This window comes from Bacillus sp. EB V-12 (assembly GCF_056158125.1).
Genome location: NZ_JBUXJL010000001.1, coordinates 1 through 57,671 on the forward strand (window position 1 = coordinate 1; position 57,671 = coordinate 57,671).

The following is a 57,671-nucleotide window of genomic DNA, read 5'->3' on the forward strand; positions in this document are numbered from 1 at the left end:
TACGATAGATATATTTGAAAAATCGTTGATATATGTAGAGTTACGATAGATATATTTGAAAAATTGTTGATATATTGAGAGTTTTGACAGATATATTCAAAAAATCATTCATATTATAAGGATGTCACCTTTTTTCTTAAAATCTATATTGTATTTTATAAACAAACTAGTTAAAATTTAGAAAAATAGAAGGGGATAGACGTATGAAACAACAAATAAAAATCGCAGAACTTCTAAAACGAATTGAAACTTCAAAACAGCAAGATATTGAGCTAGGTACTTATGAAATATATGTGTTTAGTGAAAGTGAATTAGAAAAAGGACAAATCGGTTACCGATACGATAAACATAAAAATTCATTAATAAGTGAAGAAAACGGAAAGTGGCAAGAAGGATGGATTACAATTGGATATGAAACGGATATGGGCGATCCAGTTTTCGTAAATATAGATGATGACGCTTATCCGGTTTATACTGCAGAACGTGGTACAGAAAAATGGCAGCCAGTTTATATTGGAAATATGGATGAGATTATAGGGCAATTATAAGAAAAACTTTGAATCTGGTGCAAAGTGATGGGAGAGAAGTATGAAGTATATAAAAATAATGAGCATGATTGCATTCATTGGAATATATATGGCCGGTTGTTCACAAGAGCAGCCGAAAAAAGAAACTACATCTTCTATACAAGAGAAAAACAAAGATACCAAAGAAGACGCACCGGTAGAAAAACAGCAAGAACAAGAAAAAAACGAAGAATTGCAAGCAATTCAAACGAATGAGCAAGTAGAACATAAGCAAGAGGAAGTATCATCTGAGGAAAAGAAAGAAGAAACTACGCCAGTACAGCCAACTGAGCAACCAGTGCAAAATAATGAACAAAAAGTAGGGAGTAATGAAAAACAAGAGAAGTTTCTCGTCGTTATTGATCCAGGGCATCAACAAAAAGCGAATTTAAATTTAGAGCCAATTGGACCAGGGGCAACAACGCAAAAATATAAAGTGACAGACGGTACAACAGGTGTTGTGACGAAAAAGAGAGAGGCTGTACTTGTATTAGAAATGGCTTTTTTATTAAAAGAAAAGCTTGAAGCAAAAGGGATACAAGTATTAATGACGAGAACATCACAAGACGTTGATATAAGTAATAAAGAACGGGCGACATTCGCAAATAATCATAAGGCGAATTTATTTTTACGTCTTCATGCAGATGGTTCTGAAAATCCAAACGAAAGTGGATTTGCTGTATTGACGCCGGCAGAAGGAAGTCCGTATACGAAAGAGATTTATGCGGAAAGTCTTCAAATCTCTCAAATGATTGTAAATAAAATGAGGGAGAACCAGCAAGTGAAAGTAAATGGAATTAAATTTCGGGATGATCTTTCTGGATTTAATTGGGCAAAGGTTCCTGGTGTGTTATTAGAACTTGGGTTTATGTCAAACCATGAAGAAGATAAAAAATTATCTGACCCGCAGTATGTAAATTCTTTATTGCAAAGTGTAACGGGTAGTATAGATGCATATCGGAAGAGTAAAGCTTAAGCGCAGTCTTACATGAAAGGCTGCGTTTTTCCATATGAAACACTCGTAAATTAGAATATTGTGGATAAATATGACATGCTTAATTTTACCTGCACTTTTTGCCGAATGCTGATACAATAAAGGATGTTACTATTTAGTAGAAAGAGTGGTAAGCATGTTAGATTGGATGAAAAAGCTGTTTAACAAAGAGGAAGAACAAACAGCGATGAATAAAGAAGTACCAAAGCAAATTGAAAGTCAGCCGAAAATTCCTCGTGTAAACCACTACACTGAAGCAAGAGAAGCACAAATGGCAAGTAGGAATGCAGGTAAATGCCGTTTTCCTTTAGTACCGGATAATGGGTTCGATGAAGAGGATGAAAGCGAAGTAAATCGCTTCGAAGAACAACCTGTTCAAGGAGTAACATATGAAGAACCTACTGCCCAAAGAGGAATAAAGGTGGAAAGAAGCAGACGACCGTATGTGGAAAAGGTAGTTTCTACATATGAAGAGCCGGAAGTGCAATATGAACCGGTGCGGGAGTCTGTCGTTAAAAAGGCATCTGCACCTTCGCAAGAGAGTAACCGTAGACCATTTCGTCCAACAGAAATGATTTCGCCAATTTATGGATATAATCGTCCTTCAGTAGAGAAAAAGGAAGAAAAGCAGGAGGAAGTAAAGGAAAGAGAAGACCTTGAAATATCTGTAGAGGGTAAATCAGTCGTTGATGCATGGTTAGAGAAAAAAGGATATAAATTATCTGATTTCTCAGAAGGACAAGCACCAACTTCTTCTAGTCATAGAGCTGCTAACCAGCAAGGAGAGCAACAATATGAAGAGAATAAAAAGGAAGAAAAGTCAGTAGTTGATCAATGGCTAGAGAAAAACGGTTATGAAATCGAACGCCAAGTGCCTTTAGTAGAAGAAAAAGAAGTGATTCAAGAAATGAGTACACCGCAGGAAGTTTCAGCGGATGAATTACTTCATAAAACAGTAGCTGAGCAGATGGAAAGTGCTAAGCTAGAAAAAGATGTAGTGGTGTTAAACGAAAACAATCTACAAGAAGAATTAGTAGCTTCTAAAGTAGAGCACGAGGATACAATATTATCAGAAGAAATTAAACGTAACACAGAAATAAAACAACCTACTATTGAAGTAGAAAAGCAAGCTCCAGAAGAATCAGTGATTGTCAAAGCAGAAGAAAAACTTGAAGAAACAATCATTGTGGAAATACCAGAAGAAGTGTCAAAAGTAGAAGTAATTGTAGAAACGGAAGAGCTTGAAGAAGTAGTTATGGAAACAGAGGCACCTGAAGAAGTGGAAGCAGAAGGGTCAGAAGAGGTGGAAGTAATTGCGGAAACGGAAGAAGTAGAAGTAATTGCAGAAACGGAAGAGCTTGAAGAAGTAGTTATGGAAACAGAGGCACCTGAAGAAGTGGAAGCAGAAGGGTCAGAAGAGGTGGAAGTAATTGCGGAAACGAAAGAGCCAGAAGAAGTAGTTATGGAAACAGAAGAAGCTGAAGTAATTGCAGAAACGGAAGAGTCAGAAGAAGTGGAAGTAATTGCGGAAGCAGAAGAAGTAGAAGTGATTGTAGAAACAGAAGAGTCAGAAGAAGTGGAAGTAATTGCAGAAACAAAAGCGCCTGTAGTAGAGACATTTGTAGCACTTGAGGAAATTCAGCAAGAAGATGAAGCAATTGAACAAAAGAGTGAATTCATACATGTTGCTGAGGCTGATGAACAAACGAAGAAAGATGTTCAAAGCTTTGCGAATGTTTTAATTGCAGAAACAGAGGAAAATAGACGAGTTGTAGAAGAAGCACAGGTCGCAGAAGAGCAACGAGTTGTAGAAGAAACAACAATCGCAGAAGAGCAACCAGTTGTACAAAAAGAAGAACCAAAACGTGAGAAAAAGCGCCATGTACCATTTAATGTTGTTATGTTGAAACAAGATAGAACACGATTAATGGAAAGACATGCAGCTAGAGCAAATGCAATGCAGCCTTCTGCTAATGTACGAGTAGAGAATAAGCCAGTACAACAAGAGGTAGCGGAAGCACAAGTGGAAGAACGCCCAGTGCAGCAAGTAGTAGCAGAACCACAAGTGGAAGAAAACCCAATGCAGCAGGTGGTAGTAGAACCACAAGTGGAAGAACGCCCAGTGCAGCAGGTGGTAGTAGAACCACAAGTGGAAGAGCGCCCAGTGCAGCAAGTAGTAGAACCACAAGTGGAAGAGCAACCAATGCAGCAAGTAGTGGTAGAGCAAGTACAAAAGCCAATTTCAAGTACGGAAGTACAAGAGAAAGCATATGTTGTAAATCAAAGAGAGAACGATATGCGAAATGTATTGCATACACCACTGACATATACTGTTCCACCATTAGCGCTGTTGTCGATTCCACAGCAATCAGCGTTAGATAATACAGAATGGTTAGAGGAGCAGAAAGAATTATTAGATACAACGTTTAATAATTTTCATGTTGGAGCACATGTTATTAATGTATCACAAGGTCCAGCAGTAACTCGTTTTGAAGTACAGCCAGACCCAGGTGTGAAAGTAAATAAAATTACAAATTTAAGTGATGATATTAAGTTAAGTTTAGCTGCGAAAGATATTCGTATTGAAGCACCGATTCCAGGGAAGAGTGCAATTGGAATTGAAGTTCCAAATAAAGAAAGTAAGCCAGTATTTCTTCGCGAAATTTTAAGAAGTCCTGTATTCACAAAGAGTGAATCACCGCTTACTGTTGCTCTTGGACTTGATATTTCAGGGGATCCAATTGTAACGGATATTCGAAAAATGCCGCACGGACTTATTGCGGGTGCAACGGGTTCAGGTAAAAGTGTGTGTATTAACGCGATTTTAACGAGTATTTTATATAAAGCGAAACCACATGAAGTGAAGTTAATGTTAATTGATCCGAAGATGGTTGAGCTTGCACCATACAATTCTGTTCCGCATCTTGTAGCACCTGTTATTACGGATGTAAAAGCAGCGACAGCTGCATTAAAATGGGCAGTTGAGGAAATGGAACGCCGTTATGAATTGTTTGCGCATGCTGGTGCTCGTGATTTAACTCGCTACAATACGATTGTAAGTGAGCGAGAAATTCCAGGAGAGACATTACCTTATATCGTTATTGTCATTGACGAGTTAGCCGATTTAATGATGGTAGCACCTGGTGATGTTGAGGAAGCGATTTGTCGTATTGCGCAAAAAGCACGTGCTTGTGGTATTCATTTATTAGTAGCGACGCAGCGTCCATCTGTAGATGTTATTACAGGTTTAATTAAGTCAAACATTCCAACGCGTATTGCGTTTACTGTATCATCTCAAGTTGATTCGCGTACGATTATTGATATTGGGGGCGCGGAGAAATTACTTGGCCGTGGTGATATGTTATTCTTAGGGAACGGTACATCTAAACCAGTTCGTGTACAAGGTGTATATGTATCGGATGATGAGATTGAAAAAACAGTTGATCATGTGAAAAAGCAAATGAAGCCGAATTACTTATTTAAGCAAGAGGATTTATTAGCGAAAACAGAACAAGCTGAGTCGGAAGACGAATTGTTCCTTGATGCATGTCAATTTGTTGTAGAACAAGGGGGAGCGTCCACATCTTCTGTACAGCGAAAATTCCGCATCGGTTATAATCGCGCGGCACGTCTCATTGAAGAGATGGAATCGCAAGGAATTATTTCTGAAGGTAGAGGAACGAAACCGAGAGATGTCCTTATTTCTGAGGATGAATTTGCCGCTATGCAGGAAACAAATGTATAGTAAACGGTTTTGCTGTATACTAAGAGAAAATGTTGGATAGTAAAGTAGGGAGTAAAGCGACATGAAAGAAATTGAATTAAAATTAAAAGGTGAAATAAATAGACTAACAAATAAAACATTTAAATTTGACGAACGTGTTGGAGAAGGTTGGTTCTCTGCCGTTTACTTTTTAAAGACTAGAGAAATCATCGAAGAATTTCGCCCGAAAAGTGTTGTAACGATGCAATTTTTCCAAAAGGAAAATGCAGTTCTTTGCGGAACGGATGAAGTAATTGCATTGCTACAAACATTCGCTAAAAATCCTGAGGAACTTGAGATTAACTCTTTAAAAGATGGCGATAAAATTAGTCCATTTGAAACAGTGTTAACAATTCATGGTCCTTATGAAAATTTCGGATTTTTAGAAGGTGTCATTGATGGGATTTTAGCTCGTCGTACATCGGTTGCGACAAACGTATATAACGTTGTCCAAGCTGCGCGTAGCGTAGATAAAGAAAAACCAGTTATTTTCATGGGAGACCGTGATGATCATTATACACAACAAGCTGGTGACGGTTATGCAGCATACATCGGAGGTATGAGCGCACAAGCGACGCATGCGATGAATGAATGGTGGGGCAAAAGTGGTATGGGGACGATGCCTCACGCATTAATTCAAATGTTTAATGGTGATGTTGTGGAAGCGGCAAAAGCATATCATAAGAAATTCCCAGAAGATGAATTAGTTGTATTAATTGATTACAACAATGATGTCATTACAGATGCACTTCGCGTAGCGCGTGAATTTGGATCAACATTAAAGGGTGTACGTGTAGATACGTCCCGCACGATGATTGATCAATACTTTATTCGCCACCCAGAAGTACTTGGAACATTCGATCCACGTGGTGTAAACCCATCGCTTGTATTCGCACTTCGTAAAGCACTTGATGAAGAAGGATTCCAGCATGTAGACATCGTTGTAACTGGTGGATTTGATGAGAAGCGTATTCGTGAATTTGAAGCTCAAAACGTACCTGTTGACATATACGGGGTAGGAAGTAGCTTATTAAAAATGAATATTGGCTTTACTGGTGATAATGTAGAACTAAATGGGAAACCAGAAGCAAAAGCTGGTCGTAAATATCGTCCAAACCCACGTTTAGAGCGTGTTCAATTAGAAAAAAGAGAAGAGATGTAAAAGAGAGAAAAACTGATAGGTGATTGACCCTATCAGTTTTTCTGTTATCATAGTATAGCGGCTTCTTTTTTGCTATAATGGACTTATTATGGACATATAAAGAAGTACGTACGAGTTTATCCTGATAAGTGAAGGGAAAGAATAACTTCACTACATCAAAAATGTATGATGATTACCAAAATAAGAAAAGATTCATATACTGTCTTATAGATAGGCCGTTGTATTAGTTCGAAATGTTGGAGGTTCTTTAAGATGACAGTTTACCATTTTGTAGGAATTAAAGGAACAGGAATGAGTTCATTAGCGCAAATTCTTCATGATATGAAGCATACTGTTCAAGGGTCTGATTATGAAAAGCGTTTCTTTACACAAACAGCGTTGGAAAAGCGTAGTATCTCGATCCTTCCTTTTGATAAGAATAATGTAGAAGAAGGACAAGTGATTATTGCAGGAAATGCATTTCCTGATACGCATGAAGAAATCGTAGCAGCAAAAGAATTAAACATCCCAGTCCATCGTTACCATCATTTCTTAGGTGACCTGATGAGCCAATACACAAGTGTTGCTGTAACTGGTGCACACGGAAAAACATCAACAACAGGTTTGTTAGCCCATGTAATGCAAGGTGCACACCCAACATCTTACCTTATTGGAGATGGAACAGGGCATGGGGTAGAAAATAGTAAGTATTTTGTATTTGAAGCTTGTGAGTATCGTCGTCATTTCTTGTCTTATAATCCAGACTATGCAATTATGACGAATATTGATTTTGATCATCCAGATTATTTTGCAGACATCAATGATGTATTCAGTGCATTCCAAGAGATGGCATTGCAAGTGAAAAAAGGCATTATTGCATGTGGAGATGATGAAGAACTTCAAAAAATTCAAGCGAAAGTACCTGTTATTTTCTATGGATTTGGAGAAGATAATGATTTCCAAGCACGTAACATTCAAAAGAGAACAGATGGTACTATTTTTGATGTATTCGTTCGTAATACGTACTATGACACGTTCAAAATTACAGGATACGGCAACCACAGCGTATTAAATGCATTAGCAGTAATCGCGCTTTGCCATTATGAAAATGTTGATGTAGAAGCAGTAAAACATCAATTAACAACTTTTGAAGGCGTAAAACGTCGCTTTAATGAAAAGCCGATGGGAGAGCAAGTAATCATCGATGACTACGCACACCATCCGACAGAGATTAATGCAACGATTGAAGCTGCTCGTCAAAAACATCCAGAGCGTGAAATTGTCGCTGTATTCCAGCCACATACATTCTCACGTACAGAAAAGTTCTTAGATGAGTTCGCAGAAAGCCTAAGCAAGGCTGACCAAGTATACTTATGTGATATTTTCGGATCAGCACGTGAAAACAAAGGTGAATTAACAATCGAAGATCTGCAAAAGCGTATTGACGGTGCAGAATTAATTACAGATACAACAACGGATGTATTAAAGAAACATAAAAACGGCGTTCTAATTTTCATGGGCGCAGGTGACATCCAAAAATTCGAAGCGGCTTACGTAAAAGAAGTTCAAGTTGCAGAGAAATAATAGAAAAGACGCATAGCTTGGCTGTGCGTCTTTTTTATGTTGTCGTGGTTGTGCATTAATGTTGAAACGTCGATATATATGGAGTTGTGTTCGATATATTTCAAAAATCGTTGATATATTGGTACGCGTTTTGAAATATAAATGTTAGAATAATAAGAAAACTAAAAAGGGGACTAAAAAACATGTTCACACTCCGAGTAGATGACGAAATCGAACTACAATTACTAGAAAAACATCATAAAGAGGAATTATATCAATTATTAGATCAAAACCGTAATCATTTACGAAAATGGCTCCCTTGGGTAGATGGGACAAAATCTGCTGATGCTTATGATGAAATTTTTCCGATGTGGTTAAAGAAGTTTGCAGAGGGAGACGGTTTTGAAAGTGGTATACGTTACAAAGGAAAGCTCGTTGGGATGGTAGGCATTCATCCAGTGAGTTGGGGGAAGAAAGCGACGAGTCTTGGGTATTATCTTGCAGAAGATGCTGGCGGGAAAGGTATTATGACGCGTAGCGTAAAGGCTGTACTTCACTATGCATTTGAAAATTTAAAGCTGAATAAAATTGAAATTCGGTGCGGTGTTGGAAATGCGAAAAGCCGAGCAATTCCAGAACGTTTAGGATTTAAGTTAGATGGTATTTTACGAGATGAAGAATGGCTATATGATCATTTTCATGATATCGCTGTATATAGTTTACTAGCTTCAGAATGGAAAGAGATTCGATGAACGAGAAGATTCGTATTGTTCCATATGAAGGTACGTTTCAAGAGGAAGTAGTAGATCTTATCGTTCATATTCAGCAAAAAGAGTATAATGTTTCAATTACGAAAGAAGAGCAACCTGATTTACTTGAAATAGAAACATTCTATCAAAAGGGTCACGGAAACTTTTGGGTAGCAATTTATGATGGTAAAGTAGTTGGAACAGTAGCTTTATTAGATATTGAGAATCATCAAGTAGCGCTAAGAAAAATGTTCGTACAAAAAGAGTTTCGCGGAAAAGAATGGGGCGCATCACATATGTTGCTTCAAACAGCAATTTCATGGGCTGAGGATAAAAAATTGAAAGATATTTACTTAGGAACAACAGTAAAATTTTTAGCGGCACATCGTTTTTATGAAAAGAATGGTTTTCAAAGTGTGAGTATAGACGAGTTGCCGAAAAACTTTCCGGTGCTACAGGTAGATAAGAAATTTTATAGGTACATTGTGTAAAAGGTCATTTAGAAATGGCCTTTTTCTATGAACCAAAATGGAAATAGTGGTATAATTTGGATTAGGGGGTGTAGGTATGAACTTTCCAATTCAAAGAAGTAAGTCAGTAGTCATTTTCTTTTGTCTTACGTTAGTTTTTATGTTTATATATCCAATTGTCATGCTTTTCACTAATAAAGCGCATTGGATGTCAGCGTTGGTCGGGATGGGTTTATGCTTCATTGTAAATGTACCACTCGTTTGGGAAGTATTTATTAAAAAACATAAAGTAGAAAATGGCGTATTAAAGTACGGTATTTTAAATGATGATATTGTATTAAAAGATGTAAGAATTATACGTCAGGTCGGAAAGTCTCTTGAAATTACGACGAATGCATATAAAGTACATATGGTTGCGATGCCGCAAAATATGGATGAATTCTTGGCGCTTATAGAGAAAGAAAATCCACATGTGAAAATAGAAATGGCAGGTAAGGAATGAAATATATAAAACCTTTTTTTGCTTGGAAATTATGCTGGTGTTTGCTATCTGCACTAGGGTAAATATGAAATGGAACCTGCCTTTATATGTACCCATATTAATAGGTACTATCGCAGTGGCACTTTTATATTATTTTCATTTTCAGCAAACAAAAAGTAAGAACAGTAGCTCGATATAGAGTGAGGATAATAAAAAAACGCTCGGCGAAAATTCCGAGCGTTTTTCATTATTTTAAGTTCTCTGGGTTTAAAGCTTCTAATTCAGGTACAACGAAGCGCCCGTCTTTACGGATTAGTACATCGTCAAAGTAAATTTCGCCGCCGCCGTATTCAGGGCGTTGGATACATACTAAGTCCCAATGGATGTTCGAGTTGTTACCGTTCCATGCATCGTCGTAAGCTTGTCCAGGAGTGAAGTGGAAGCTGCCATCGATTTTTTCATCGAATAGGATGTCTCCCATTGGATGTAAGATGTATGGGTTTACGCCGATTGCGAACTCACCAACGTAGCGTGCGCCTTCGTCTGTATCGAAGATTTTGTTAATGCGTTCTGAATCGTTTGCAGTTGCTTCAACGATTTGGCCGTTCTCGAACTTAAGTTGTACATTTTCAAATGTATAACCGTTGTAAGGAGATGGTGTGTTGTAAGAAACTGTACCGTTAACAGAATCACGAACTGGTGCAGAGTATACTTCACCGTCTGGAATGTTTAAATGACCTGAGCATTTAATTGCTGGAATGTCTTTAATAGAGAATGTTAAGTCAGTTCCAGGACCAGTTAAACGAACTTTATCTGTTTTATTCATTAATGTAACAAGGCTGTCCATCGCCTTATCCATTTTACCGTAGTCTAAGTTACATACTTCAAAGTAGAAGTCTTCGAAAGCTTCTGTACTCATTTTAGCAAGCTGTGCCATAGAAGCATTTGGGTAGCGAAGAACAACCCAGCGTGTTTTTGGAACGCGAATGTCTCTATGAACTTTTTTACCAACTGTTTGGCCATGAACTTTCATACGCTCACTTGGAACGTCAGCTTGTTCATTAATATTATCGCCAGAGCGAAGGCCGATATAAGCGTCCATGTCTTTCATTACGCTTGCTTCATATGCAGCGATTTGTTCGAAATGTTCTTCAGTAGCACCCATTAATAAAGAGCGATCTACTTGATGATCTTTTAAAGAGACGAATGGGAAACCACCAGCTGCATATGCTTCTTTTACAAGTGCAGTTACAAGTTCTTTTTGTAAGCCAAAGTTTTCAATTAATACTTTTTCACCTTTTTGTAAGCGGATAGAGTAGTTAATTAAATTGTATGCTAACTTTTCAATACGTGGATCTTTCATATGTAAAGCCTCCCTACTAATTATGTATCCTCTCCTATTGTAACCTACTTAGTGGAATTTGTTGAATGATTTATGTTACAGTTAACGAATAAGTATGAAAATTCTAATGATGAGATAGGGATTAGAATGAAACGGAAAATGATTGTATAATAGGGGAAAGTATGAAAAAGATAAAGGAAGTGATGAAATGCAAGTTCTTTTATATGTAAGTGCGGCTATTATCGCGGTTGCTTTCGCAGTATTAGTAGTGTATGTATGTAGAACGTTGTTATCGGTTCAGAAGACGTTAGAAAACGTTGCAAGCACGTTAGAAGGTTTAGAAAAACAAATGCAAGGAATTAGCGTAGAGACAGAGCAATTATTACATAAAACGAATGCGTTAGCTGATGATATTCAACAGAAGTCACAGTCATTAAATAAAGTGGTAGCGGGTGTAGATGGGATTGGAACGACAATCCAATCTTTAAATACGAAGCTTCGTAATGTATCAGACTCTGTAACGGACGAAATTGAAAACAACGCTGATAAAGTAGCGCAAGTTGTACAGTGGAGCAGTGCGGCGATTGAAGTATACAATCATTACCGTGCGTCGAGACAAGAGAAGAAGGTTGAAAAAGAAGAGCGTAAATTAGAAAGAATTGAGAAAAAAGCTGAAAAGAAAGAGAAACGCTCTAGATTTCGTATGAGAGGTGAATCGTGATGAATATGACAAAACTTGAAACAATTGAAGAGCTTGAAGTCTTAGTAGAAAAGAACGAGCCGTATGTTCTTTTTAAACACAGTACGACATGCCCAATTAGTCACGGTGCATACACAGAATTTCAAGCGTATTGCAGCGAAGAAAGAGAAGTACCAGCGTATTACTTATACGTACAAGATGCGAGAGATGTGTCAAATCGTGTTGCAGAACAATACAGTATTAGACATGAATCACCGCAAGTGTTATACATAAAAGATGGGATGGTAGTATGGAATACATCTCATTGGAATATTAAAAAAGATGCTTTAGAAGAGAATATAAAGTAAAAAGAAGCAAGCTAAAGGTGCTTGCTTCTTTTTTTTTGTTTTTGTTGAAATATATTTAGTGGTACACTATTAATAGTTCAAACTAAATAACTAGATTGTTGAAAGTAGGTTTTAAGTAATGAAGAAAATGGCATTATCCTTCGCAGTCGTAAGTTTATTACTGGGAGCTTGTAGTAACAATAGTAATACGATTAGTAAGAAGGATGAAGTTATACAAAAAGATACAAAAGAAAAAAGTATGATTCCGAGAACTGCTGTTTCTAAAGATTATTATAGAACTGTTATTCCTTTAAAAGAACAAAAGGTTATTAATACAGCTAATATAAAAACAAATTCTAAATTAGATTTAGCAGAGTATGAAAATGGTTTAATAAATATTGCAACGCAGCAATTTGATACAGAGAGTCACGTACTGCAATTAAACCAGTATATTCCAGAGAAACTAATTGATGAACTAGTTGCGAAAGTAGAAGCGCCAGTTTTGACGAATATTATAGAACAAGACTATTTCGGAAAACAGAATTCAAATGAATTAAGTTTATCTGGTGTTATGATTGGCTTAGCTATGTCTTCAAGTGTATCGAATGAAGAGGCTATGTCTAAAGGGACTGAAGTTGCTAAACAACTTATTGAAGCTATTAACAAAAATGATAAATATAACAAATCTCCAATTACGTTTGCTATCTTTAAGCAAGAAAGTACAAGTTCTTTAAAAAATGGTACGTATATTGCTAGTGCTACTGTTCAAAAGAATGATACGAACCTTGGAAATTGGAGTACGATCGATGAAAAGTCGTATTCATATCCTTCTGATGAATTTACACAAGCACATGGAGAAGATAATACAAAAATAAATAACTTTGCTAAGGAAATAAAAGGTTTTTCTAATGGAGATTTTATTCCAGTCAACGCTAAAGTTTCTTATAAGAAAGATCAAATGGATACATTAAATATGAATATTGTTATTAAATATAACGGTAAAACAGAATTAATGGCTCTTACCCAATTGGCTGCTCAAGGCATGTTAGACAAATTGCCTAAAGATGCGAAAGTACAATTACAGATCAAGTCCGAGAGTAAAATTGAGGCCGTTATTATAAAAGAGAAAAACAGTGATAAACCGTTTGTTTCCTTCTTGTAAAAAAAGACAGTATATAAACTGTCTTTTTTTTATTTTAAATGAAAATATATAATGTTTTTTGATAGTAATTCCTTGCTGTATATCGTGTGACAATCGTATATGTATCAGCTATAATAAATTATCTTAAAAAAGTAACATATAGGAATTTGAAAGAGGTGGCTTTCTTATGGCATCACAACAATTAGGTCGTTTACGTTCTGAAATTGATCAACTTAATTTACAAATATTAGAGTTACTAAACAAAAGAGGTCGTCTCGTACAAGAAGTTGGTAATTTAAAAGAAGTACAAGGTGTGAAACGTTTTGATCCTGTACGTGAAAGAAATATGCTGGATTTAATTGCAGAGAATAATAATGGTCCATTTGAAACTTCGACTTTACAACATATTTTCAAACAAATTTTTCAAGCTGGTTTAGAATTACAAGAAGACGATCATCGTAAAGCATTACTTGTTTCTCGTAAGAAAAAAACAGAAGATACGATTGTTGAAATTAATGGTGAAAAAATTGGTGACGGAAATCAGCATTTTATTATGGGACCGTGTGCAGTGGAAAGTTATGAACAAGTACGTCAAGTTGCTGAAGCAATGAAAGGGCAAGGTCTGAAATTAATGCGTGGTGGTGCGTTCAAACCACGTACTTCACCGTATGATTTTCAAGGTCTTGGATTAGAGGGATTACAAATTTTGCGCCAGGTAGCAGATGAATATGATTTGGCTGTTATTAGTGAAATTTTAAATCCGAATGATATTGAGATGTCATTAGATTACGTTGATGTTATTCAAATTGGCGCTCGCAATATGCAAAACTTTGATTTGCTAAGGGCAGCTGGTGCTGTAAATAAACCAGTATTATTAAAACGTGGTCTATCAGCAACGATTGAAGAATTCATTAATGCGGCAGAATATATTATGGCAAAGGGAAATGGGAACATTATTTTATGTGAACGAGGTATTCGCACGTATGAAAGAGCGACGCGTAATACGCTTGATATTTCCGCTGTGCCGATTTTAAAGAAAGAAACACATTTACCTGTCGTTGTCGATGTAACGCATTCTACAGGGCGACGTGACCTTCTCTTACCAACTGCAAAAGCAGCGATGGCAATTGGTGCAGACGCAATTATGGCTGAAGTACATCCAGATCCAGCTGTAGCTTTATCTGATGCAGCGCAACAAATGAATATACCGCAGTTCAATGATTTTATGAATGAATTAAAATCATTTGGAAGTAAATTATAAAAACTTTTAATGAGCTGTTCCAAAAAGGCATTTTGGAACAGCTTTCTCCTATTGTATAGCGACTGTCATTGTCGATTTTTGTTGGTAAGTTGATATATTTAAAAAATCGCTGATATAATTAGAGTTGCGGTCGATATATTTGGAAAATCGCTGATATATTTCGAGTTACAGTCGATATATTCGAAAAATCGCCGATATAAATTTCATTTACTATCGTACTGCTTAAAATAAGATTTCTACTAAGGAAACATCTATTTTTTTACAAAAAATGCCCTTTTTTCATAAAAAATACGAAAATACGAGAAAAGAAGCGAATTTTTTCGAAACTTTTGCGGGAAAATATTGTATGAGCCTGCGTTTTTATCGTATCATTAGTAAAAGGAAGAACTCGGGACGATTGGTGGCATCTGCAAATAGAGTTGATGTCTTTTTTTCATTCAAGTAACCGATACATAAAAATAGATAACAAAAATAGAAGGAGTGTGCGATGAGATGAACGTAACAATATATGATGTAGCGCGTGAAGCGAACGTTTCAATGGCTACCGTATCACGCGTTGTGAACGGTAACCCAAATGTAAAGCCTACAACAAGAAAGAAAGTATTAGAAGCAATTGATCGTTTAGGATACCGCCCAAATGCGGTAGCACGTGGACTAGCAAGTAAGAAGACAACTACAGTAGGTGTTATTATTCCTGATATCTCAAATACGTTTTATGCAGAACTAGCTCGTGGAATTGAAGATATCGCAACAATGTACAAATATAACATCATTTTAAGTAACTCTGACCAAAATAAAGAGAAAGAGTTCCATTTATTAAATACGATGCTTGGAAAACAAGTGGACGGAATTGTTTTCATGGGTGAAGATATTACAGACATTCACATTGAAGAATTTAAAAAATCTCCAGTACCAATTGTATTAGCAGCATCATTTGATGAGCAAAATGAAACGCCATCAGTAAATATTGATTATACACAAGCAGCTTATGATGCAATGAAGCACTTTATCGAGCAAGGACATAAACGTATCGGTTTCGTCTCTGGTCCTTTCATTGATAAAGCGGGAAGCGCGAAGAAGTTACAAGGTTACAAAAAAGCTTTAGAAGAAGCAGGTATTTCATATGATGAAAATCTTGTAATCGATGGAGATTACACATATGACTCAGGTATCGAAGCATTCGAAAAGCTTTGGAGCAATGATGAAAAGCCAACAGCAATCTTCGTATCTTCTGATGAAATGGCACTAGGTGTAATCCATGCAGCACAAGACGCTGGATTAAACGTACCAACTGACGTAGAAGTACTTGGTTTCGATAATACACGCCTTGCATTAATGGTTCGTCCGCAGCTTTCAACAGTTGTTCAACCGATGTATGATATCGGTGCAGTAGCAATGCGTCTATTAACAAAGTATATGAACAAAGAAAAAGTGGAAGATCACACTGTTATCTTACCTCACCGTATCCAATTTAGAGATTCAACGAAGTAAGTATAAAAAAGCTCACAGCGATTGCTGTGAGCTTTTATTCGTATTCAGGATAGTATTTTTGTACGACTGCATTTACCATTTCGTCTTTCTTAACGTGTAAAAATCTTGCATACAATTCTTTTCCAGTTTCAAATGGGGTATCGTCTAATTCAAACACATGCAATAGTTTTCGAAACGTCCATGTTATTTGCTCGCCGTACATATTATCGTACGTATGCTCAGACTGTATAGCGATTTGTTCACCTAGTGCATGAGCTTCTTCCAAACTGTTTGCTTTAACAAGAATAATACTTTCTTCAAAAAGTGTATCGTGATTCTCTTCATAATGCTCATCAATTTTCGTAGAATCAGGCTCACTAGAATGAACAGACTCAAACAATAATTTTACAGCGTACATATTATGCTGCATGGTTCACTTTATAAATAATACTTGCGACAAGCGAAGCAGGTATTGTAAATACGTTACTTTGATAATGGTAATGTACTTGGGATTCTTCATAAGACATGTTGTCATATAGTTCGTTTTGTGAGACACTCATTTTTTTCTGTTTTTCTTTGAGCATTTTAATGTAGTTGTACTGTATTGGGACGAGAATGATGAAATAAGCTAATACGATTAGTGAAATCCAAATCATTATGAACACTCCCTTATAAAGAATATTTCTATATAACAATTATATCAATAAAAAGAAAAAATAACCATTTTTTTGTTAGAGCTAATTTTCTTCTAAAAATGCAAACAGTTCCTTTTGACTTTTTAAATTGTGATCAATACATGTTCGAGCAACATATTTCAATCCTTGTAATAATGCATCTACGTGAAAAGTATCATAATGAATTATATTTCCCTCTACCATCGTTTCGTCTTTTTGCAAGTTAATTGATATTTTTAGTACAGTTATATTACTTTGTAAATTTACAACTTCGATGTAAAAAAACTGTTTGTCTAAGTCAATCGTAACATAATCGAATCGTTCGGATAGCTCTAATTTATATGTAGTAGTATATTCCAAATGAAAGCCTCCTTATTGTATAAGTGTATGTTATAATGCCTTCGCTATAGATGGGGCTATTCCTTGTTATATGTCACATAAGTGCAAATTTAACTATTATAGGGCAATGTCATGTATAATAGAAAGAAAAGGCTTGTGAGGGGGGAAAAGAGATGATCGTTCTTTGGATAATTACGCTTTGTATGACTGCTATTTTTGCATATATGACGTTAAAACAAAATGGTTTAAAGCGATTTGTTCCAGGAAGTATTCTTGCAGGAATTGCCCTTATCACGTATGTAATTTCTATTTTTATTGAAAGTGTATCAGTAGATATGAGCACAAGTTTAATGTTTATTGGTATTACACTATTTGCAGGTAGCATTATGGTACTTATGGTTGCTGGTATTATTTTATTTATTCATATGAATTCGGAAACGTTATAGCATATAGAAAAGGCATGTCCCAAGGGGACATGCCTTTTTATCCGTTCAATTATGCTCTATCTTTAGAAGAGTTTTGCTGTTTTAGTAAATCACGAATTTCGCCAAGAAGTTCTTCTTCTTTTGTTGGCTCTGGAATTTCTTCCTCTTTTTCTTCTTCTTTTTTAGATGTTAGTTTGTTGAAAACTTTAACAAACATAAAGATAGAAGCTGCGATAATTAAGAAGTCAAAAATTGTTTGGATGAAGTTACCATACATAACAGCAGATTTACCGTATCCAAAGTGTAAACTTGTAAAGTCAACGCCACCTAATACCATACCAAGTAATGGTGTGATGATATCTTTTACTAAAGAACTAACGATTTTACCGAATGCAGCACCGATTACAACCCCGACAGCTAAATCAACGACATTCCCTTTGAAAGCGAATTTTTTAAACTCGTTCCACATGTGTTAATCCCATCCTTTCCACGATTCATTATGAAATTTATAATTCCTATCAACATATTCTATAGAAATTTACGAGAGAAATAAAGAGGGAATGGGAATGAAAGTAAATTCTGAAAAATGTATCCGTTTTAATTTTTGTTTACATCATCTAGTAAAGATTGTAGCATTTGCTGCGTTTTTAATCCTTCTAATCCATCTACAACAGGCTTTGTATCGCCTTGTACACACTCAATAAAATGATGAACAGCATCTTCAAAACCACGTTGTTTTAACGTCGTATCCCATGATGGGGAACCACTTTGTGAAACTGAGTTTTCCTGTTCAATTTCAAATGTATTCATATTTCTTACGCGAATGATTTTCCCTGGCGTTACAAGTTCAATTTGTTCTAAATTTGTACCGGCATGGCGATGCATTGCAGTAGAAAGTAACAGTCCACTTGGAGTTGTATATGTATGATGTCCGTAAAGAAGTTCATTCTTTTCATTGATTTGCATCATATTGTGAACGACGTTAAGGTCATCATTAGCTAACCAGCGAGCAGTATCTACAATGTGTAAATAATCATCTAACATAGTAAAGTCGTACGTATATGGCCCGACTTTATTTGTGCGATGCTTTTCAATTCGAATCCATGAAATATCATTAGCCTGTTCTTTGGCAGCAACATACATAGGAACGAATCTGCGATTAAATCCGACCATTAATTTTCGGTTATACTTCTCGCTTAACTCGACTAGTTGCTCAGCTTGTTCCACTGTAGCTGCTAGCGGTTTATCAACATAAACGTCGATCCCTTTTTTTAGAAGTTCAGAAACGATTTCATAATGCGATGCAGTTGAACTATGAACGAAGATTGCATCGCATTCCGAAGCTAACATTTCAATAGAATGAAAGTCTTGAATTCGGTATTGCTGGCAAACTTGTTTTCTTTTCTCTGCGTTAGGTGTAAACGCCCCTACAAAATTCCAATCAGTTTCTTTTGTAAGTGTTGGAAGATAGGCCTTTTGCGCAATACTTCCAAGTCCAATCATCCCAATTTTAGGTTTGTTCATTTTATTCCCACCCTATTAATATTAATGTAACGGCTTAAATGTAGCATAGGGTGGGGGAGGAAGGCAAAAATTAGCTTTTTACTTACGGCCTTCTAACAAAATCTTCTCTATCTCTTCAAAGTGATGAGCGCGAGCATGCTCTAACGGGGTAACACCATCATTGTCTGGAATATTTACATCTGCACCGTGCTCAATAAGAAGGCGAATGACTTGTTGCTGTGTTTCGTTTCCGTTACTTAGTACGATGGCTTCCATTAAAGCTGTCCATCCCAGGTTATTTACATGATTTACATCAATATTTGTTCGAGTGAGGAGTTCTTTTATAACGTCAATATAGCCATGTTCTGAGGCTGGGATAAGAGCTGTTCCGCCGTAACGATTTGTAATCGTAGGATCTGCACCAGCATCAATTGTTAGCTTTAAAATGTCTAAGTAACCTTCCGCACCGGCGTATAGAAAGGGATTGTTTTTCATGTCATCTTGGATATTTACGTCAGCACCAGCTTCGATAAGCGCTTTTGCGGTTTTTACATCATTTTTGTATGTAGCAATCATAAGCGGAGTGCGTCCTTGACTATCCGTCGCATTTATATTTGCGCCTTTTTTTAGTAAAGATATAACAGTATTCGTTTCATTTTTTTCAGTAGCTGCTAGTAGTGCAGTCTCCATGTTTGTCATCTCCTTTTTTACTTCTTGTTCTTGCGAGCATCCTTGTAAAAAAATTACGCAACATATCATACTGAATGTTTTTTTGAACATGGAATTTCAACCTCCTAATTTCAACTGTAAAATAGGAACATTAAATTTTTATAAACTGGCGCTAAAATTACTATAAAATCGCTTGAGTAATTGAACATATATTTTTATGCTTATAAATAATAAGGTTTGATAAAGTGAGGATTTAAGATATGTCTATTAAAACAAGGTTTTTATTTTCTTATATTGCTGTTATCCTCGTTTCTATTACGCTTATATTAGTCGCGGGATTTTTAATCGTTTTTTCGATAACAGGTGACTTGGAAGCAGTGAAAAATTTCTATAAAAGTTCTTACATTCAAAAGCCGCTTACACCAGAAGAAGAGAATGCCTATCTTGAGTTGAAGTCAGCAGCTAAACAGCATCAATCTCAATTGTTAGATGAGTCGTTTGTCTCAGCAATAGAAAAAGAGGGTGTGAAAATAGTAGTAAGAAAAGGAGAAACACTTTCATATGCTTCAAACGTATTTGAAAGTGTATCTTTAAAAGAAGCCCTTCCGAAATTTGAATCAGCAAATATTAATAGTCGTGGTACAACGGAACTAGGCGATACATTTTATCGATATGTAAAGTTTGATTTTTATTTTCCTCAGGAAGAAGAGGGAAGTATATTTGTATTAAAAAAGCAAAGTTCATTTGTAGATCTTACACAAAAATTATTTCCAATCTTATTTGTATCTCTCTTACTACTAGCCATTTTACTCATTGGATTATTAAGTTACCTCGTTTCAAGAAGTGTAATAAAACCAATTTTTGTATTGAAAGGCGCAACGGAGAAAATTAAAGAAGGAAATTTAGATTTTCAAATACCAGTTACATCACACGATGAAATAGGGCAATTAAATCAAGGATTTGAGGAAATGAGGAAGAGATTAAAAGAATCGATAGAGATGCAAACACAGTATGAAGAAAATAGAAAAGAGCTTATTTCAAACATCTCTCATGACTTAAAAACACCGATTACATCAATTATCGGATATGTAGAAGGAATAAAGGACGGGGTAGCAAATACGCCAGAAAAAATGGATAAGTATTTAACAACTATCCATACGAAAGCAAGACATATGGATACACTTATTGATGAATTATTTTTATTCTCAAAGCTCGATTTGAATCGAGTTCCCTTTCAGTTTGAAACGGTTGAATTGAATACGTTTATGCAAGAGTTAATCGAAGAGATGCAAATGGATTTAAGTAAAGAAGGTATAGAAGTTAACTTACAATTACATGCATCACCACTATATGTAACGGCTGATTGCGAAAAAATCAATAGAGTTATATCAAATTTAATTCATAATAGTGTGAAATACATGGATAAAGAAGAGAAGAAAATTACTGTAATAGTATCGAGTGATAATAATAAAGTTATTGTGAAAGTGATGGACAATGGATCAGGTATAGAATCTGATACGCTACCTTATATCTTTGAACGTTTTTATCGTGCAGAACAATCGCGGAATTCTAGCACAGGTGGAAGTGGACTTGGTTTAGCAATAGCGAAGCAAATTGTTGAAGAACATGGCGGGGAAATTTGGGCGGAAAGCGAGCTTGGTAAAGGCACAAGCATTTTCTTCTCATTGGAAAAAGTAGAGGAATGTGGTGAGTAAATTGAAAAGAATTTTATTAATAGAAGATGAAGTAAGTATTGCAGAATTACAGCGAGATTATTTAGAAATTAATGATTTCCAAGTTGATGTAGAGCATTCAGGAGAAATAGGTTTACAAACAGCCTTGCAAGAAGACTATGATTTAATTATTTTAGATATTATGCTTCCGAAAATGAACGGATTCGAAATTTGTAAACAAATACGTGCTGTAAAAGATATTCCGATTCTACTTGTTTCAGCAAAAAAAGAAGATATAGATAAAATTCGCGGACTCGGATTAGGAGCGGATGATTATATAACGAAGCCGTTTAGCCCGAGTGAATTAGTCGCAAGAGTAAAAGCGCATATTGCCCGTTATGAAAGATTATTAGGAAATGTAAGTAAGCAACGCGATACGTTATATATTCACGGAATTTCTATCGATCAACGAGCGAGGAAAGTTTTTATAAACAATGAAGAAGTGGCATTTACAACGAAGGAATTTGATTTATTAACATTCTTTGTCACACATCCAAACCAAGTATTAAATAAAGAACAGTTATTTGAACGCATTTGGGGATTAGATTCCGCTGGTGATTTAGCCACTGTTGTCGTCCACATTAGAAAGCTACGTGAAAAAATTGAAAGAGATCCTGCTCACCCGCAATATATTGAAACAGTATGGGGAGCTGGTTATCGTTTTAACGTGTAATATACCTGCCGAGTAATTGGCAGGTTTTTTGTATGTTATTCGAATGGAAAGGAAGAAATAGGTAATTTGTGTTAAAATGTAAAGAGAAACAAAACAGAGGAGAGCATAGGGAGCGAGCTATATGTTGGGGGATATATTAAAAGATAATAAATCAAATAAGACTTTAAAGATTGGAACTAATATCGTACTTATCTTATTGATTATTGGTGCAATACAAATGTTTTATGATGAAGATTCTACGAATGATCATTTCGGTTGGTTCTTTTTTGCAATCTTTTGGGTAATTAAAAGCATTTCTAGCTCTAAGGTAAGTTTAAAAGATAGAGATAAAAAGTCGGTATTACTTGATGTGGGTTTAGTGGTTATTTCTTTTGTTTTTTTAGTTGTTTTTAGTGTGAAATATTTCTTTTGAAAAAAGCTCATAGTCGTATAGAGGCTATGAGCTTTTTATCAGTGTTTAGGTTTTCTTAATAATAATGGTACTAACGATTTATAAAATGTTTGAGTAGTAGAAGTAAACTGAGCAGCTTCTTCTAAAAAAGGATAATGGTTGCTATTTTCGAATGGAATGAAGATAGAATTACGTATTCCATCATGTATCTCGATAGAATACTGAATCGGGCACTGTACATCATGGCTTCCACATGTAATGAGGGTCTTTGTTTGGATGGAAGGTAAATTCTCTCTTAAATCAAATGAAGGATATTCATTGGCGAAAGCATTCATCCGGCTAACGGACATTGTTTTATTAATTGGTTTACAAAAATAAGAGTTGTAGTTTTCTGGTTTATACAATGATAATTTTGTTCTCTTAGTAGATAGTTCTTTCCGTTCTTCATCTGTAAGGTGAGGGTTTTTTAAGTTTTCGATGAGTTTTTGCATATAATGAAACTGTGGATGTGCTGGGTGATAAATGCAAAAGGGTGTTTCGGTGTAGTTACTTGCTGCGGTTCCGACCACGACTAATGATTGTAAGGAATGTGGATATGTAATCGCATATAAAAGTCCAAGCATGCCACCTGTTGAATGGCCAGCGAAATGCCATGTTGGAAGTTGTAATGCTTCTCGTATGGCTTCCAAGTCGTGGATTGTTTCAATCATGCTTAATTCGTTTTCTGACTGGGCGGTTACAGAGCGACCAGTATCTCGTAAATTAATGAGAAATACACGATGCGTAGCAGTAAAAACATCCGCAAAGTAATCACCAGTTTCATTAAATTGTGAATAGTGATGTGTAATACAAAGCGGTTCGCCACTGCCTTTAGTAAAAAGCTCAAATGTGCCACGTTTCGTGTGGATCATTTGTTGTATCCACATAATATCACGACCTTTCCTCATAAAATCCATTAGTACATAAAAATATATCAGCGATTATTAGAATATATCGGCGCATTTCGAAATATATCAGCGATTATTAAAATATATCGACTTACCGACAGAAACCGACAATAAATAAAAGGAGGCTATTCAAAAACGAGCCTCCTTTTCGTTTAGTACAAAGATTTTGTCATATTATTCCGAATAATTTCAAGGGATTTCGCTACAGTTAATGCGTTTTTTTCTTCAATTTCTGGTTTACGGGGGATAGGTTTATACATGTTGTCTGGATCTTCCCATGTGAGGGGAAGTTCTGTTTCTGCTTGTCCTTTCCAAGCTTCAATCCATTCTGGAGGGAGATAACCTGAGATGTTTTGGATGTTGTTCATTTCGAGCCAAATGAGTGCCCAAGCTCTTGGAACGACGCGCCAGTGATCATAGCCACCGCCACCGACAGCGATCCAGCGACCGTCGCAATATTCATTTGCAATTTCACGAGCGAGCTTCGGTATTTCACGGTAAATATTCATTGTCGCACAAAGATGTGTAAGTGGGTCATAATAATGTGCGTCAGCACCATTTTGCGTTAAAATAATATCCGGTTTAAAGTACGCTGCAACTTCTTTTACAACAGTTCGATATGATTTTAAGAACGATTCATCTTCTGTAAAAGCATCGAGTGGAACGTTAAAAGAATAACTATAGCCATTACCTTGTCCGCGTTCATTTACAGCGCCAGTTCCAGGGAATAAATAGCGACCAGTTTCATGTAATGAAATTGTGCATACGTTAGGGTCATCATAAAACGACCACTGTACGCCATCACCGTGATGAGCATCTGTATCAATATATAAGACGCGTAAACCGTATTTCTTTTGAATATATTTCATTGCGATAGAACTGTCGTTATAAATACAAAAGCCAGATGCTTTGCCGCGAAAGCCGTGATGTAAGCCGCCGCCCAAATTAAGTGCGTGTTTTACTTTTCCGGAAAGAACAGCATCGACAGCTGTTAACGTACCACCAACGAGCAATGCGCTTGCTTCGTGCATATTTGGGAACATCGGTGTATCTTCTGTTCCGAGTCCATATGTCATCGCAATTGATTTTTCTAACTTTCCTTCTCCAGCACGTTTTACCGCATTTATGTACTCCTCTGTATGAACGTAGGCGATCTCTTCATCTGTAGCCATCCGTGGTGAGATGATTTGAGAGGGAGAGATGAAACCGCCCTTTTGTAATAAATCATACGTAAGTGTGACGCGCAGTTGGTTAAAAGGATGATCAGGGCTAAATGAATAGCCCCGAAAGTCATCCGAATAAATAAACGCGCTACTCATGCTTGCATCCCCATGATGTTTGGCCATAATACGCGGTAGCCTTCTGCTTCAAGTGCATCAATCACTTTTAGAGGATTCATCGTTTGAATGCGGAAAACGAGTACTTTATCATTCTCGTCTTTTGCTGGGTAGACGAGAACACTCACGATATTTATTTGTAAATCACTAAAAATAGCAACGACTTTTCCAAGAATACCAGGTTCGTTTTTTACTTGAATTTCAATTTGCGAACTTGGTTGATGTGCTCCTGTTAATTTTACTAACGTGTGTAATACTGTAGATTCAGAAATGATTCCAACTAACTTCCCGGCCTTTGTAACAGGAAGACAGCCAATTTTATTTTCAAAAAATAAAGTAGCAATTTCCTCAACGAAATCGAGAGGATGGCAAGTCATAACAGGATGTTTCATAATAAGTTCGAGCGGTTGCTGTAGCATATCGAGTGAAACTTGTTCATCTAGAATAGACGGACTTGCATCTCTTACATCCCGATCAGAAATAATGCCTACGACGTGATTATTTTGATCGACAATTGGAATGTGCCGAATGCCTTTCGTGCGTATCGTTCGGATTGCTGTTTCGATTGTATCGTTTGGATGTAATGTAACTACATTTTGATTCATAATTTCTTCTACAATCATTCCAGTTGCCCCCTTTATTAATACATAAAACGATTGTGAAAACGTAGACGATCAAAAGCTTGAATAGAATCCGTATCAACGCGTTTACCGATGCGGACCATTAAACAGTTGGCAGGATGTGAACAAATTTCAGGATCGTCTGTAGCCATCCATTGTAACCCGCCAGCATTCATCATCTTCTCCATTACTTTTCGGTATTCCCACACATTCAATCCTGTTTGTTTCAAATCCCAGTGCCAATAATATTCAGTCGTCAATATAATGTAATCTTCCATATAATCGTCCATCATAGAAACCTCTAGTAAGTTCTTTCCGACAGAACTCCCGCGGAAGGCTGGGACTACTTCAATTGCCCCAAGCTCAATTAAGTTTTCCATTTTTCCTTCTGACCATCGTTCAAGTGGATCAGGATACAAGTATGTAACATATCCAACAATTGTTTGGTCATGTCTAGCAATAATGAGACGAGCTTCTGGTAATTTAGAAATTTCGACAATTGCTTTATATTGTTGCTCGGCAGGACGAAACGCAATTAAGTCTGGATGAAACTCATACATTTCTAAGTTATGTGTAGAGACAGGACCTTCAATAATTAAAGTGCCTTTCGCTGTTTTTAAGTTTCTAGCATTATATATTTTTTTATGAATCAATGTATTGCTCACCACCTTGAGGGTTTGTGAATCTATTAATATCGTACTTTATAATATATGCGATGTGAATCGAAATTTGTCATTAAAAATTTGTCTAAAAATCAACAAATATACTGAAAATTTTAAATAATGTCATTATAATAGATAATAGAATACATAGGAGGGGGATGTAAAGTATGAAAGTAGAAACGCTTCCTGTCATTAAAGGAGAAAATAATTTGCCGAATTATGATGAGGCATACGCGAATTTTAACTGGGAAGAGGTTAATAAAAACTTTACTTGGAATGAAACAGGCCGAGTAAATATGGCGTATGAGGCAATTGATAAGCATGCGAAATCCGATCGAAAGAATAAAGTAGCTCTTTATTATCAAGATGGATCGCGAAAAGAGAAATATACATTTAAGGAAATGAAGGATTTTTCTAATAAAGCAGGAAACGTCCTTAAGAATTATGGCGATGTAGAAAAAGGCGATCGCGTTTTTATTTTTATGCCACGTTCTCCAGAGTTATATTTCGCACTTTTAGGTGCAGTGAAATTAGGAGCAATTGTTGGACCGCTATTTGAAGCATTTATGGAAGGCGCAGTTCGCGATCGCTTAGAAGATAGCGAAGCAAAGGTGTTAATTACAACGCCTGAATTGTTAGAGCGCGTACCATTAAATGATTTACCGGCTTTAAAAACAGTTTTCCTTGTTGGAGATAATGTAGAAGAAGGCGGTAAAACGGTAGCTTTCAATCCGTTATTTGAACAAGCTTCAAAAGAATTACATATTGAATGGTTAGGCCGTGAAGACGGTTTGATTCTACATTACACGTCTGGTTCTACTGGTAAGCCAAAAGGCGTGCTTCATGCGCAAAACGCAATGGTTCAGCACTATCAAACGGCGAAGTGGGTATTAGATTTAAAAGAAGACGATGTATATTGGTGTACTGCTGACCCGGGCTGGGTAACTGGAACAGCTTACGGTATTTTCGCACCGTGGTTAGTTGGAGCGTCAAATGTTATTTTAGGTGGACGCTTTAGTCCAGAAGCTTGGTATGAAGCACTGCAAGATTACGGTGTGACGGTTTGGTACAGCGCCCCAACAGCATTCCGTATGTTAATGGGAGCTGGACAAGACGCAATTAAAAAATATGACTTATCACAAGTTCGTCACGTATTAAGCGTTGGTGAGCCGTTAAATCCAGAAGTAATTCGCTGGGGTATGAATGCATTTGGACTTCGTATTCATGATACGTGGTGGATGACAGAAACAGGTGGACAAGTAATTTGTAACTACCCTTGTATGGAAATCCGTCCAGGTTCAATGGGTAAACCAATTCCAGGTGTGAAAGCAGCGATTGTTGATAATGAAGGAAATGAAGTGCCTCCTTACACAATGGGTAACTTAGCAATTGCGAAAGGTTGGCCATCTATGATGCGCGGGATCTGGAATAACCAGCAAAAATATGAATCTTATTTCATGCCGGGAGATTGGTACGTATCAGGTGACTCTGCCTATATGGATGAAGATGGATACTTCTGGTTCCAAGGACGTATCGACGATGTAATTATGACGTCAGGTGAGCGCGTTGGTCCGTTTGAAGTAGAAAGTAAATTAATCGAGCATGCTGCTGTTGCAGAAGCTGGTGTAATTGGTATTCCTGATCCGGTGCGCGGCGAAATTATTAAAGCATTTATCGCACTTCGAGCAGGATACGAACCATCTGATGAATTAAAAGAAGAAATTCGTCAATTTGTAAAGAAAGGCCTAGCAGCTCATGCAGCGCCACGACAAATTGAATTTAGAGATAAATTACCGAAAACGAGAAGTGGTAAAATTATGCGCCGCGTATTAAAAGCGTGGGAGCTGAATTTACCAACAGGTGACTTATCAACGATGGAAGATTAAGAGGGAAAGGTCTGAACGAAAAATGTTCAGGCCTTTCTTTTTTATGATATCATGAACTTGTATATATAAGTTAAAGGGGATAGTATGATGAAAACAGAAAAGGAAAAGATGATACTAGGAGAAATGTACATACCGGCTGATCCAGTTTTAGTACAAGAAAGAGAGCAAGCACGTATATTAACGAGAAAATTAAATGATACGCCAGAAGAGCAATTAAAAGAGCGTAGCGAAATCGTAAAAGAATTATTCGGAACGACAGGAGATAATATTCATCTTGAATCTTCTTTTAGATGTGATTACGGCTATAACATTCACGTTGGCGAAAATTTTTACGCGAACTTTGACTGTACGATTTTAGACGTATGCCCGGTAACAATCGGAGTGAACTGTATGTTAGCTCCAGGTGTTCACATTTATACAGCAACGCACCCACTTGATCCGGTAGAGCGTATAAGCGGATCAGAATACGGAAAACCAGTTACAATTGGCGATAACGTATGGATTGGCGGAAGAGCAATTATTAATCCAGGTGTAACAATTGGAGACAATGCGGTGATCGCATCTGGTGCTGTCGTAACGAAAGATGTGCCTAATAATGTAGTAGTTGGCGGGAATCCTGCAAAGATTATAAAAAAACTAAAATAATATTTGAACGAAGTGCCTTCCTCGTCTGTATACATTTATGAAAGAATAGATGAGGGAGGCTTTTTTATATCTAATAAATTACTCTTTGCGACGTTGTAAAGGATTGACAAGAAGGGAAACCTGACCTCTATTTGACACGCCTATATAAATGATGGTATAAAGAAAAGTATATGAATAATTGAGCGTGGAAAGGGAGAAGTAGTGATCATTTCCCTGTTTTAGAGAGCTGATGGCCGGTGAAAATCAGCACATAGATGATCGCGAATTACGCCCCTAGAGCATCTTTTTTCGATTGAATTGTATTCAAAAGGGAAGAGACGGTGCTAAGCCGTTATGTAAATAAGGTGGTAGGCTTTTTTTGGTCTGCAACTAGGGTGGTAACGCGATAATCAAAATCGTCCCTTATTTGAAGGGGCGATTTTTTTATGTTTTTAACCTTCACGCCAGTAATGAACTTAAAGGAGAGTATGTAGGATATGGGTATTTTACAAGATCTTGAATTTCGCGGTCTAATTAATCAGCAAACAGACGCTGAGGGCCTTGAGCAATTATTAGAAAAAGAAAGCGTTAAATTATACTGTGGTTTCGACCCGACAGCGGATAGCTTACACATCGGTCATATGTTACCAGTATTAATGTTACGTCGTTTCCAATTAGCTGGTCACCAACCAATCGCACTTGTTGGCGGTGGTACTGGTATGATCGGTGATCCAAGTGGTAAAAAAGCAGAGCGTACATTAAATACGAAAGATACAGTTGCTTACTACACAGAAAGCATTAAAAACCAACTTTCAAACTTCTTAGAGTTTGAAAACGTGGACAACCCAGCAACGATGGCTAACAACTACGACTGGCTTGGTAGCTTAGATGTCATTTCATTCTTACGCGATATTGGTAAAAACTTCGGTTTAAACTATATGTTAGCAAAAGATACGGTAGCATCTCGTTTAGAAACTGGTATTTCATTCACTGAGTTCAGTTACATGATTTTACAATCATACGACTTCTTAAACTTATACCAACAACATAATTGCCGTCTGCAAATCGGTGGTAGTGACCAATGGGGTAACATTACAGCTGGTCTTGAATTAATCCGTAAATCAGAAGAAGATGCGAAAGCATTCGGTTTAACAATTCCACTTGTTACTAAATCTGACGGTACGAAGTTTGGTAAAACAGAAGGCGGCGCAATTTGGTTAGACCCAGAGAAAACGACTCCTTACGAGTTCTACCAATTCTGGATTAACACAGATGACCGCGACGTTGTTAAATACTTAAAATACTTCACATTCTTATCTCATGAAGAAATTCTTGAGCTTGAAAAGCAAGTAGCTGAAGCGCCAGAAAAACGTGCAGCACAAAAAGCATTAGGTGCAGAAATGACAAAACTTGTTCACGGCGAAGAAGCATTAGAGCAAGCGATTAAAATTTCAGCTGCATTATTCAGTGGTTCTGTAGCAGAACTAACTGCAAGCGAAATCGAACAAGGATTCAAAGACGTACCATCTGTAGAACGTACTGCAGAAGATACAGTATTAATCGACTTACTTGTAGAAAGCAAAATCTCTCCATCAAAACGTCAAGCACGTGAAGATGTAACGAATGGCGCAATCTACGTAAACGGTGAGCGTACACAAGCATTAGACTACGTTGTAACAGAAAACGACCGCATCGAAGGTAAATTCACAATCATTCGCCGCGGTAAAAAGAAATATTTCTTAATTCGTTACTAATCAGAAACGAATATAAAACAAATAGTACCCCGAATTGTAGGCTGAAAATTCTATGATTCGGGGTTTTTTATGTATAAATTTAGATTGCCTCACGAGATCTTGTAAATAGAATATGAAGAATTAATACGAGCATATAAAGTAAGCTAATAAGCATAACAATAAATGCTGTTGGATAAAATTTTGCCGCATGTATAAAGAAATCGATTTGATAAATATCTTCGTAATTTGAAACGGTGCCTTTAAAGTAATTCGTAAACTTGGCACTATATTTCCATTCATCAGGATCATCTATTAAATTACTTCCCTGATACCAATTAATAAGTGCGGAAGTAATAAACAACATACATGCACTACCCAACTGAACCATTTGATTTATTGTCAAAACGAATCAACCTCCTATTTAATGGTTATTATAGCGTGCATTCATATTCCTGTAACCTTTTTGTTGTAATCTCCTTTTCGAGTTCATACGGAAATCACATGTAAGCGGTATGATAAATGTATAACAAATAGAAAGGAGTGGTAAAACAAAATGTCACTAGAAGCGCTCATTATTTTTTCTTTGCTAAACGCGGGTCAACTTGCAGAGAATTCGAAGATGGATGTACATAAAGAGCAGAAAGATGCTTATGTATATGTTCAAAAAGAGGAAAATAAATAATTTTAATATATATAAATAAAAGCTACTCGAAGTAACTGTTTTGGTGTCTTCGGTAGCTTTTTTGTATGCATAGGATTCAAATTTAGTAAGTGAGCTATTTAATAGAGGGTTTGTAGAAGAAACAAGTATAATTAATATGAACTGATAAATTGATAAAAATAAACCGTTATAAACAGGAGGATTTGTATGGAACATAGTGAGGCATCTCAAAGGCTGTTTTTTTGATTTAATCTTTTTAATATTAAGTCCCCCCTGTCAAAAAAAGTTTGTCCTCTGGGGAGGGTAGGTAGCGTAGGGGCACATCAATAGCTGCACTATTTTTTTAAAAATGAAGGGGGGTGAAATGTCTATGAAACTCTGTAAGTATTACATAATAAAAGCCACAACTCATGAAAAGACCTTCTAATTTATTGTTAGTTTATTTGATTAATATTCTTTGTCCACTTTTCGTAACTCTGACTGTGTAAGTCCATATGCCTCTGTTGTACAACCTGCTAACAACATAACAGGCATAGCTGAAGTTAATAGTTTACGTTTCATTGACATATACCCCTTTGTGTTATTTCTTTTTACTTAGTTCTTTTGTTGCTTTGTCTACTAACTCAGAAGCTTCGTCTAAATCCTTTTTAGCGAATTCAATTGTATCTTTATCATCCTCTTCTAAACCTGTCTGCATGTTTTCTACCCCTGATTTCGAGAATAACATTGCTTTACTTATGTTTATCGGTGTTTTATTGTCTTCAGCTAACTTATAATCTAGTTTATCAATCTTATCAATTAATTCGAAATAAGGTTTCGATAACTCTTTTAACTTTTCAGCCTTCTTCTTATTAGATTTTCTGCTATCTACAAGGTCTTTTATTTCTTCCGTTTGTTCAGTGTAATCTTTAAGTAAGTATGTTGCATTCTTATTATAGTCTTCTTTCTTGTTTTCTTTAACAGAAGCTTCCATTACTTCGTCTTTCTTTTTATCGTTTGACTCACAACCTACCCCTGTTATTAACAACATTGGAATCGCTAAAGTTAATAGTTTACGTTTCATTTTCTCATACCCCTTTAGTATTTATTATTCTACTTCACTTACACTTTGTTCGTCTAATGCTCGAATATCGTCTATTGCTTTACCAAACATCCCCATTGCTTCATTTAGACTCTTTGTACCAATGTCTGCCTTAGTCTCACTTATTTCGTCTACCGATTCTAATATCTTATCCCTTGACTTCTCATAAAGAATTAAAGACTTTTTCAATTCCATTTGCAAGTTTTCGTATTGTTTAGGCGGTTTAATGTCTTGTAATTTCTTAGACTCCGCATACACCTTTTCAAGTTGCGCTTTTACTTTTTCTTGGTTTGTTAGTAAAGTTTTATCCTTTTCCATAATCAGAGTTACTTTTTACATTTCCTTTGCAAAACCCTCTGCTTTAGTTTGTACTTCACCGAGATACATATTTAAAGACATGAACTTTCCCTCCCCTTACAAGAAAATAATACCAATTTAAGAGGGGGATTGTAAACGTAATATTCTGATGATTTAACGATTAAAGAGGTACTCGTCCATTAAGTTTTTTAATCTCATTCGGATGATCTGGTAATGAAGAGGTTTTTAAGGTTGAATGTAAATAGAAAAGGGAAGATATAGATTATGTGCAAATAAATACGTTGTAAAAATAATGTTAAGAAAAGGAGAGTATAGCAAAGGAAAATGAGTTATGGGATAGAATGTAGTGTTTTTAAGTGTTAGAAGAAGAGGGAGGTTTTTATTAATGTGGATAAAAAATGGATGGAATTCTAGAGAGGGGGTTAAGTTTTATTAACTATAGACTTGCAGTTCTTTTTTATTTTGTTACATTGGTCTGTTTCTATACATATAATCGGTTATATTCAATAAAAAAAGCCCAGGAACCTTGAATTAACAAGGTTCCTAAGGCTTTTAATACGACTCTTTTCAGAGTACCGAGATTAACGAGAGTAGAACTCTACGATTAATGCTTCGTTGATTTCAGCTGGTAACTCAGAACGCTCAGCGTGACGAGTGTAAGTAGCTTCTAATTTGTCAGCATCGAAAGTTAAGTATTCTGGTACGAAGTTGTTAACTTCGATCGCTTCTTTAACAACAACAAGGCTGTTAGATTTTTCGCGAACGCTGATAGTTTGACCAGGTTTTACACGGTAAGATGGGATATCTACGCGAGCGCCATCAACCATGATGTGACCGTGGTTTACTAATTGGCGAGCTGCACGACGAGTGCGAGCTAAGCCCATACGGTAAACTAAGTTGTCAAGACGAGCTTCAAGAAGGATCATGAAGTTTTCGCCGTGCTTACCAGGCATTTTACCTGCTTGGTCAAATGTGCGACGGAATTGACGCTCAGTCATGCCGTACATGTGACGAAGTTTTTGTTTCTCTTGTAATTGTAAACCGTATTCTGAAAGTTTCTTACGTTGGTTAGGACCGTGAGGACCTGGTGCGTAAGGGCGTTTTTCTAATTCTTTTCCTGTGCCGCTTAGAGAGATTCCAAGACGACGAGACAGTTTCCAAGCTGGACCTGTATAACGAGCCATAGTTGACTCCTCCTTTAAAAATGTTTTTATTTACGTAAAATAAAAACAGACGTAATCGATATTTACGGGCATTTTGTTTTCATGTACCTTCGCTCCAGCAGCAGGGAGTTACGAGATACACCTCCGTAGAGGAACAAAATACAAACGATAAACTCACATTACAAGGCTGCCTTTTTATTTTACACAAACGCTATTATATCTTTTACCCAGAGTTTCGTCAAGCGAGTACGTTTTTGTTTTATGCATAAAAATTTTGGAAATTAATATAAGAAGGAATTTAAAACAATATAGAAGAAGAGATAGAAACACAAATAAAACGCTTACATAAAATGAAGGAAAACGTTCATCAAATTTTTATGGATGAATATGCGGCAATAAAAACATAAGGGGGATGTTTTTATGAAAAAGAAGCATATGGAGACAGCGTTAATTCATCACGGTTATACACCTGAGGAACATAAAGGAAGTTTAACACCACCTTTATTTCAAACTTCTACATTTACATTTGAGACTGCGCAGCAAGGAGAGGCGAGTTTTGCGGGAGTGGATCCATCTTATATTTACTCACGGCTTGGAAATCCAACTGTGAAATTATTTGAAGAACGTATGGCGGTGTTAGAAGGAGGAGAAGAGGCACTTGCCTTCGGATCTGGTATGGCAGCTATTTCAGCGACTTTAATCGGTTTTTTAAAGGCTGGAGATCATATTATTTGTTCAAATGGATTATACGGATGCACGTACGGTTTTTTAGAAGTGTTAGAAGAAAAATTTATGATTACGCATTCGTTTTGTGATATGGAGACAGAGGTTGATATTGAAAATAAAATTCGCCCAAATACAAAGCTTATTTTCGTTGAAACACCAATTAATCCGACAATGAAATTAATTGATTTAAAACAAGTGATTCGGGTTGCGAAGCGAAAAGGTTTACTTGTTATTGTTGATAATACATTTTGTTCACCTTATTTACAAAGACCGCTTGAGCTTGGCTGTGATGCTGTTGTGCATAGTGCGACAAAATATATTGGTGGTCATGGCGACGTTGTGGCGGGTGTAACGATTTGTAAAACGAAAGCATTAGCTGAAAAGATTCGCCCGATGCGAAAGGATATCGGCGGTATTATGGCACCGTTTGATGCATGGTTATTATTACGCGGGTTAAAGACGTTAGCAGTAAGAATGGATCGTCATTGTGATAATGCAGAAAAAATTGTATCGTTCTTAAGAAAACATGATGCGGTAGAAGATGTTTGGTATCCAGAAGGAGAGTTAGCATCTCGTCAAATGAAACGCGGGGGCGGTGTTATTTCTTTTTCAGTAAAAGGCGGAAAAGAAGAGACGCAAGCGCTTATTAATGATCTTCACTTTATTACAATTGCGGTGAGTTTAGGAGATACAGAAACGTTAATTCAGCATCCAGCAACGATGACGCACGCTGCGATTCCAGCTGAACTAAGAAAAGAAATGGGCATTTTCGATAATTTAATACGCTTATCAGTCGGTTTAGAATCATGGGAGGATATCGTTTCTGATTTAGAGCAGGCATTAAAGAAAATATCTACTGTTAATCAATAAAAAAAGAGTGAGCTATCGGTTTTGTACAGGACGTACTAAATCGATAACTCGCTCTTTTCTTTTTACATATGTTTTAGGAGTGTTTCCACAAACTTTTCTAAATAGCGCTGATCTACTTCATCGAAACGATTCTTTTCGGGACTATCAATGTCAAGTACACCAATGACAGCTCCTTCTTTCACAATTGGTACAACGATTTCTGAATTAGAAGCACTATCGCAAGCGATGTGACCTGGGAATTGGTGAACGTCTGCTACAAGCTGTGTTGTTTTCGTTTCAGCTGCTACGCCGCAAACGCCTCGTCCAAATGGAATGCGTACGCAAGCAGGCATTCCTTGGAACGGTCCAAGGACAAGCTGATTTCCTTCTGTTACGTAAAAGCCAACCCAATTAACGCGATCTAAAAATTGGTTTAATAATGCGGAAGCATTTGATAAGTTTGCGACTACGTTTGATTCGCCAGTTAATAACGCATCCAGTTGTTTAATTACTGTCTCATATTGCTGCACACGAGATCCTGCATAACTTTCTTTAGTAAACATGGAAACAGCTCCTTTTTTATCGAGATGTGTAAAATATTAGCAAAATACGATGTATTTCACATGACTTTGTCGATAGAAAATTAAAGGAATTTGTCTTAAAAGTCAAGAAATTTAAACTATAGCTGTTCAGTGAGGGGAAGTGAGCGCATGAAGCAGACGAAACAAAAAGTAATTGATGCGGCAATATCGTTGTTTAATACGAAAGGTTATGATGGAACGTCGGTGCGAGACATTGCAAAGCGAGCGGATGTGAATGTAGCGAATATTTCATATTATTTTGCTGGGAAGCAAGGTTTATTAGAACAGCTTATTACTGATTTTTTAGAAGGATATATTCATGTGATTGAAATGTCGTTTGAACAGAGAGAGTATTTGTCGGCTAAAGATGTAATGGTGCAAATGGTGCGCGGGATTTTACGATATCAATTTGAAAATAGAGAACTAACACGTTTCTTCTACCGAGAGCTTTCGCTTGATACGACATTAATTCGTGAAGTGATGACCGTTTATTTTTCTAAAGAAAGATATTATATAGAACAAATGATTAGACAAGGACAAATGAAACAAGAATTTCAGAAAGTATCATTTACAATGTTTATGACGCAATTAAAAGGTATGATAAGTATGCCGTTTTTATATCCACAATATATATCAGAAGTACTCCATTCTTTCCCGTCTGAGACATTTTTCATAGAAATGTATACGAAAGAGATTGAGCAATGGATGGAACAAGCATTATGTAAAGCGAATATGTACCATGAATGGCCAAGAGCTGTTCATATGTGAAGAATCCCCACCTAACGAACTGAGGTGGGGATTTTTATGTTTACTTTTCTTTGCCATAAATTGTTACATAATAGCGCGATAATTGTTAATGCAGCTCCAGCGATTTCAATTTTATCGACTGTATAACCTCGAAAGATAGAACCAATGAGTGCAAGGATAGGAACTAAATTCATAAATAATATGCCGTTAATAGATGAAATATAGCGATTTCCCATATTCCAGCAAAATACAGCGATAACGCCTGCGATAATCGACATATAAAAGAGCTCAAAACGAACGCTCACAACTGTACGCAGTGACGGCATAGTAACTATATTTGTGTACGTTAAGAAAGTAACAATAACGATGAGTGAAATGGAGCCAAATAAACAAGTTAATGTCGTGTACCTAAGTGGTGACCAAGATTGAAAACGAGCAGCCCCGTTTGTATAAATGACCCAGCAAGTAACGCCGCATAGCATCAATATATTTGTTGATAAGTGGCTTGCAGCTCCAAATAGTAATTCAATATTTCCTTTTGAAATGACAAGCATAACACCAAGTAATGCAACGAACATACAAAGGAATGTATAGTTTTGTGGGCGGCGATTTTGGGTTATCCATTGCAGTGATAAGGCAATCAGTGGCATAAGGGATTGAATCATAGCTGCATGGATTGCTCCGGAAGGTCCGGCAAGTTGCTGTCCGTAGAAAACGAGAAAACCATACCCCGCGAAACCGACTGTCCCGTAAAAGAATAGAGAAAGTGTTCTTTTTTCTAAGCGGAGTGAAGTCTTTCCTTCAGTAATTAATAGCAAAATAAGAAAAATAATAGCTGCTGATCCATAGCGAAGCGTTGTGAAGAAGAATGGATCGATAAATTGCAGAGCACTTGCCATTACAGGAAACATAAATCCCCAGGCAGTGACGGCGAGTAAGCATAGAAAGGATCCGAGTAGCATTTGTTTTTTGTTCAAGAGTATCTTTCCCCTTTACATTTCGTTATAGTAAGTTGATGAAATAAGTATAAAGAGTAATTGTTTATAGGAGGAAATATCGATTTCTTATAACGGTTATAACTTTTTGTTAGAGGTGTGTACGATGGATTTGGAGGCAGTACGATCGTTTATTGAAGTGAAGCATACGCGAAGTTTATCAAAGGCAAGTAAGATTTTACATATATCACAACCAGCGCTTAGTAAACAAATTCAAAAGTTAGAAGCGGATTTAGAGGTTACTTTACTTAAACGTTCTGCGCAAGGAGTAGAGTTAACGGAGGCAGGAGAGTTATTTATAAAAAGAATGTTACCGATTTTGGAGCAAATAAATGAAGTGAAAACAGAAATGAGGGGGTATCAAGAGAACCGGAAGTTTTCAATTGGTATACTACCGAGTTTAGCGGAGCATTACATATCAGAATGTAAAGATATATTAGGTGATGAGTTCGAAGTGGAATGGCAAATCGGGCATACGGAAGTATTAAGAGATTTATTTAAAGCGCGGGAGATTGACGCGATGTTCATCGATTCAGTAGTAGAAGGTGCTACGTATATAAAAGAAGTGCAACAAGAGAAAATTGTTTGTGCCGTTTCAAATAATCATCCGTACAAAGAGAAGATAGTCATTCAAATAGAAGAGCTGCACAATGAAAAATTAATTGTATATCCAGAAATATGTGATGTAAGGAAAATGATTATGAACATGTTTCATGAAATAGGTGTAAAACCAACTATAGCTGTGGAAACATCTTACGCAGAACCGATGCTTGCAATGGTAAAAGCTGGCCTTGGTATCACGTTACTTCCAGAAAGGGCAGTAGAGCAGTCTGTAAGGCAAGGAAATGTACATGTAATTTCTGTTGAACCACCACTCATGCGGAAAATTTATTTCGTATCCCATACGAAAGATTGTTTGTTATTACAATCATTTGAGGATAGGGAGTGAGGTAGGCGGAATATTGAGAAAGATTACAATCACATTGAAAGAAACATGAAATTTTAAAAAAAACTAGGTCAAAAACAAACCATTACATGGTATGATTAGTACATTGTTAGTTGTTAAATATAGGGGAATTCCCTTTTTATACATAATGCCTTCCATTTCATAAACGGAACGGACAAAAAAAGAGATATAACTAGGAGGCTTTTTTGCATGGATTCTATCCTGACGATCGTTATCATTGTAGTAAGCTCTATTCTAGTGCTGCTCATGATAGAGCTTGTGATAAGAAATCGTTCATATAAAGATATTGAAGCACTAGAGCAGTGGAAACAAGAGATAAAAGATAAACCTGTGGCAGATGAACTAAAACGGGTAAAAGATTTAAACATGACGGGTCAAACAGAAGAACTGTTTGGTAAATGGCGTGAAGAATGGGATGAAATTGTATCAACAACCCTTCCGAAAGCTGACAAAGATTTAGCGCAAGCGCGAAAATTCGCCTCGCAATTCTCCTTCCGAAAAGCAAAGCATGCGATGAACGAATCCATAAGTGGTTTAGATGACGCTGATAATCGTATTACTGACATTTTAAATGAATTACAGCAATTGTTAGAAAGCCATGAGAAAAATAGCTCGGAAATTGAAGGGTTACGTGATACATATCGTAGTATGAAAAAGAGTGTTCTTGCTCATAGACATATGTATGGAGCAGCAGAGCAGAAAATCGAAGAGATGCTAGACGCTGAATCTGAGAAATTTAAAACCTTTGAAGAAGCAACAAACAATGGCGACTATTTAAAAGCGAGAGAAATTGTTATTAGTTTGGAAGAAGGTTTAGCAGATTTAGAAATCATTATTCACCAAATTCCAGATTTATTGGTAGAGTGTCAAGCGACGTTACCAGTTCAGCTGGAAGATTTATTACACGGACATAATGATATGGTAAGACAAGGTTATGTATTAGATTATTTGGAAGTCCCTAAAGAAGTTCGCGATATGACGAAACAACTACAAACATGTTTAATGGATATACAGGAGCTTCATATAACAGAAGCGGCTGAAAAAGTAGAAAACTTAAAAACACGTTTAGATGGCTTCTACGATCAATTGGAACAAGAAGTACATGCGAGACATTATGTGGAGCAAAAAACACTTTCTGTTTACGATGACTTAGAAGAAATGCGTATCGAAACGATTGAAACGAAAACAGAAACACAACTTGTGAAACAAAGCTATCAGTTACAAGATAAAGACATTGAGTCTCAAAAAGTAATTGAAAAGCAAATGCACATTTTAACGAAACGTTTTGAAATGCTACAATTACGCGTTGCAGAACAAGATATTGCCTTCTCTATTATTCGTGAGGAACTAGAAGAGGTTTATGAGCAATGTGAAACGTTAAAAGTACTTCATGCAGAATATAAAGAAATGCTGCAAGCGATGCGCAAAGAAGAATTTGAAGCACGTGAGAAGTTACAAGAAATGCGAAATACTATTTTCGAAACGAAACGCTTTATGCAAAAGTCGAATTTGCCAGGTCTTCCAGAGAGTATTATGGAAGATTTAAAAAGAGGGCAAATGGCAATGCAAGCTGTATATGAACAATTAGAAGTGAAGCCGTTAAATATGAACGCTGTAAATAGCAGTTTAGAAGAAGCATACACAACTGTGAACGGTGTGGCTGAAATGACAGAAGAGTTAATTGGACAAGCATATTTAGTGGAAAAATTAATTCAGTACGGTAACCGTTACCGTAGTCATGATGAAAACCTAGCAGAAAGTTTAAATTATGCTGAGAAATTATTCCGTGAATACCAATACGATGCAGCTTTAGAACAAGCGGCTTCAGTATTAGAGCAACTTGAACCTGGCGTTGTTCAAAAAATAGCTGAATATGTAGACAATGAACAAACCCTTTCATAAAAGGGTTTGTTTTTTTGTGTAATTTTGCAGACGATGTTGCTATAATGAATAGCGGAATACAGCAAGGTTATTCGTTTCAAAATAAAGTGAAACTGTAATCAGTAGGAGGATTCATCCCCATTGATTACTAGCCTTCACCAATCGGGCATTTACGGACAGCCCGACTCCTACCTAACTTCTTTGCTCTAACTGGATTTTGAGGTGAGAGTCTTATTGCCCGTTCATGCGGGATAAAGTGAAACTGTAATAGGAGGGCATCCTCGACAATTATTAGCCTTCACCAATCGAGATAAAATGGAACCTTTGCGTAGTCTTAGCGTAATGACACGTATTTATGATATGATTATACGATGTGATAGCGCTGAAAGGGGAAGAACGATGATCTATTTTGATAATAGTGCGACGACGAAGCCATATCCAGAAGCTCTTCAATCGTACGTGACGGTTGCTGGGAAATATTTTGGTAATCCTTCTTCTATTCATTCGCTTGGAGGAGAGGCAGAGCGTCTATTAACACAATCAAGAACGATTGCAGCGCAGCTTCTTCGTGTTAAACCTTCTGAAATTATTTTTACATCAGGTGGAACGGAAGGGAATAACCTTGCGATTAAAGGGATAGCGATGAGGAATCGTTCGCGTGGCAAACATATCATTACAACAAATATTGAACACGCGTCTGTGTTTGAGGCATATAAGCAATTAGAAGAACTCGGGTTTGATGTAACATATTTACCGGTTAACGAGCATGGTGTTGTGTCGGTAGAAGATGTGAAACGAGCACTTCGTGAAGATACGATTCTTGTGTCAATTATTCATGTGAACAACGAAACTGGAGCAATTCAGCCCGTTGCTGAAATTGGAACGTTATTATCGAATCATCCGAAAATAAGATTCCATGTAGATCATGTACAAGGGATAGGGAAAGTACCGCTTGATTTATATGCGTCTCATATTGATCTTTGCTCAATATCTGGACATAAATTCCACAGTGTAAAAGGAACGGGTCTTCTTTATGTACGCGATGGCGTAAGATTAGATCCGATTTTATCAGGTGGTCAACAAGAGCTTAAGTATCGTTCTGGTACAGAAAATTTACCTGGCATTGTAGCGATGGTGAAAGCACTTCGTATGACAATGGAACAAGTGAAAGAAAAGGTAGCTCATTTGCAAAGTTTACAAGCAGAGCTTGTTCGTTTCTTTAAAGAGATGGAAGATGTAACGATTAACACGTCGCTTGCATATGCAGCACCGCACATTTTAAATGTATCATTTGTTGGTTTAAAACCAGAAGTAGTCGTTCATGCTTTAGAAGAACACGGTGTATATGTGTCAACGAAATCTGCTTGTTCTTCAAAAGCAAATGAAGTGAGCAGAGTGTTAGTGTCAATGGGAGTGCCGCATGCAGCAGCTGCAAGCGCTATTCGTATTAGTTTGGCACCAGAAAACACAATGGAAGAAGTAAAACAATTTGAAGGTATTGTAAAAGAGACGATGCCAAAATTATATGAAGTGATGAGGTAAAGAAATTATGTTGAAATATGAATATATTTTAGTGCGTTACGGAGAAATGACGACAAAAGGTAAGAACCGTTCTAAGTTTGTAAGCACATTAAAAGATAACGTGAAGTTCAAACTGAAAAAATTCCCAAATATTAAAATCGATGCAACACATGATCGTATGTACATCCAGTTAAATGGTGAAGATCATGAAGCAGTCTCTGAAAGATTGAAGGATGTATTTGGTATTCATAAGTTTAACTTAGCGATGAAAGTACCATCAGAATTAGAAGACATTAAAGAAGGTGCATTAGCAGCTTTCTTACAAGTAAAAGGTGATGTGAAAACATTTAAAATTACTGTACACCGTTCTTATAAGCATTTCCCAATGAGAACGATGGAATTATTACCTGAGATTGGCGGACACATTCTAGAAAATACAGAAGATATTACAGTAGATGTTCATAATCCAGATGTAAATGTACGCGTAGAGATCCGCAGTGGCTATAGCTATATCATGTGCGATGAGCGTATGGGAGCTGGCGGTTTACCAGTTGGCGTTGGCGGAAAAGTAATGGTACTTCTTTCTGGTGGTATTGATAGCCCAGTAGCAGCTTACTTAACGATGAAACGCGGCGTATCTGTGGAAGCAGTTCACTTCCATAGTCCACCTTTCACAAGTGAGCGTGCAAAACAAAAAGTAATCGATTTAGCACAAGAGTTAACGAAGTATTGTAAACGAGTAACGCTTCACCTTGTTCCGTTTACAGAAGTGCAAAAAACGATTAATAAAGAAATCCCATCTAGCTATTCAATGACGGTTATGCGCCGTATGATGATGCGTATTACAGAACGCATTGCTGAGGAGCGTAACGCACTTGCAATTACGACTGGTGAAAGTCTTGGACAAGTAGCAAGCCAAACGTTAGATAGTATGCATACGATTAACGAAGTAACAAACTACCCAGTTATTCGTCCGCTTATTACGATGGATAAATTAGAGATTATTAAAATCGCTGAAGAAATCGGCACGTATGATATTTCAATTCGTCCATATGAAGATTGCTGTACTGTATTCACACCAGCAAGCCCAGCGACGAAGCCGAAACGTGAAAAAGCAAATCGTTTTGAAGCGAAATACGATTTCACACCATTAATCGATGAAGCTGTAGCGAACAAAGAAACAATGGTATTACAAACGGTAGAAGTAGTGGCGGAAGAAGAAAAATTTGAAGAACTTTTCTAAAACCATAAATTACCATATCTAAAACGTGTATGAAGTCATGTTATTTATCACACTCTATACTCACAAGGAGGTGATATAACATGTCACGTAGCACAAATAAATTAGCGGTTCCTGGTGCTGAATCAGCATTAGACCAAATGAAATACGAAATCGCTCAAGAGTTTGGTGTTCAACTTGGAGCTGATGCAACAGCTCGCGCTAACGGTTCTGTTGGTGGTGAAATCACTAAACGTCTAGTTTCACTAGCTGAGCAACAATTAGGCGGTTACCAAAAATAATCCCATATGATGGCTTAGAAAGAGCGGGTTCTCCCGCTCTTTCTTTTTTTGTGTTGTGTCGCTATTTGTCGGTAAGTCGATGTAATTTCGTTTACTAATTCGACAGAACTGAAAAATTTGTCAAAAGAAGAGGGTTCAAAATTAACTGAAAATTCTTTATTATATAAAGGAGGCATAAAGAAAAGGGAGGATATTTTATGAAGCGAGAAGAATTGTTGGCGCCACCGTCTTATAATTTAGTTTCTGAAATAGAGAAATATACAGGTGATAAAGGGAAGTTAGCTTTAATTTGGCAAGATGATAAAGGGAATCGAAGGGAAGTTACATACGCTGAATTAATGCAAGGTGCGAATAAAATTGGAAACGCTTTTATAAAAAGTGGTTTGCAAAAAGGGGACAAGCTTCTCATTATGATGCCGCGTTTAATTGAAGCGTACATGACGTATATTGCTGCTATTAAAGCAGGATTTGTCGTAATTCCAAGCTCGGAAATGTTACGTAAAAAAGATATAGAATATCGAATTGGACATGGAGAAGTAAAAGCGATAGTAAGCTATGAGCCGTATATTAGGCAGTTTGATGATATAGAAGCGATGGAATCTCTTCGAAAATTTGTCCTGAGCGAGCAGTCAGTAGATGGATGGATTAATTTAAAAACAGCGTTAGAAACAGAGAGTGACATGTTAGAAATGGCGAAGACAGATAAAGAAGATATGGTCTTTTTATCTTACACGTCAGGAACGACAGGAAATCCAAAAGGTGTCGTTCATACACATGCGTGGGCATACGCTCATTTACGTACGAGCGCTCCAAATTGGCTCGGAATTGAAGAGAATGATATTGTATGGGCAACAGCTAGTCCAGGCTGGCAAAAGTGGATTTGGAGCCCGTTTTTAGCAACTTTAGGATCAGGGGCAACAGGGTTTGTATATCACGGTAAGTTTGAACCGAAAACGTACCTAAACTTATTAGACGATAATAAGGTGAATGTACTTTGTTGTACACCGACTGAGTATAGATTAATGGCAAAGGTAGAAGATTTAAGCCAGTACAATTTAGAGGCACTACATAGCGCTGTATCGGCAGGTGAGCCGTTAAATAGAGAAGTCATTGAAACGTTCAAAAAGCACTTTCATATTACAGTGAGAGACGGCTATGGGCAAACGGAAAACACATTACTTGTTGGTGTAATGAAAGGGATGGATATTAGACCAGGATCAATGGGGAAACCAACGCCAGGTAACCATGTCGATATCGTAAATGAGGAAGGTACTCCAGTTAAAGTAGGCGAAGTTGGTGATATTGCAGTTCACATTGAAACGCCGGCCCTCTTTAAACAATATTACAAAGACGATGAGCGTACAGCGATGCAATTTCGCGGTGATTATTATATTACAGGTGATAAAGCGAAGAAAGATGAAGACGGCTACTTCTGGTTTGAAGGGCGCGGCGATGATATCATTATTAGCTCTGGTTATACAATCGGGCCGTTTGAAGTAGAGGATGCACTTGTAAAACATCCTTACGTAAGAGAATGTGCAGTTGTCGCAAGTCCTGATGAAATTCGTGGAAGTGTCGTGAAGGCATTTATCGTATTAAGAGAGAATATAGAAAAGAACGAAGAAATATTAATTCCAACACTCCAACAACACGTCAAAGAACTCACTGCACCATATAAATACCCTCGCAAAATTGAATTTGTAGATGAACTACCAAAAACGATTTCTGGAAAAATTCGCCGTATTGAACTTAGAAAACAAGAGATGGAGATTCCGTCAAAATAATTTTGAAAACAGTGAAGTAAATAGTTGAATGAAATGTAAATCAATGATAAAATAAAAACGAACACAAGTTCGATTTTATAAATTTAAAAAAGAGGTGTCCGTATGATTTTAGGTATTAATCCGTACTTAGTTTTAGATGGTAGTGGGCAAGAAGCTGTACAGTTTTATAAAGAGGCTTTAGATGCAAAAGTAGAAGTCATGCAAACTTTTGGTGACATGCCTGAAAATCCAGAATACCCGATTCCAGCTGAAGCGAAAGAGCGCGTTTTACACGCTACTTTAAAAGTTGGTAATACGGATCTTATGATTTCTGATACATTCCCAGGTCAAGGGCATGCAATCGGATCTCAAGTAACAATCGCAATTCAAATTAGTAATGCAGAAAAAGCAAAAGAAGTATTCGATAAGTTACAAGAAGGTGGAGAAGTTATCATGCCACTTCAAGAAACATTCTGGAGCCCAGCATACGGACAAGTAAAAGATAAATTTAATATTGAATGGCAAGTTACAACATCTACTACCGAACAAAAGTAATTTTTAGAAAAGCACCATGTTTTGAAATGGTGCTTTTTTTTATACAATAAAAAATAAAGGAGATGGGATATATGGGAGAAATTTGGTATGGCGGCACCATTTACACAGTGAGAGAAGAAAATGAAAAAGTGGACGCTGTTTACGTTGAAAACGGTACGATCGTTGATGTTGGAAGTAAAGAAGAGTTAGAAAACCAATATGCCGCGGTTACATTGTACGATTTAAAAGGCAAAACAATGATCCCAGGTCTCGTTGATAGTCATATGCATCTTATTGGGCATGGAGAGAGATTACTCCGTCTAGATTTATCAAATTGTACATCTTATGGCGAAGTGCTTACTCTTGTTCAGAAGCGAGTGGAAGAAGCTCCAAAGGGCTCTTGGATTATTGGAGAAGGATGGAATGAAAATAACTTTACAGATACGAAAGATGTTCATGCGCGTGATTTAGATGAAATTTCGAAAGAACATCCCATTTTATTAAAGCGAGTTTGTCGTCACGTTACATGGGTGAATTCATACATACTGCAAGAAGCGAATATAACAGAAAAGGCAGAAGATCCAAAAGGCGGGAAAATTGGTAGAGATTCATCAAATAAGTTAACAGGGCTTTTATATGAACAAGGGCAAGAATTAATTAAACATGTTCAGCCAGAAATTGATGAAGCTTATTTACAAAGAGCTCTGCAAACAGCGATTAAAGATTGCTGGAAATACGGACTTGTTGGCGGGCATACGGAAGATTTAAATTATTATGGTGGTTTTAGAAAAACATATAATGCGTTTTCTCACGTTATAAAAGAAATGCCATTTAAAGCCCATTTGCTCGTTCACCATGAAGTAGCACATGAACGAAAAGAATATGAAAATGAACATTGTATTGAATTTGGAGCAATGAAAATTTTCTCTGACGGTTCTTTTGGCGGAAGAACAGCATTATTAAGTGAACCGTATGAAGATGCGAAGGAAACAAATGGAGTTGCGATTTTCTCACGTGAAGAACTTGCGGAATTAGTAAAGAAAGCACGAGATTTACATATGCCAGTTGCGATTCATACTATCGGTGACTTATCGCTTGAATATGTCATTGATGCACTCGAATTATATCCACCAGCAGAAGGGTTACGTGACCGTATTATTCATTGTCAGCTTGCTCGTGAAGAGTTGATAGAAAGAATGAAAAACTTGCAAGCCATTATCGATATACAGCCAGTCTTTCTTTCATCAGATTTTCCGTCAGTCATTGAAAAACTAGGCGAGCACCGTCTTCGTTATGCGTACGCTTGGAAGACGTTACTGGAGGCAGGATTACACTGCAACGGTGGCTCAGATGCTCCTATTGAACAAGTGAATCCGTTTCTAGGCATATATAGCGCTGTTACACGTAGAAGTTTTATTGACGGTATATGCTATATGCCTGAGGAAAGATTAACGGTTTATGAGGCTGTTTCTTTATTTACAACAGGAAGTGCCTATGCAATCGGAAAAGAAGCGAAGCGAGGGCAAATTGCAAAAGGATATGAAGCAGATTTTACAATATTAGACCGCAATATTTTTGAAATTGAGGCAGAAGAAATAAAAGAAGTACAAGCAGAAATGACCGTAATAGATGGCCAAGTTGTCTATAGAAAAGATGCGTAAAAATATATGAGCGGTTTTCGGAATATATCGAATTACCGACAAAAACTGACAAGAATAACGGCCGGATAGTAAGAGAGTATTGTTCGCGTCAATCGGGGGAAATAAATAACCGCAGAATTATGGAATTTCATAATTCTGCGGTTATTTTAATCTTATAAAAACGTTCTCTGTACTTTTTCCCAGAAAGAATTGTTTTTTAATTTAACTGTTTTAATTTGTTTATCGCTTAAGCGTACAACAGCTTTTTCCACTTGTTTAATGCTAAGCGCTTCGTTATCCATGCCGATAACAGGATAATCGTTACCGTCTGGTCTTAGTTTTAAAGTTAATGTACGTTCGTGATTTAAAATGAAAGGTGAACCGAGCGTACGGTAAGTGTTGTTGTTTAAAGATGCTAGTTCGCTTACTTGGAAACATGGGATAAGCGGGTCAACAACTGCACCATGCAATGATTTATTGTAAGCAGTACTTCCTGTTGGGGTAGAAACCACTAAACCGTCCCCTCTAAATGTTTCGAAATATAAATCATCAACATGAACATCTACAACGAATGTTTTAATAATGCTAGAACGTAATGAGAACTCATTTAAACAATGGAAAGATGTACTGCCATCTACATCTACTTGAATTGTTGGATATTTTCGCACTTCAATTTCATTTTTTGTAATTTCTTGAAGGGCTGTATCAACGTGATCAATATGGAAATCGCAGTAGAAAGAAATTTCATCTTTCGTAGAAATCCCTGCGTATAAGCAATCTTCTCTAAAACCAGTTTTACGAACGGCTTGTAAGAAGGTTGCATCATCTCCAACACTGACGATAGCGTTTGCATTTTTTGGATGATCTAATATGGTAAATCCATTCTCTTCTAAAATACGATAGATTGGTTTCATTTTTTCAACGAGCGTTGCTTTGTCATCACCATAAAAGAAAAATAAATTGCGACGATCTGCCATTATGTATCCCTCCACTGCAGTTAAATTTTCTGTTTTTCGTGCTACATATCATTAGAGTCCGTTCCCTGATGATATGTTCAAATAATATATTTCGATATAAATTGTCAAAATACCTTTTTATTTTTAGAAAAATTTTTATATTCAATCTTATAAAACTCTGTTTAACGATGAATAAACTTGTCGATAATGGGTACGGAGTGAAAGGATGATACGTATGAAGTGGCTCGTAATTGGAATAATAATTCTTCTTCTTTTTATTTTGTTTATACTATTGTCGAAAATAAAACTTAAGGTGACATTTTTATATTCAGAAATGGAAAAGCAATGTTTGCTTCAAGTGAAAATATGGATGATTCGATATACATTTGATGTGTTGGAAAGAATTGAAAAACAGCAGAAAAAGACAGGACAGAAAATCGAAAAAGCTGAAGAGGACGGCGGACTCGATAATAAAATTATGGCGCAACTTGACAGCATTGGTGAACTGATAAAAAAGCTTCAAGAAGTTCATACTATTGTTAAAGATTTTCTCAAACGAGTGAAAATCAATGGTTGGAAATGGCATACACAAATTGGAGCAGGCGATGCAGCTAGTACTGGAATTGTCACTGGATATGCATGGGGGACAAAAGGTATGGCTGCTGGAGTTGTCGGACAATATATGCATATTGTCGACGTACCAGAATTTGAAATTACCCCAGTTTTTCAAGGGAAAGGATTTGCATCAAGATGCGAGTTAACAGCATCTTTTCGTATATTCCGCGCTATAAAAACTGGCGTCAAATTACTCGTATTTATGAGAAGACAAAGATCTGGTATGACAGAAAAATCTGTTCAAGCATAGGGGGGATATAGAATGGACCATCCAATTCAAGGTTTAATGACAACAGCAATGCAGCATTTAAAACAAATGACTGATGTAAATACAATTGTTGGTGACCCAATTAAAGCGGCAGATGGAAGCGTAATTCTTACAGTTTCGAAAGTAAGTTTCGGATTTGCTGCTGGTGGAAGTGAATTTGGTAAAGTAGAACATTCAGGCCGTCATCCATTTGGCGGGGGAAGTGGTGGAGGAGTTTCTATTAATCCTGTTGCCTTTCTTGTTATAAATGGAGATGGTGTGAAAGTATTGCACTTAGATAAACAAACACACGTCATCGATAAGATAATTGAATTAGCGCCACAAGCTGTTGATAAAGTGAAAGAAATGATGGATAAACGAAAAGAAGATGATCCTGAATTTCAAATTTAACGAATAAAGAAGCTAATCAATAGGTTAGCTTCTTTAATTTTTTTGTAAATAAAGCGATTTTATTTGCATTATCGATAGGGACAAACTATCATTTACATTGTACATATTTTGTTTAAATAAGGGAGGATTTTCAAGTGGCAAACGTAACTTTTAAAGGTAATCCAATGACTTTAGTTGGAACAGAAGTTAAAGTTGGCGATCAAGCGCCAAACTTCCAAGTATTAGCAAACGACTTATCTCCAGTAAGTTTAGAAACATACAAAGGCGAAGTGAAATTAATTAGTGTTGTACCTTCAATCGACACAGGTGTGTGTGATGCACAAACACGTCGTTTTAACCAAGATGCAGCAGGTATTGAAAACGCGAAAGTATTAACAATTAGCGCTGATTTACCATTCGCTCAAAAACGCTGGTGTGCAGCAAACGGTTTAGAAAATGTTGTAACACTTTCTGACCACCGCGACCTTTCATTCGGTGAAGCTTACGGCTTAGTAATGAAAGAGCTTCGTTTACTTGCTCGTGCAGTATTCGTAGTAGATAGCAATGACAAAGTAGTTTACGTAGAATACGTAAGCGAAGGTACAAGCCATCCAAACTATGAAGCAGCATTAGAAGCAGCTAAATCTGCGAAGTAATGTGAAGAAAATGACCTCTTATAAGGAGGTCGTTTTTTCTCATATATTGCTCTGTAACGGCATCGATATATGAGAAAAAACGTTATATCATATATAACTAAAGGGGAGCTCTTTACAGGAGGTCGCTTTTTCTTTTTGGAAAAAATCACTTTGTGGTATGATATAAGTTATGTGTAAAAGAGAGAAGGAGGAATGTACGTGAGTCAGACAGTAGAAACATTATTTTCTATTTTTGATTCTTCTGCGGTAGTTTTACGTAAAGAATTAGATGTAACATATTTAGAGGCGCTTGTAGAAACAGGTGATAACTTGTTTGAGGGAGCGATTTTACAAGAGGAATTATCCGAATCAGCAATTGAAAGGCTGAATCGTGAATATAGTACGTTTAATGAAGAAACATATAAAGGTGAAGAAATTCGTAAAGCATTTCAGTTAGCCATCTTAAAAGGAATGAAAGAAGGCGTACAAGCGAATCACGAAATGACACCTGATGCAGTTGGGATGTTCATGAGTTACTTATTCCATAAATTTATGCAAGGTCAAAATGAAATTACAGTTTTAGATCCTGCAATTGGAACAGGTAACTTAATGACTACAGTGTTTAATAGCGCCAAAGAAGGACTAACAATGAGTGGATTTGGTGTAGAAGTGGATGAAGTGCTAATTAAACTTGCTTTAGTAAATGCAAATTTACAAAAGCATGCAATCGAATTCTTCCATCAAGATGGACTAGCACCACTTTATATCGATCCAGTTGATGCAGTCGTTTCAGACTTACCGGTTGGTTATTATCCAAACGAAATTGGTGCAAGTGAATATAAATTAAAAGCAGATGAAGGAATGTCGTATGCCCATCACTTATTTATTGAACAAAGTGTGAAACATACGAAAGAGGGCGGTTACTTATTCTTCTTAGTACCAAACTTCATTTTTGAAAGTGACCAAGCACCGAAATTACATGCATTTATTAAAGAAACATGCTTTATTCAAGGGTTATTACAGCTTCCTGTTTCCATGTTTAAAAACGAGAAAAATGCAAAAAGTATATTTGTTCTCCAAAAGAAAGGCGCTAATGTAACAATGCCAAAACAGGCGTTATTAGTGGAGTTGCCTAAATTCTCTAACATGAAGGCGATGGAAGACATTATGGATCAATTAAATACTTGGTTTGCAACACATAAATAAAGCTAGGTATATGTAACAGCATTAGTGATTTATGTAGTACAGTTTTATATAATATGTCATATTTTTAAATATATACAAGATTTAACTGAATTTTTTTGAAATCTGTAATATATATTTTTTCTTGGTGTTACAATTTTTTCACTTGAAATATATGTCGGACGATGTTTAAATTAAAATCGTGAGTATAAAATTTGCTAATGATGAAACGTTTTCATATTTAGTGAATTTGATCAGATAAAATCGAGCGGTTTGTGGAAACATCCACACAACTACCAAGAGAAAAAGGGGCGAAAGACTAGATGTCAAAAATCATCGCGATTAACGCAGGAAGCTCTTCCTTAAAATTCCAATTATTTGAAATGCCAAGTGAAACAGTATTAACAAAAGGTTTAGTAGAACGTATCGGTTTAGAAGATAGTATCTTCACTATTACTGTAGATGGCGAAAAACAAAAAGAAATTACAAACATTCCAGATCACGCAGTAGCAGTTAATATGCTTCTTAAAAAGTTAACTGAAAACGGAATCGTTAAATCTCTAGATGAGATTGGCGGTATCGGTCACCGTGTTGTTCACGGCGGCGAAAAATTTGCTGACTCTGTTTTAATTACTGATGAAGTATTAGCTGATATCGAAGAATTAAGCGATTTAGCACCACTTCATAACCCAGCAAACGTTGTTGGTATTAAAGCATTCCAAGAAGTATTACCAAACGTACCAGCAGTAGCAGTATTCGATACAGCATTCCACCAAACAATGCCGGAATCTGCATTCCTATACAGCTTACCATATGAGTACTATGAAAAATTCGGCATCCGTAAATACGGTTTCCACGGAACTTCTCATAAATATGTAACTGAGCGTGCGGCTGAATTATTAGGTCGTCCAATTGAAAGCTTAAGCTTACTTTCTTGTCACTTAGGTAACGGTGCAAGTATCGCAGCAGTAGAAGGCGGTAAATCTATTGATACTTCTATGGGCTTCACTCCACTTGCTGGTGTAACAATGGGTACACGTTCTGGTAACCTTGACCCTGCGTTAATTCCATACATCATGGAAAAAACAGGCCAAACAGTAGAAGAAGTAGTTAACGTATTAAACAAGAAGAGTGGTATGTTAGGTCTTACTGGTTACTCTAGTGACCTACGTGACATCATTGCGAAAGAAGAAGAAGGCGACCACCGTGCGAAAGTAGCACTTGATGTATTCGTAAGCCGTATCCACAAATACATCGGTTCTTACACTGCTCGTATGAAAGGTGTAGACGCAATCATCTTCACAGCTGGTGTAGGTGAAAACAGTGCGATTATTCGTGAGCGCGTATTAGAAGGCCTTGAGTACATGGGCGTATACTTCGATGCAAAACGTAATAACGTATTCGGTGAAGAAGCATTCATCAGCTTCCCACACTCTCCAGTAAAAATTATCGTAATTCCAACTGACGAAGAAGTTATGATTGCTCGTGACGTACTACGTCTTGGAGATATTGGTTAATATATGAAAAAAAAGACGAGATCCTATAGGATTTCGTCTTTTTTCTTTTGGATGTATTTTAAAACTCCATCCGGATATAATATTTTTTCTTTCTGAATGAATGCCGTAATAGGAATCCATTTCGCATATGCTACTGTTTCCTCATCTTGTATATTTAATATTTTCATTTCATATAGTGACGTGTCTAATAAACGCAAAGAATATAGTTGAATAATTTCATGACCAATGTCTCCATCTAGATGAAAGACATTTTCTAAACAGCCTAAATAATTGGTGATTTCCACTTCTGTATGAAGCTCTTCCCTAAATTCACGAATAACGGTATGTGCTGATTGTTCACCAAGTTCAATTGAACCACCAAGAGGTCGGTAAAATGTTTCATCGGCTGAATGATATTCTTGTACGAGAAGACGCCCGTGATGTATAGCAATGCCAAAAGCCTTTGCACGTGGATACATATACAATCACTCCTTATTTTTTTGTATAAGGAAGATTATAATATTTTTTGTAGTAAAGGTGTCATGTATTTAAGAATGTGGTCTAATCGTAATTCCATCAAATAAGTCTTTCCAAAATGCTTCATTGTATTGGTATACATCCATAATAGGACATTTCATAACGCAAATACGTTGTAATCCCCAATCTTCTTGGGTGATAGTTGGTATATCGGCAGGAATTAGTAACAGGACAGAGAATGTATGTGTAACGATTTGAGATAAACTTTGTTCTAGGGAACATGCTTCTTCATATGTTCCTCCAGTTCGAATAAATAATATGGATTCTGCCGTTTCAATTGTAGCTAGAAAACGATTAATACGATGTTCATAGTTTAACTTAATTTCTGTATAAGAAGGCCAAGAAGTTGGTGTATTTACATCTGTTTTAAAGTCATGACAGGAGTCAATTTCATAAAGGTTGTCCCTTAATCTTAATTTTGCATCATCATCCCAAAATGAGATGAAGGATAAATTTTCGAAATTTAAAAAGCGGTCAAATCGATTTTGTAATAATACATTCACTTTTTCTAATGAGGGACTTAGCATAAAATCAATAACGCCAAAAAATGGTGATAATTCTAATTGATATAATGCCCAAGCGGGCCAGCAGTTTTGTCCTAAGCTGAATACCGCATTATATTCTTTTTTTATATCGGATAGATTCATGTGATTTATCTCATCCTTTTTGTTAATATTTTATGCCATTCAAAAATGGTATGTGAATAAAGATAGACAAGCATATTTGCAAAGAATAAGCAGAAATATGTTACAATAGAAAAAAATCGAACGAGGTGGTTGTTACGATGCGATCGAAGCGAGAACAAGCCATTTTAGACAATATAAAAGAATGGGAAGCGCAATTAGTTGAGCAAGAAGCGACCGATTTTCAAAAAGTGTTTGATAAATGGTTACATGCTACAGTTGCGAAATTACCTGAGAAAAAGCGAAAAGAATTCTTCACGAAAGCAGATGGATGGCTCTTTCATTTGCATGCATTTATTCAAAGTTCACAAGCACAGTTAGATGCACGTAATCGGATTTTAGGAACATCAAGGTTATTTGATGAATCGATTGAACAGCTTGAAGATTTGAAAGCATTATCTATTGATCAATTAACATACATAGCAGAGCAGCAAACAGCACGTCATCGTCTATATTCATTTGTACAAGGTGGGGCAACAGGTGCTGGAGGTTTATTATTATTAACGGCGGATTTTCCGGTTATGATCGCGTTAAATGTGAAGGCAGTCCAACTTATTGCAACATCATTTGGACATGATGTGAACAAGCCGTATGAAATGATGCTTGCGTTAAAGGTGTTTCATGCGTCATTACTACCAGGAAGACTTCAGCAATATGCATGGTACAATTTATTGCAAGAGCTGGAGCAAGAAGATTCGTTCTTTTACGAAGGAGACGAAGCAGTGCTACAAACAGCTTCTACTGAGGTTGTGTTAAAACAAATTTTGAAGACATTTTCGATTTATGCTCTTCGTCGTAAATTATTCCAAGGTATACCGGTAATTGGAATGGCAATTGGATCTACAGTGAATTATCGTTTAACAAGAAACGTTACTGAATTTGCAAATAGATTTTATCAAGTGCGCCATATAGTCGAGAAAGAAAAAAGAGCATAAAAAAAGCGAGAGGCCGAAGCCTTTCGCTTTTTTAATTTGTTGCATGTTTTTTGGACATTGGAACAGATACTGGCTGCTTTTCTGCTGTTTTTTCTGTTTTTGGATAATAAATTAAATCCAATGTTTTTGCCTGTACGGCAATCGAAAGAATAGTAAAAGCAATTTCTGTCCAATTTAAATAATATAATGAAAGCGCAAGAACAATCGCGTCAAAGACGAAGAAAATTTGCCCAATTGTAAAACGAGTTCGTTTACTTAATACAATTGTTAAAATATCGTCTCCACCGGTTGCACCGCCAAATCGTAATATAAAACCGAGTCCAATACCAGCTAACGCACCGCCAACTACTGCAGCTATAAATAAGTTATTTGATAAATCTACCGTAAATGGAGAATAATTTTCCATAAAGGAATAAAATACTCCGAATGAAATTGAACCTAGGAATGAATAACCAACCATTTTTCTACCTAAAAATGAAGCGCACAGTAAAATAATTGGGATATCCATTAATACAGTTGAAATAGATGGTGAAATATCATAAAAGTTTTGAATGAATAGTGCAATTCCTACAAATCCACCTTCTGTTAAGTGGTTTTGGAAGTGAATGTGATATAGCGCTGCTGCTAAAATAAATGAACCGATTAAAACCATAAAAATTTCTTTAATAATTTGCCGACTTTGGATGTTCCTCATCGTTATTCCTTCTTTCCGTAGTTAGTAGTCCTTTTTGTGTTGTAAACTAACTACGAGCTCACATGTAGCTTTCAGTTAGTTTACGAAAAAACTAACTACGCTATATGTCGCTGAAGAAATAACGAATAATCCTCTCGTCCATCAATTCTCCCTACCTTCGTTTTAGTTTAAGTCTTAAAACGACTAAACAAAACGTGGAGTAGGATTCGTCATTTAGCAATCCTGCTCTTCTTTGTTTTGTTTAGTTAGTAACAATTAAGTCCTAAACAAAACGCTATGTGTAAGAAGAGTCTTTTTTTTGCCAAATTATCCTTCGGGCAATCATAATTTCCCCACTCTCGTATTTTTTTCGCTAGACTAAAGTATCTGAGCTGAAAAATACGCTACGTGTATGATTCGTCAATACGATGCCACATGCTCCTTCGAGCGATCATGATATCAAAATCCCTTCCTTCAAGATTTATACTATTATATCATACTTTTAAAAAATGTATGCGGATGGAAACCGACAATAAACGGAGGGAATCTACAAAAAATGTTATGTTCAAATATTTTTGTAGAAAAGCCTAAGTTATTTCGGAGGATTGGACAGTTTATAACGGTTTGTCCAATAAGTAAGAAAAAAGGGTTTTATTCCGTTGTGTTCTTTTCATCACTTTTATCTTTAAAAAACGCATCCCAACTAATTACACTTAAAAAAGTTAAAGTGATAATAACGAAAGCACGCATAATTTTTAAACCTCCTTTTGTACATAGTATATGAATCATTCGATTCAGAATGTGTCATTTTTTTACAAGTCTTAACTATTATGAGAGTATATTAATATAGACAGATGAAGGGGAGAGTGAAGGTATGCTAAAAGACATGTTCAAAAGAAAAGAATTAATATGCATTTCATGTCAGAAAAAAATTCAATATGAAGAAGAGCTTGTTGCTTTTGTAAAGTTGCCGAAAGAAAGAAGTATATTAGTTGGTCCATTCGATGTATGTTTGGCGAAAACAGCACAAGAAATATATTGTAAATCATGTTATGACAAAAAAAGCATGACCCAAAGTTATTGAGGGGCATGCTTTTTTCATTGGTGTGCTTTCCCCTCAGATACATTTTGAGTGAGTCGATACCAAAGCCAAAGGTCATTAATGATGGAAGCAAGATCGGCAATTTCTGAATTTAGTTTACAAGAAACTTCGAAGTCTTCTTCGTTATTTAAATAATGTTGTTTTGTATTAATATAGTGCTCAAGTTCTTTTATACGATCAGGAATTTTCCCGCGAACTTGTTCCCATTTTAGTAAAATAGCATGTTGCATTTTTTCGGGGATTTCTTCCCAGTCTTCTTGTAAATGTGGAATTTCAATTCCTAGATGTTCATCGTATAAGAAATACTTTTCCATAAGTTCACCCCCGTTTTCCTGCTTATATTGTACATAAAAACAGAAAGAAGTTCGACGAAATTGTTTGAAAAAATTTGAAAATGACTCTTGATACATTTTGTGAAAGGTGGTAAAGTGTGAATTATTATAAAAGAAAATGAATATTTATTCTTTAGGGGGATGCAAAATGGAGAAGAAAAAAGTTGTATTAGCATATTCCGGAGGTCTTGATACTTCCGTTGCAATTAAATGGTTACAAGAGAAGAATTATGATATTATCGCGCTTTGTTTAGACTTAGGGGAAGGTAAAGACTTAGCATTTGTAAAAGAAAAGGCACTTTCAGTAGGTGCAATTAAATCATATATGATTGATGTTCAAGAAGAATTTGCAAACGAATATGCATTGATGGCGATGCAAGCACACACATTATACGAAGGGAAATACCCTCTTGTCTCTGCATTATCTCGTCCGCTTATTGCGAAGAAATTAGTAGAAATCGCAGAACAAGAAGGCGCAACTGCAGTTGCACACGGATGTACAGGGAAAGGAAATGATCAAGTTCGTTTTGAAGTTTCTATTCAAGCATTAAATCCTTACTTAGAAGTGATTGCACCTGTACGTGAATGGAAGTGGTCACGTGAAGAAGAAATTGCCTATGCAAAAGAAAACGATGTACCAATTCCGATTAATTTAGATAGCCCGTTTTCAATCGATCAAAACTTATGGGGACGCAGCAACGAATGTGGAATTTTAGAAGATCCATGGGCAGCGCCGCCAGAAGATGCATATGAGATG

At 36.5% G+C, this 57,671-nt stretch carries 61 protein-coding genes, 1 pseudogene and 1 other annotated feature (1 of these 63 running past the window's edge); of the genes and pseudogenes, 40 read left to right on the plus strand and 22 right to left on the minus strand.

Translation table 11 applies throughout. The annotated features are described in order from the left end of the window. The first annotated feature begins 203 nt into the window (after positions 1–203). The 9 genes and pseudogenes from ACZDYH_RS00005 (at position 204) to ACZDYH_RS00045 (ending at position 9,926) form a co-directional block, all read left to right on the plus strand. Complete coding sequence (locus ACZDYH_RS00005; RefSeq protein WP_000813166.1) at positions 204–548, plus strand: hypothetical protein; 345 nt, start codon at positions 204–206, stop codon at positions 546–548. 40 nt (positions 549–588) lie between these two features. Further along, complete coding sequence (locus ACZDYH_RS00010; RefSeq protein ID WP_140159415.1) at positions 589–1,542, plus strand: N-acetylmuramoyl-L-alanine amidase; 954 nt, start codon at positions 589–591, stop codon at positions 1,540–1,542. A gap of 154 nt (positions 1,543–1,696) precedes the next feature. Further along, positions 1,697–5,305 carry a DNA translocase FtsK gene (locus ACZDYH_RS00015; protein WP_474885410.1) on the plus strand — a complete coding sequence of 1,203 codons (3,609 nt, stop codon included), beginning with the start codon at positions 1,697–1,699 and terminating at the stop codon, positions 5,303–5,305. 61 nt (positions 5,306–5,366) lie between these two features. Continuing rightward, entirely contained in the window at positions 5,367–6,485 is a 1,119-nt protein-coding gene (locus tag ACZDYH_RS00020; RefSeq protein WP_000658370.1) for a nicotinate phosphoribosyltransferase, read from the plus strand. A 252-nt stretch (positions 6,486–6,737) separates the two neighbouring features. Continuing rightward, positions 6,738–8,048, plus strand: a complete 1,311-nt coding sequence (gene murC, locus ACZDYH_RS00025; protein WP_000219468.1) for a UDP-N-acetylmuramate--L-alanine ligase — start codon at positions 6,738–6,740, stop codon at positions 8,046–8,048. A 182-nt stretch (positions 8,049–8,230) separates the two neighbouring features. Next, positions 8,231–8,779, plus strand: a complete 549-nt coding sequence (locus ACZDYH_RS00030; protein ID WP_000494681.1) for a GNAT family N-acetyltransferase — start codon at positions 8,231–8,233, stop codon at positions 8,777–8,779. Continuing rightward, entirely contained in the window at positions 8,776–9,267 is a 492-nt protein-coding gene (locus tag ACZDYH_RS00035; protein ID WP_001003158.1) for a GNAT family N-acetyltransferase, read from the plus strand. The genes ACZDYH_RS00030 and ACZDYH_RS00035 overlap by 4 nt, the downstream gene beginning before the upstream one ends. 76 nt (positions 9,268–9,343) lie before the next feature. Continuing rightward, positions 9,344–9,748 (plus strand): PH domain-containing protein, encoded by a 405-nt coding sequence (locus ACZDYH_RS00040; protein WP_474885413.1) that lies wholly within the window; start codon positions 9,344–9,346, stop codon positions 9,746–9,748. Next, positions 9,745–9,926, plus strand: a pseudogene (locus tag ACZDYH_RS00045) (hypothetical protein). Before ACZDYH_RS00040 ends, ACZDYH_RS00045 begins: the two are co-directional and overlap by 4 nt. A gap of 48 nt (positions 9,927–9,974) precedes the next feature. On the opposite strand, the gene ACZDYH_RS00050 reads toward ACZDYH_RS00045, so the two are convergent. After that, on the minus strand, positions 9,975–11,090 hold the full coding sequence (locus tag ACZDYH_RS00050) for an aminopeptidase (RefSeq protein WP_000654729.1): 1,116 nt from the start codon (positions 11,088–11,090) through the stop codon (positions 9,975–9,977). A gap of 187 nt (positions 11,091–11,277) precedes the next feature. Here ACZDYH_RS00050 and ACZDYH_RS00055 point away from each other — a divergent pair, with 187 nt between their 5' ends. The 5 genes from ACZDYH_RS00055 to ccpA all read left to right on the plus strand — a co-directional run bounded on the left by ACZDYH_RS00055 (position 11,278) and on the right by ccpA (position 15,988). Beyond that, entirely contained in the window at positions 11,278–11,790 is a 513-nt protein-coding gene (locus tag ACZDYH_RS00055) for a DUF948 domain-containing protein (protein WP_001197720.1), read from the plus strand. Beyond that, positions 11,790–12,116, plus strand: a complete 327-nt coding sequence (ytxJ, locus tag ACZDYH_RS00060) for a bacillithiol system redox-active protein YtxJ (protein ID WP_001057469.1) — start codon at positions 11,790–11,792, stop codon at positions 12,114–12,116. Before ACZDYH_RS00055 ends, ytxJ begins: the two co-directional genes overlap by 1 nt. 118 nt (positions 12,117–12,234) lie before the next feature. Next, positions 12,235–13,257: a CamS family sex pheromone protein gene (locus ACZDYH_RS00065; RefSeq protein WP_000738025.1), complete on the plus strand. Its 1,023-nt coding sequence runs from the start codon at positions 12,235–12,237 to the stop codon at positions 13,255–13,257. A gap of 166 nt (positions 13,258–13,423) precedes the next feature. Continuing rightward, entirely contained in the window at positions 13,424–14,497 is a 1,074-nt protein-coding gene (locus tag ACZDYH_RS00070; protein ID WP_000168214.1) for a bifunctional 3-deoxy-7-phosphoheptulonate synthase/chorismate mutase, read from the plus strand. Positions 14,498–14,989: 492 nt separating this feature from the next. Beyond that, positions 14,990–15,988: a catabolite control protein A gene (ccpA, locus tag ACZDYH_RS00075; protein ID WP_001103297.1), complete on the plus strand. Its 999-nt coding sequence runs from the start codon at positions 14,990–14,992 to the stop codon at positions 15,986–15,988. A gap of 34 nt (positions 15,989–16,022) precedes the next feature. Here the strand turns inward: ccpA and ACZDYH_RS00080 are convergent, their stop codons facing one another. The 3 genes from ACZDYH_RS00080 to dhp61 form a co-directional block, all read right to left on the minus strand. Continuing rightward, a complete protein-coding gene (locus ACZDYH_RS00080) occupies positions 16,023–16,385 on the minus strand; it encodes a DUF4288 domain-containing protein (protein ID WP_002182963.1) in 363 nt (120 codons plus the stop codon). A gap of 1 nt (position 16,386) precedes the next feature. Continuing rightward, a complete protein-coding gene (locus tag ACZDYH_RS00085) occupies positions 16,387–16,623 on the minus strand; it encodes a DUF3949 domain-containing protein (protein ID WP_000637903.1) in 237 nt (78 codons plus the stop codon). An 81-nt stretch (positions 16,624–16,704) separates the two neighbouring features. Next, on the minus strand, positions 16,705–17,001 hold the full coding sequence (gene dhp61, locus ACZDYH_RS00090; RefSeq protein ID WP_434712913.1) for a protein Dhp61: 297 nt from the start codon (positions 16,999–17,001) through the stop codon (positions 16,705–16,707). A 152-nt stretch (positions 17,002–17,153) separates the two neighbouring features. Here dhp61 and ACZDYH_RS00095 point away from each other — a divergent pair, with 152 nt between their 5' ends. Then, positions 17,154–17,426 carry a DUF3917 domain-containing protein gene (locus ACZDYH_RS00095; RefSeq protein ID WP_000636589.1) on the plus strand — a complete coding sequence of 91 codons (273 nt, stop codon included), beginning with the start codon at positions 17,154–17,156 and terminating at the stop codon, positions 17,424–17,426. A gap of 49 nt (positions 17,427–17,475) precedes the next feature. Here the strand turns inward: ACZDYH_RS00095 and mscL are convergent, their stop codons facing one another. The 3 genes from mscL to ACZDYH_RS00110 form a co-directional block, all read right to left on the minus strand. Next, a complete protein-coding gene (mscL, locus tag ACZDYH_RS00100) occupies positions 17,476–17,874 on the minus strand; it encodes a large conductance mechanosensitive channel protein MscL (protein WP_000267011.1) in 399 nt (132 codons plus the stop codon). Positions 17,875–18,002: 128 nt separating this feature from the next. Next, positions 18,003–18,929 (minus strand): Gfo/Idh/MocA family protein, encoded by a 927-nt coding sequence (locus ACZDYH_RS00105; RefSeq protein WP_016123457.1) that lies wholly within the window; start codon positions 18,927–18,929, stop codon positions 18,003–18,005. Positions 18,930–19,007: 78 nt separating this feature from the next. Next, complete coding sequence (locus ACZDYH_RS00110; protein WP_000475114.1) at positions 19,008–19,688, minus strand: ankyrin repeat domain-containing protein; 681 nt, start codon at positions 19,686–19,688, stop codon at positions 19,008–19,010. 149 nt (positions 19,689–19,837) lie between these two features. Here ACZDYH_RS00110 and ACZDYH_RS00115 point away from each other — a divergent pair, with 149 nt between their 5' ends. The 3 genes from ACZDYH_RS00115 to ACZDYH_RS00125 all read left to right on the plus strand — a co-directional run bounded on the left by ACZDYH_RS00115 (position 19,838) and on the right by ACZDYH_RS00125 (position 22,395). Continuing rightward, positions 19,838–21,292, plus strand: coding sequence for a sensor histidine kinase (locus ACZDYH_RS00115; RefSeq protein ID WP_000023874.1), 1,455 nt, complete (start codon positions 19,838–19,840; stop codon positions 21,290–21,292). Position 21,293: 1 nt separating this feature from the next. Further along, positions 21,294–21,983: a response regulator transcription factor gene (locus ACZDYH_RS00120; RefSeq protein WP_001986686.1), complete on the plus strand. Its 690-nt coding sequence runs from the start codon at positions 21,294–21,296 to the stop codon at positions 21,981–21,983. Between the two features lie 121 nt (positions 21,984–22,104). Further along, complete coding sequence (locus ACZDYH_RS00125) at positions 22,105–22,395, plus strand: hypothetical protein (RefSeq protein WP_000900161.1); 291 nt, start codon at positions 22,105–22,107, stop codon at positions 22,393–22,395. A gap of 38 nt (positions 22,396–22,433) precedes the next feature. Here ACZDYH_RS00125 and ACZDYH_RS00130 read toward each other — a convergent pair whose 3' ends face one another. From ACZDYH_RS00130 to acuA, 4 genes are all read right to left on the minus strand, one after another. Further along, entirely contained in the window at positions 22,434–23,321 is an 888-nt protein-coding gene (locus ACZDYH_RS00130) for an alpha/beta fold hydrolase (protein ID WP_139137645.1), read from the minus strand. A 152-nt stretch (positions 23,322–23,473) separates the two neighbouring features. After that, positions 23,474–24,640, minus strand: coding sequence for an acetoin utilization protein AcuC (gene acuC / locus ACZDYH_RS00135; RefSeq protein ID WP_000092826.1), 1,167 nt, complete (start codon positions 24,638–24,640; stop codon positions 23,474–23,476). Further along, positions 24,637–25,281: an acetoin utilization AcuB family protein gene (locus ACZDYH_RS00140; RefSeq protein WP_000634583.1), complete on the minus strand. Its 645-nt coding sequence runs from the start codon at positions 25,279–25,281 to the stop codon at positions 24,637–24,639. The genes acuC and ACZDYH_RS00140 overlap by 4 nt, the downstream gene beginning before the upstream one ends. Before the next feature lie 17 nt (positions 25,282–25,298). Beyond that, the gene (gene acuA, locus ACZDYH_RS00145; RefSeq protein ID WP_000581388.1) at positions 25,299–25,931 is read right to left on the minus strand and encodes an acetoin utilization protein acetyltransferase AcuA; all 633 of its coding nucleotides are present in this window, start codon (positions 25,929–25,931) and stop codon (positions 25,299–25,301) included. Positions 25,932–26,107: 176 nt separating this feature from the next. Between acuA and acsA the strand changes: the two genes are divergently transcribed. The 3 genes from acsA to tyrS all read left to right on the plus strand — a co-directional run bounded on the left by acsA (position 26,108) and on the right by tyrS (position 30,204). Continuing rightward, positions 26,108–27,826, plus strand: a complete 1,719-nt coding sequence (gene acsA, locus ACZDYH_RS00150) for an acetate--CoA ligase (protein ID WP_000862049.1) — start codon at positions 26,108–26,110, stop codon at positions 27,824–27,826. A gap of 84 nt (positions 27,827–27,910) precedes the next feature. Beyond that, positions 27,911–28,471: a maltose acetyltransferase domain-containing protein gene (locus ACZDYH_RS00155; protein ID WP_002026426.1), complete on the plus strand. Its 561-nt coding sequence runs from the start codon at positions 27,911–27,913 to the stop codon at positions 28,469–28,471. A 176-nt stretch (positions 28,472–28,647) separates the two neighbouring features. Beyond that, positions 28,648–28,877 (plus strand) — a binding site (T-box leader). A gap of 70 nt (positions 28,878–28,947) precedes the next feature. Continuing rightward, positions 28,948–30,204 (plus strand): tyrosine--tRNA ligase, encoded by a 1,257-nt coding sequence (gene tyrS / locus ACZDYH_RS00160; protein ID WP_000512086.1) that lies wholly within the window; start codon positions 28,948–28,950, stop codon positions 30,202–30,204. Between the two features lie 79 nt (positions 30,205–30,283). Here tyrS and ACZDYH_RS00165 read toward each other — a convergent pair whose 3' ends face one another. Then, positions 30,284–30,586, minus strand: a complete 303-nt coding sequence (locus ACZDYH_RS00165) for a YjdJ family protein (protein WP_434712906.1) — start codon at positions 30,584–30,586, stop codon at positions 30,284–30,286. Between the two features lie 150 nt (positions 30,587–30,736). On the opposite strand from ACZDYH_RS00165, the gene ACZDYH_RS00170 reads away from it, so the two are divergent. Continuing rightward, positions 30,737–30,865, plus strand: a complete 129-nt coding sequence (locus ACZDYH_RS00170; RefSeq protein ID WP_053514539.1) for a hypothetical protein — start codon at positions 30,737–30,739, stop codon at positions 30,863–30,865. 559 nt (positions 30,866–31,424) lie between these two features. Here the strand turns inward: ACZDYH_RS00170 and ACZDYH_RS00175 are convergent. The 3 genes from ACZDYH_RS00175 to rpsD all read right to left on the minus strand — a co-directional run bounded on the left by ACZDYH_RS00175 (position 31,425) and on the right by rpsD (position 33,427). Then, complete coding sequence (locus ACZDYH_RS00175) at positions 31,425–31,907, minus strand: hypothetical protein (RefSeq protein WP_000823777.1); 483 nt, start codon at positions 31,905–31,907, stop codon at positions 31,425–31,427. A gap of 24 nt (positions 31,908–31,931) precedes the next feature. Further along, positions 31,932–32,243 carry a hypothetical protein gene (locus tag ACZDYH_RS00180; protein ID WP_049106949.1) on the minus strand — a complete coding sequence of 104 codons (312 nt, stop codon included), beginning with the start codon at positions 32,241–32,243 and terminating at the stop codon, positions 31,932–31,934. Positions 32,244–32,824: 581 nt separating this feature from the next. Then, positions 32,825–33,427 (minus strand): 30S ribosomal protein S4, encoded by a 603-nt coding sequence (gene rpsD, locus ACZDYH_RS00185; protein ID WP_000135317.1) that lies wholly within the window; start codon positions 33,425–33,427, stop codon positions 32,825–32,827. Positions 33,428–33,826: 399 nt separating this feature from the next. Here rpsD and megL point away from each other — a divergent pair, with 399 nt between their 5' ends. Further along, the gene (gene megL, locus ACZDYH_RS00190; RefSeq protein ID WP_016123449.1) at positions 33,827–35,002 is read left to right on the plus strand and encodes a methionine gamma-lyase; all 1,176 of its coding nucleotides are present in this window, start codon (positions 33,827–33,829) and stop codon (positions 35,000–35,002) included. 62 nt (positions 35,003–35,064) lie between these two features. On the opposite strand, the gene ACZDYH_RS00195 is transcribed toward megL, so the two are convergent. Then, the gene (locus ACZDYH_RS00195) at positions 35,065–35,544 is read right to left on the minus strand and encodes a GAF domain-containing protein (RefSeq protein WP_000494340.1); all 480 of its coding nucleotides are present in this window, start codon (positions 35,542–35,544) and stop codon (positions 35,065–35,067) included. A gap of 147 nt (positions 35,545–35,691) precedes the next feature. Between ACZDYH_RS00195 and refZ the strand changes: the two genes are divergently transcribed. Beyond that, positions 35,692–36,330, plus strand: coding sequence for a forespore capture DNA-binding protein RefZ (gene refZ / locus ACZDYH_RS00200; protein WP_000814923.1), 639 nt, complete (start codon positions 35,692–35,694; stop codon positions 36,328–36,330). A gap of 11 nt (positions 36,331–36,341) precedes the next feature. Here refZ and ACZDYH_RS00205 read toward each other — a convergent pair whose 3' ends face one another. Continuing rightward, positions 36,342–37,286, minus strand: coding sequence for a DMT family transporter (locus tag ACZDYH_RS00205; protein ID WP_016123448.1), 945 nt, complete (start codon positions 37,284–37,286; stop codon positions 36,342–36,344). Between the two features lie 124 nt (positions 37,287–37,410). Between ACZDYH_RS00205 and ACZDYH_RS00210 the strand changes: the two genes are divergently transcribed. From ACZDYH_RS00210 to ACZDYH_RS00245, 8 genes are all read left to right on the plus strand, one after another. After that, complete coding sequence (locus tag ACZDYH_RS00210) at positions 37,411–38,253, plus strand: LysR family transcriptional regulator (RefSeq protein ID WP_000362529.1); 843 nt, start codon at positions 37,411–37,413, stop codon at positions 38,251–38,253. Positions 38,254–38,460: 207 nt separating this feature from the next. Continuing rightward, on the plus strand, positions 38,461–40,173 hold the full coding sequence (gene ezrA, locus ACZDYH_RS00215) for a septation ring formation regulator EzrA (protein ID WP_000377303.1): 1,713 nt from the start codon (positions 38,461–38,463) through the stop codon (positions 40,171–40,173). Positions 40,174–40,551: 378 nt separating this feature from the next. Further along, positions 40,552–41,694 carry a cysteine desulfurase family protein gene (locus ACZDYH_RS00220; RefSeq protein ID WP_000638992.1) on the plus strand — a complete coding sequence of 381 codons (1,143 nt, stop codon included), beginning with the start codon at positions 40,552–40,554 and terminating at the stop codon, positions 41,692–41,694. A 7-nt stretch (positions 41,695–41,701) separates the two neighbouring features. Beyond that, complete coding sequence (gene thiI, locus ACZDYH_RS00225; RefSeq protein ID WP_000922337.1) at positions 41,702–42,916, plus strand: tRNA uracil 4-sulfurtransferase ThiI; 1,215 nt, start codon at positions 41,702–41,704, stop codon at positions 42,914–42,916. A gap of 80 nt (positions 42,917–42,996) precedes the next feature. Beyond that, positions 42,997–43,194 (plus strand): alpha/beta-type small acid-soluble spore protein, encoded by a 198-nt coding sequence (locus tag ACZDYH_RS00230; protein WP_000091640.1) that lies wholly within the window; start codon positions 42,997–42,999, stop codon positions 43,192–43,194. Between the two features lie 197 nt (positions 43,195–43,391). After that, a complete protein-coding gene (gene mbcS / locus ACZDYH_RS00235; RefSeq protein ID WP_000817766.1) occupies positions 43,392–44,978 on the plus strand; it encodes an acyl-CoA synthetase MbcS in 1,587 nt (528 codons plus the stop codon). A gap of 102 nt (positions 44,979–45,080) precedes the next feature. Beyond that, positions 45,081–45,512 (plus strand): VOC family protein, encoded by a 432-nt coding sequence (locus ACZDYH_RS00240; protein ID WP_000600350.1) that lies wholly within the window; start codon positions 45,081–45,083, stop codon positions 45,510–45,512. 71 nt (positions 45,513–45,583) lie between these two features. Beyond that, positions 45,584–47,152 carry an amidohydrolase gene (locus tag ACZDYH_RS00245; RefSeq protein WP_016123446.1) on the plus strand — a complete coding sequence of 523 codons (1,569 nt, stop codon included), beginning with the start codon at positions 45,584–45,586 and terminating at the stop codon, positions 47,150–47,152. Between the two features lie 152 nt (positions 47,153–47,304). On the opposite strand, the gene ACZDYH_RS00250 is transcribed toward ACZDYH_RS00245, so the two are convergent. After that, complete coding sequence (locus ACZDYH_RS00250) at positions 47,305–48,108, minus strand: NAD kinase (protein ID WP_000785177.1); 804 nt, start codon at positions 48,106–48,108, stop codon at positions 47,305–47,307. Positions 48,109–48,313: 205 nt separating this feature from the next. On the opposite strand from ACZDYH_RS00250, the gene ACZDYH_RS00255 reads away from it, so the two are divergent. From ACZDYH_RS00255 to ackA, 5 genes are all read left to right on the plus strand, one after another. Next, positions 48,314–48,952 carry a DUF2953 domain-containing protein gene (locus tag ACZDYH_RS00255; protein ID WP_002164419.1) on the plus strand — a complete coding sequence of 213 codons (639 nt, stop codon included), beginning with the start codon at positions 48,314–48,316 and terminating at the stop codon, positions 48,950–48,952. Positions 48,953–48,964: 12 nt separating this feature from the next. Then, a complete protein-coding gene (gene ytfJ / locus ACZDYH_RS00260) occupies positions 48,965–49,360 on the plus strand; it encodes a GerW family sporulation protein (protein WP_000350003.1) in 396 nt (131 codons plus the stop codon). A gap of 134 nt (positions 49,361–49,494) precedes the next feature. Then, a complete protein-coding gene (gene tpx / locus ACZDYH_RS00265; RefSeq protein WP_000024529.1) occupies positions 49,495–49,995 on the plus strand; it encodes a thiol peroxidase in 501 nt (166 codons plus the stop codon). Between the two features lie 198 nt (positions 49,996–50,193). Then, positions 50,194–51,180, plus strand: a complete 987-nt coding sequence (locus ACZDYH_RS00270; RefSeq protein WP_000084367.1) for a class I SAM-dependent methyltransferase — start codon at positions 50,194–50,196, stop codon at positions 51,178–51,180. Positions 51,181–51,479: 299 nt separating this feature from the next. Then, positions 51,480–52,673, plus strand: coding sequence for an acetate kinase (gene ackA / locus ACZDYH_RS00275; protein WP_000034575.1), 1,194 nt, complete (start codon positions 51,480–51,482; stop codon positions 52,671–52,673). A 23-nt stretch (positions 52,674–52,696) separates the two neighbouring features. Here the strand turns inward: ackA and ACZDYH_RS00280 are convergent, their stop codons facing one another. After that, positions 52,697–53,131 (minus strand): NUDIX hydrolase, encoded by a 435-nt coding sequence (locus tag ACZDYH_RS00280; protein WP_000283468.1) that lies wholly within the window; start codon positions 53,129–53,131, stop codon positions 52,697–52,699. Positions 53,132–53,200: 69 nt separating this feature from the next. Then, a complete protein-coding gene (locus tag ACZDYH_RS00285) occupies positions 53,201–53,836 on the minus strand; it encodes a DUF1796 family putative cysteine peptidase (protein ID WP_001053733.1) in 636 nt (211 codons plus the stop codon). A 137-nt stretch (positions 53,837–53,973) separates the two neighbouring features. Here ACZDYH_RS00285 and ACZDYH_RS00290 point away from each other — a divergent pair, with 137 nt between their 5' ends. Then, positions 53,974–54,807, plus strand: a complete 834-nt coding sequence (locus tag ACZDYH_RS00290) for an EcsC family protein (protein WP_001256850.1) — start codon at positions 53,974–53,976, stop codon at positions 54,805–54,807. A 31-nt stretch (positions 54,808–54,838) separates the two neighbouring features. On the opposite strand, the gene ACZDYH_RS00295 is transcribed toward ACZDYH_RS00290, so the two are convergent. After that, the gene (locus ACZDYH_RS00295) at positions 54,839–55,501 is read right to left on the minus strand and encodes a YitT family protein (protein WP_001244515.1); all 663 of its coding nucleotides are present in this window, start codon (positions 55,499–55,501) and stop codon (positions 54,839–54,841) included. An 853-nt stretch (positions 55,502–56,354) separates the two neighbouring features. Here ACZDYH_RS00295 and ACZDYH_RS00300 point away from each other — a divergent pair. Further along, a complete protein-coding gene (locus ACZDYH_RS00300; RefSeq protein ID WP_000910274.1) occupies positions 56,355–56,564 on the plus strand; it encodes a hypothetical protein in 210 nt (69 codons plus the stop codon). A gap of 14 nt (positions 56,565–56,578) precedes the next feature. Here ACZDYH_RS00300 and ACZDYH_RS00305 read toward each other — a convergent pair whose 3' ends face one another. Beyond that, entirely contained in the window at positions 56,579–56,896 is a 318-nt protein-coding gene (locus ACZDYH_RS00305) for a hypothetical protein (RefSeq protein WP_000417218.1), read from the minus strand. A gap of 166 nt (positions 56,897–57,062) precedes the next feature. Between ACZDYH_RS00305 and ACZDYH_RS00310 the strand changes: the two genes are divergently transcribed. After that, on the plus strand, positions 57,063–57,671 hold the 5' portion of the coding sequence (locus ACZDYH_RS00310) for an argininosuccinate synthase (protein ID WP_000412315.1). 597 nt of this gene lie beyond the right edge of the window; 609 of the gene's 1,206 nt are visible here — the first part of the coding sequence; its start codon is at positions 57,063–57,065; its stop codon lies off the right edge, out of view.

Coding starts and splice junctions, on each gene's coding strand:
- ACZDYH_RS00005 (WP_000813166.1), top strand. CDS start 204: ATGAAACAACAAATAAAAATCGCAGAACTTCTAAAACGAATTGAAACT.
- ACZDYH_RS00010 (WP_140159415.1), top strand. CDS start 589: ATGAAGTATATAAAAATAATGAGCATGATTGCATTCATTGGAATATAT.
- ACZDYH_RS00015 (WP_474885410.1), top strand. CDS start 1,697: ATGTTAGATTGGATGAAAAAGCTGTTTAACAAAGAGGAAGAACAAACA.
- ACZDYH_RS00020 (WP_000658370.1), top strand. CDS start 5,367: ATGAAAGAAATTGAATTAAAATTAAAAGGTGAAATAAATAGACTAACA.
- murC (WP_000219468.1), top strand. CDS start 6,738: ATGACAGTTTACCATTTTGTAGGAATTAAAGGAACAGGAATGAGTTCA.
- ACZDYH_RS00030 (WP_000494681.1), top strand. CDS start 8,231: ATGTTCACACTCCGAGTAGATGACGAAATCGAACTACAATTACTAGAA.
- ACZDYH_RS00035 (WP_001003158.1), top strand. CDS start 8,776: ATGAACGAGAAGATTCGTATTGTTCCATATGAAGGTACGTTTCAAGAG.
- ACZDYH_RS00040 (WP_474885413.1), top strand. CDS start 9,344: ATGAACTTTCCAATTCAAAGAAGTAAGTCAGTAGTCATTTTCTTTTGT.
- ACZDYH_RS00050 (WP_000654729.1), bottom strand. CDS start 11,090: ATGAAAGATCCACGTATTGAAAAGTTAGCATACAATTTAATTAACTAC.
- ACZDYH_RS00055 (WP_001197720.1), top strand. CDS start 11,278: ATGCAAGTTCTTTTATATGTAAGTGCGGCTATTATCGCGGTTGCTTTC.
- ytxJ (WP_001057469.1), top strand. CDS start 11,790: ATGAATATGACAAAACTTGAAACAATTGAAGAGCTTGAAGTCTTAGTA.
- ACZDYH_RS00065 (WP_000738025.1), top strand. CDS start 12,235: ATGAAGAAAATGGCATTATCCTTCGCAGTCGTAAGTTTATTACTGGGA.
- ACZDYH_RS00070 (WP_000168214.1), top strand. CDS start 13,424: ATGGCATCACAACAATTAGGTCGTTTACGTTCTGAAATTGATCAACTT.
- ccpA (WP_001103297.1), top strand. CDS start 14,990: ATGAACGTAACAATATATGATGTAGCGCGTGAAGCGAACGTTTCAATG.
- ACZDYH_RS00080 (WP_002182963.1), bottom strand. CDS start 16,385: ATGTACGCTGTAAAATTATTGTTTGAGTCTGTTCATTCTAGTGAGCCT.
- ACZDYH_RS00085 (WP_000637903.1), bottom strand. CDS start 16,623: ATGATTTGGATTTCACTAATCGTATTAGCTTATTTCATCATTCTCGTC.
- ACZDYH_RS00095 (WP_000636589.1), top strand. CDS start 17,154: ATGATCGTTCTTTGGATAATTACGCTTTGTATGACTGCTATTTTTGCA.
- mscL (WP_000267011.1), bottom strand. CDS start 17,874: ATGTGGAACGAGTTTAAAAAATTCGCTTTCAAAGGGAATGTCGTTGAT.
- ACZDYH_RS00105 (WP_016123457.1), bottom strand. CDS start 18,929: ATGAACAAACCTAAAATTGGGATGATTGGACTTGGAAGTATTGCGCAA.
- ACZDYH_RS00110 (WP_000475114.1), bottom strand. CDS start 19,688: ATGTTCAAAAAAACATTCAGTATGATATGTTGCGTAATTTTTTTACAA.
- ACZDYH_RS00115 (WP_000023874.1), top strand. CDS start 19,838: ATGTCTATTAAAACAAGGTTTTTATTTTCTTATATTGCTGTTATCCTC.
- ACZDYH_RS00125 (WP_000900161.1), top strand. CDS start 22,105: ATGTTGGGGGATATATTAAAAGATAATAAATCAAATAAGACTTTAAAG.
- ACZDYH_RS00130 (WP_139137645.1), bottom strand. CDS start 23,321: ATGAGGAAAGGTCGTGATATTATGTGGATACAACAAATGATCCACACG.
- acuC (WP_000092826.1), bottom strand. CDS start 24,640: ATGAGTAGCGCGTTTATTTATTCGGATGACTTTCGGGGCTATTCATTT.
- ACZDYH_RS00140 (WP_000634583.1), bottom strand. CDS start 25,281: ATGATTGTAGAAGAAATTATGAATCAAAATGTAGTTACATTACATCCA.
- acsA (WP_000862049.1), top strand. CDS start 26,108: ATGAAAGTAGAAACGCTTCCTGTCATTAAAGGAGAAAATAATTTGCCG.
- ACZDYH_RS00155 (WP_002026426.1), top strand. CDS start 27,911: ATGATGAAAACAGAAAAGGAAAAGATGATACTAGGAGAAATGTACATA.
- tyrS (WP_000512086.1), top strand. CDS start 28,948: ATGGGTATTTTACAAGATCTTGAATTTCGCGGTCTAATTAATCAGCAA.
- ACZDYH_RS00170 (WP_053514539.1), top strand. CDS start 30,737: ATGTCACTAGAAGCGCTCATTATTTTTTCTTTGCTAAACGCGGGTCAA.
- ACZDYH_RS00175 (WP_000823777.1), bottom strand. CDS start 31,907: ATGAAACGTAAACTATTAACTTTAGCGATTCCAATGTTGTTAATAACA.
- ACZDYH_RS00180 (WP_049106949.1), bottom strand. CDS start 32,243: ATGGAAAAGGATAAAACTTTACTAACAAACCAAGAAAAAGTAAAAGCG.
- rpsD (WP_000135317.1), bottom strand. CDS start 33,427: ATGGCTCGTTATACAGGTCCAGCTTGGAAACTGTCTCGTCGTCTTGGA.
- megL (WP_016123449.1), top strand. CDS start 33,827: ATGAAAAAGAAGCATATGGAGACAGCGTTAATTCATCACGGTTATACA.
- ACZDYH_RS00195 (WP_000494340.1), bottom strand. CDS start 35,544: ATGTTTACTAAAGAAAGTTATGCAGGATCTCGTGTGCAGCAATATGAG.
- refZ (WP_000814923.1), top strand. CDS start 35,692: ATGAAGCAGACGAAACAAAAAGTAATTGATGCGGCAATATCGTTGTTT.
- ACZDYH_RS00210 (WP_000362529.1), top strand. CDS start 37,411: ATGGATTTGGAGGCAGTACGATCGTTTATTGAAGTGAAGCATACGCGA.
- ezrA (WP_000377303.1), top strand. CDS start 38,461: ATGGATTCTATCCTGACGATCGTTATCATTGTAGTAAGCTCTATTCTA.
- ACZDYH_RS00220 (WP_000638992.1), top strand. CDS start 40,552: ATGATCTATTTTGATAATAGTGCGACGACGAAGCCATATCCAGAAGCT.
- thiI (WP_000922337.1), top strand. CDS start 41,702: ATGTTGAAATATGAATATATTTTAGTGCGTTACGGAGAAATGACGACA.
- ACZDYH_RS00230 (WP_000091640.1), top strand. CDS start 42,997: ATGTCACGTAGCACAAATAAATTAGCGGTTCCTGGTGCTGAATCAGCA.
- mbcS (WP_000817766.1), top strand. CDS start 43,392: ATGAAGCGAGAAGAATTGTTGGCGCCACCGTCTTATAATTTAGTTTCT.
- ACZDYH_RS00240 (WP_000600350.1), top strand. CDS start 45,081: ATGATTTTAGGTATTAATCCGTACTTAGTTTTAGATGGTAGTGGGCAA.
- ACZDYH_RS00245 (WP_016123446.1), top strand. CDS start 45,584: ATGGGAGAAATTTGGTATGGCGGCACCATTTACACAGTGAGAGAAGAA.
- ACZDYH_RS00250 (WP_000785177.1), bottom strand. CDS start 48,108: ATGGCAGATCGTCGCAATTTATTTTTCTTTTATGGTGATGACAAAGCA.
- ACZDYH_RS00255 (WP_002164419.1), top strand. CDS start 48,314: ATGATACGTATGAAGTGGCTCGTAATTGGAATAATAATTCTTCTTCTT.
- ytfJ (WP_000350003.1), top strand. CDS start 48,965: ATGGACCATCCAATTCAAGGTTTAATGACAACAGCAATGCAGCATTTA.
- ackA (WP_000034575.1), top strand. CDS start 51,480: ATGTCAAAAATCATCGCGATTAACGCAGGAAGCTCTTCCTTAAAATTC.
- ACZDYH_RS00280 (WP_000283468.1), bottom strand. CDS start 53,131: ATGTATCCACGTGCAAAGGCTTTTGGCATTGCTATACATCACGGGCGT.
- ACZDYH_RS00285 (WP_001053733.1), bottom strand. CDS start 53,836: ATGAATCTATCCGATATAAAAAAAGAATATAATGCGGTATTCAGCTTA.
- ACZDYH_RS00290 (WP_001256850.1), top strand. CDS start 53,974: ATGCGATCGAAGCGAGAACAAGCCATTTTAGACAATATAAAAGAATGG.
- ACZDYH_RS00295 (WP_001244515.1), bottom strand. CDS start 55,501: ATGAGGAACATCCAAAGTCGGCAAATTATTAAAGAAATTTTTATGGTT.
- ACZDYH_RS00300 (WP_000910274.1), top strand. CDS start 56,355: ATGCTAAAAGACATGTTCAAAAGAAAAGAATTAATATGCATTTCATGT.
- ACZDYH_RS00305 (WP_000417218.1), bottom strand. CDS start 56,896: ATGGAAAAGTATTTCTTATACGATGAACATCTAGGAATTGAAATTCCA.